The 57671-nt window shown below is 57.6% G+C and carries 46 protein-coding genes and 2 pseudogenes (2 of these 48 cut by a window edge); 24 read left to right on the top strand and 24 right to left on the bottom strand.

Annotated features, from left to right (window positions below; genetic code table 11):
• From ACPYOP_RS03505 to ACPYOP_RS03470, 8 genes are all read left to right on the top strand, one after another.
• Positions 1-744 carry the 3' portion of a BMP family ABC transporter substrate-binding protein gene (locus tag ACPYOP_RS03505; RefSeq protein ID WP_481409001.1) on the top strand. The gene continues 357 nt to the left of window position 1, outside the view, so only the last 744 of its 1101 coding nucleotides appear in the window; the start codon falls outside the window, past its left edge; its stop codon occupies positions 742-744.
• 7 nt (positions 745-751) lie between these two features.
• Complete coding sequence (locus ACPYOP_RS03500) at positions 752-2275, top strand: ABC transporter ATP-binding protein (RefSeq protein ID WP_481409000.1); 1524 nt, start codon at positions 752-754, stop codon at positions 2273-2275.
• The gene (locus ACPYOP_RS03495) at positions 2272-3372 is read left to right on the top strand and encodes an ABC transporter permease (protein WP_481408999.1); all 1101 of its coding nucleotides are present in this window, start codon (positions 2272-2274) and stop codon (positions 3370-3372) included. The genes ACPYOP_RS03500 and ACPYOP_RS03495 overlap by 4 nt, the downstream gene beginning before the upstream one ends.
• Positions 3369-4280: an ABC transporter permease gene (locus ACPYOP_RS03490; RefSeq protein WP_481408998.1), complete on the top strand. Its 912-nt coding sequence runs from the start codon at positions 3369-3371 to the stop codon at positions 4278-4280. Before ACPYOP_RS03495 ends, ACPYOP_RS03490 begins: the two co-directional genes overlap by 4 nt.
• A gap of 503 nt (positions 4281-4783) precedes the next feature.
• Positions 4784-5974: an acyltransferase family protein gene (locus tag ACPYOP_RS03485; RefSeq protein WP_481408997.1), complete on the top strand. Its 1191-nt coding sequence runs from the start codon at positions 4784-4786 to the stop codon at positions 5972-5974.
• A gap of 16 nt (positions 5975-5990) precedes the next feature.
• Positions 5991-7094, top strand: coding sequence for a glycosyltransferase family 2 protein (locus tag ACPYOP_RS03480; protein ID WP_481408996.1), 1104 nt, complete (start codon positions 5991-5993; stop codon positions 7092-7094).
• Positions 7095-7146: 52 nt separating this feature from the next.
• Positions 7147-8121 carry a glycosyltransferase family 2 protein gene (locus tag ACPYOP_RS03475; protein ID WP_481408995.1) on the top strand — a complete coding sequence of 325 codons (975 nt, stop codon included), beginning with the start codon at positions 7147-7149 and terminating at the stop codon, positions 8119-8121.
• A gap of 8 nt (positions 8122-8129) precedes the next feature.
• Complete coding sequence (locus ACPYOP_RS03470; protein ID WP_481408994.1) at positions 8130-9908, top strand: ABC transporter ATP-binding protein; 1779 nt, start codon at positions 8130-8132, stop codon at positions 9906-9908.
• Between the two features lie 161 nt (positions 9909-10069).
• Here the strand turns inward: ACPYOP_RS03470 and ACPYOP_RS03465 are convergent.
• From ACPYOP_RS03465 to ACPYOP_RS03410, 12 genes and pseudogenes are all read right to left on the bottom strand, one after another.
• A pseudogene (locus tag ACPYOP_RS03465) lies at positions 10070-10363 on the bottom strand (type II toxin-antitoxin system RelE/ParE family toxin).
• Entirely contained in the window at positions 10363-10617 is a 255-nt protein-coding gene (locus ACPYOP_RS03460; RefSeq protein WP_481408993.1) for a type II toxin-antitoxin system ParD family antitoxin, read from the bottom strand. The pseudogene ACPYOP_RS03465 and the gene ACPYOP_RS03460 overlap by 1 nt, the downstream one beginning before the upstream one ends.
• Before the next feature lie 174 nt (positions 10618-10791).
• On the bottom strand, positions 10792-12318 hold the full coding sequence (locus ACPYOP_RS03455) for a SulP family inorganic anion transporter (RefSeq protein WP_481408992.1): 1527 nt from the start codon (positions 12316-12318) through the stop codon (positions 10792-10794).
• Between the two features lie 4 nt (positions 12319-12322).
• Entirely contained in the window at positions 12323-13012 is a 690-nt protein-coding gene (locus ACPYOP_RS03450) for a carbonic anhydrase (protein ID WP_481408991.1), read from the bottom strand.
• A gap of 334 nt (positions 13013-13346) precedes the next feature.
• Positions 13347-14192: an HD-GYP domain-containing protein gene (locus ACPYOP_RS03445; RefSeq protein ID WP_481408990.1), complete on the bottom strand. Its 846-nt coding sequence runs from the start codon at positions 14190-14192 to the stop codon at positions 13347-13349.
• 569 nt (positions 14193-14761) lie between these two features.
• On the bottom strand, positions 14762-15100 hold the full coding sequence (locus ACPYOP_RS03440) for a slr1659 superfamily regulator (RefSeq protein WP_481408989.1): 339 nt from the start codon (positions 15098-15100) through the stop codon (positions 14762-14764).
• A 21-nt stretch (positions 15101-15121) separates the two neighbouring features.
• Positions 15122-15676, bottom strand: a complete 555-nt coding sequence (locus ACPYOP_RS03435; protein ID WP_481408988.1) for a slr1658 superfamily regulator — start codon at positions 15674-15676, stop codon at positions 15122-15124.
• A gap of 3 nt (positions 15677-15679) precedes the next feature.
• On the bottom strand, positions 15680-18040 hold the full coding sequence (locus tag ACPYOP_RS03430) for a SpoIIE family protein phosphatase (RefSeq protein ID WP_481409089.1): 2361 nt from the start codon (positions 18038-18040) through the stop codon (positions 15680-15682).
• Positions 18037-19212 (bottom strand): methyltransferase domain-containing protein, encoded by a 1176-nt coding sequence (locus ACPYOP_RS03425; RefSeq protein WP_481408987.1) that lies wholly within the window; start codon positions 19210-19212, stop codon positions 18037-18039. Before ACPYOP_RS03425 ends, ACPYOP_RS03430 begins: the two co-directional genes overlap by 4 nt.
• A complete protein-coding gene (locus tag ACPYOP_RS03420) occupies positions 19209-19715 on the bottom strand; it encodes a ubiquinone biosynthesis methyltransferase UbiE (RefSeq protein WP_481409088.1) in 507 nt (168 codons plus the stop codon). The genes ACPYOP_RS03425 and ACPYOP_RS03420 overlap by 4 nt, the downstream gene beginning before the upstream one ends.
• A 45-nt stretch (positions 19716-19760) precedes the next feature.
• Positions 19761-21455, bottom strand: a complete 1695-nt coding sequence (locus tag ACPYOP_RS03415; RefSeq protein ID WP_481408986.1) for a putative bifunctional diguanylate cyclase/phosphodiesterase — start codon at positions 21453-21455, stop codon at positions 19761-19763.
• A gap of 411 nt (positions 21456-21866) precedes the next feature.
• Positions 21867-23321: an NCS1 family nucleobase:cation symporter-1 gene (locus tag ACPYOP_RS03410; protein ID WP_481408985.1), complete on the bottom strand. Its 1455-nt coding sequence runs from the start codon at positions 23319-23321 to the stop codon at positions 21867-21869.
• A 547-nt stretch (positions 23322-23868) separates the two neighbouring features.
• Between ACPYOP_RS03410 and ACPYOP_RS03405 the strand changes: the two genes are divergently transcribed.
• The 3 genes from ACPYOP_RS03405 (at position 23869) to ACPYOP_RS03395 (ending at position 26808) form a co-directional block, all read left to right on the top strand.
• The gene (locus ACPYOP_RS03405) at positions 23869-25803 is read left to right on the top strand and encodes a methyl-accepting chemotaxis protein (protein ID WP_481408984.1); all 1935 of its coding nucleotides are present in this window, start codon (positions 23869-23871) and stop codon (positions 25801-25803) included.
• A 385-nt stretch (positions 25804-26188) separates the two neighbouring features.
• Positions 26189-26440 carry a hypothetical protein gene (locus ACPYOP_RS03400; RefSeq protein ID WP_481408983.1) on the top strand — a complete coding sequence of 84 codons (252 nt, stop codon included), beginning with the start codon at positions 26189-26191 and terminating at the stop codon, positions 26438-26440.
• Positions 26437-26808 carry a GFA family protein gene (locus ACPYOP_RS03395; protein ID WP_481408982.1) on the top strand — a complete coding sequence of 124 codons (372 nt, stop codon included), beginning with the start codon at positions 26437-26439 and terminating at the stop codon, positions 26806-26808. The genes ACPYOP_RS03400 and ACPYOP_RS03395 overlap by 4 nt, the downstream gene beginning before the upstream one ends.
• 737 nt (positions 26809-27545) lie before the next feature.
• Here ACPYOP_RS03395 and serA read toward each other — a convergent pair.
• On the bottom strand, positions 27546-28784 hold the full coding sequence (serA, locus tag ACPYOP_RS03390) for a phosphoglycerate dehydrogenase (RefSeq protein WP_481408981.1): 1239 nt from the start codon (positions 28782-28784) through the stop codon (positions 27546-27548).
• A gap of 455 nt (positions 28785-29239) precedes the next feature.
• Positions 29240-30172, bottom strand: coding sequence for a LysR family transcriptional regulator (locus tag ACPYOP_RS03385; protein ID WP_481408980.1), 933 nt, complete (start codon positions 30170-30172; stop codon positions 29240-29242).
• A gap of 274 nt (positions 30173-30446) precedes the next feature.
• On the opposite strand from ACPYOP_RS03385, the gene ACPYOP_RS03380 reads away from it, so the two are divergent.
• The 7 genes from ACPYOP_RS03380 (at position 30447) to ACPYOP_RS03350 (ending at position 40163) form a co-directional block, all read left to right on the top strand.
• Positions 30447-31181 carry an ABC transporter ATP-binding protein gene (locus tag ACPYOP_RS03380; RefSeq protein WP_481408979.1) on the top strand — a complete coding sequence of 245 codons (735 nt, stop codon included), beginning with the start codon at positions 30447-30449 and terminating at the stop codon, positions 31179-31181.
• The gene (locus ACPYOP_RS03375) at positions 31171-31983 is read left to right on the top strand and encodes an ABC transporter permease (RefSeq protein WP_481408978.1); all 813 of its coding nucleotides are present in this window, start codon (positions 31171-31173) and stop codon (positions 31981-31983) included. Before ACPYOP_RS03380 ends, ACPYOP_RS03375 begins: the two co-directional genes overlap by 11 nt.
• A 29-nt stretch (positions 31984-32012) precedes the next feature.
• The gene (locus ACPYOP_RS03370; protein WP_481408977.1) at positions 32013-32987 is read left to right on the top strand and encodes an ABC transporter substrate-binding protein; all 975 of its coding nucleotides are present in this window, start codon (positions 32013-32015) and stop codon (positions 32985-32987) included.
• 22 nt (positions 32988-33009) lie between these two features.
• On the top strand, positions 33010-33843 hold the full coding sequence (locus ACPYOP_RS03365) for a nucleoside phosphorylase (protein WP_481408976.1): 834 nt from the start codon (positions 33010-33012) through the stop codon (positions 33841-33843).
• 5 nt (positions 33844-33848) lie between these two features.
• Entirely contained in the window at positions 33849-34847 is a 999-nt protein-coding gene (locus ACPYOP_RS03360; RefSeq protein ID WP_481408975.1) for a nucleoside hydrolase, read from the top strand.
• A 14-nt stretch (positions 34848-34861) separates the two neighbouring features.
• Positions 34862-35467 (top strand): deaminase, encoded by a 606-nt coding sequence (locus ACPYOP_RS03355; RefSeq protein ID WP_481408974.1) that lies wholly within the window; start codon positions 34862-34864, stop codon positions 35465-35467.
• A gap of 166 nt (positions 35468-35633) precedes the next feature.
• Positions 35634-40163 (top strand): molybdopterin cofactor-binding domain-containing protein, encoded by a 4530-nt coding sequence (locus tag ACPYOP_RS03350; RefSeq protein WP_481408973.1) that lies wholly within the window; start codon positions 35634-35636, stop codon positions 40161-40163.
• 623 nt (positions 40164-40786) lie between these two features.
• Here ACPYOP_RS03350 and ACPYOP_RS03345 read toward each other — a convergent pair.
• The 3 genes from ACPYOP_RS03345 to ACPYOP_RS03335 all read right to left on the bottom strand — a co-directional run bounded on the left by ACPYOP_RS03345 (position 40787) and on the right by ACPYOP_RS03335 (position 43768).
• A complete protein-coding gene (locus ACPYOP_RS03345) occupies positions 40787-41086 on the bottom strand; it encodes a type II toxin-antitoxin system TacA family antitoxin (protein WP_481408972.1) in 300 nt (99 codons plus the stop codon).
• 556 nt (positions 41087-41642) lie between these two features.
• Positions 41643-43235 carry an ABC transporter substrate-binding protein gene (locus ACPYOP_RS03340; protein ID WP_481408971.1) on the bottom strand — a complete coding sequence of 531 codons (1593 nt, stop codon included), beginning with the start codon at positions 43233-43235 and terminating at the stop codon, positions 41643-41645.
• A complete protein-coding gene (locus ACPYOP_RS03335) occupies positions 43232-43768 on the bottom strand; it encodes a MarR family winged helix-turn-helix transcriptional regulator (RefSeq protein WP_481408970.1) in 537 nt (178 codons plus the stop codon). The genes ACPYOP_RS03340 and ACPYOP_RS03335 overlap by 4 nt, the downstream gene beginning before the upstream one ends.
• A gap of 243 nt (positions 43769-44011) precedes the next feature.
• Between ACPYOP_RS03335 and ACPYOP_RS03330 the strand changes: the two genes are divergently transcribed.
• The 5 genes from ACPYOP_RS03330 (at position 44012) to cysE (ending at position 49718) form a co-directional block, all read left to right on the top strand.
• Positions 44012-44698 carry a creatininase family protein gene (locus tag ACPYOP_RS03330; protein WP_481408969.1) on the top strand — a complete coding sequence of 229 codons (687 nt, stop codon included), beginning with the start codon at positions 44012-44014 and terminating at the stop codon, positions 44696-44698.
• A 55-nt stretch (positions 44699-44753) separates the two neighbouring features.
• Positions 44754-45725, top strand: a complete 972-nt coding sequence (locus tag ACPYOP_RS03325; RefSeq protein ID WP_481408968.1) for an ABC transporter permease — start codon at positions 44754-44756, stop codon at positions 45723-45725.
• Positions 45725-46600 carry an ABC transporter permease gene (locus tag ACPYOP_RS03320; RefSeq protein WP_481408967.1) on the top strand — a complete coding sequence of 292 codons (876 nt, stop codon included), beginning with the start codon at positions 45725-45727 and terminating at the stop codon, positions 46598-46600. The genes ACPYOP_RS03325 and ACPYOP_RS03320 overlap by 1 nt, the downstream gene beginning before the upstream one ends.
• The gene (locus ACPYOP_RS03315; protein WP_481408966.1) at positions 46597-48324 is read left to right on the top strand and encodes a dipeptide ABC transporter ATP-binding protein; all 1728 of its coding nucleotides are present in this window, start codon (positions 46597-46599) and stop codon (positions 48322-48324) included. The genes ACPYOP_RS03320 and ACPYOP_RS03315 overlap by 4 nt, the downstream gene beginning before the upstream one ends.
• A gap of 545 nt (positions 48325-48869) precedes the next feature.
• On the top strand, positions 48870-49718 hold the full coding sequence (cysE, locus tag ACPYOP_RS03310) for a serine O-acetyltransferase (RefSeq protein WP_481408965.1): 849 nt from the start codon (positions 48870-48872) through the stop codon (positions 49716-49718).
• Between the two features lie 101 nt (positions 49719-49819).
• Here cysE and ACPYOP_RS03305 read toward each other — a convergent pair.
• The 7 genes and pseudogenes from ACPYOP_RS03305 to ACPYOP_RS03275 form a co-directional block, all read right to left on the bottom strand.
• Positions 49820-50123: pseudogene (locus ACPYOP_RS03305) on the bottom strand (HU family DNA-binding protein).
• 367 nt (positions 50124-50490) lie between these two features.
• Positions 50491-51858 carry an LLM class flavin-dependent oxidoreductase gene (locus ACPYOP_RS03300; protein ID WP_481408964.1) on the bottom strand — a complete coding sequence of 456 codons (1368 nt, stop codon included), beginning with the start codon at positions 51856-51858 and terminating at the stop codon, positions 50491-50493.
• Positions 51859-51875: 17 nt separating this feature from the next.
• On the bottom strand, positions 51876-53135 hold the full coding sequence (locus ACPYOP_RS03295; RefSeq protein ID WP_481408963.1) for an SfnB family sulfur acquisition oxidoreductase: 1260 nt from the start codon (positions 53133-53135) through the stop codon (positions 51876-51878).
• Positions 53126-54172, bottom strand: coding sequence for an SfnB family sulfur acquisition oxidoreductase (locus ACPYOP_RS03290; protein WP_481408962.1), 1047 nt, complete (start codon positions 54170-54172; stop codon positions 53126-53128). The genes ACPYOP_RS03295 and ACPYOP_RS03290 overlap by 10 nt, the downstream gene beginning before the upstream one ends.
• A gap of 28 nt (positions 54173-54200) precedes the next feature.
• On the bottom strand, positions 54201-54854 hold the full coding sequence (locus ACPYOP_RS03285; protein ID WP_481408961.1) for a methionine ABC transporter permease: 654 nt from the start codon (positions 54852-54854) through the stop codon (positions 54201-54203).
• On the bottom strand, positions 54835-55998 hold the full coding sequence (locus ACPYOP_RS03280) for a methionine ABC transporter ATP-binding protein (protein WP_481408960.1): 1164 nt from the start codon (positions 55996-55998) through the stop codon (positions 54835-54837). Before ACPYOP_RS03280 ends, ACPYOP_RS03285 begins: the two co-directional genes overlap by 20 nt.
• Positions 55986-56789, bottom strand: a complete 804-nt coding sequence (locus tag ACPYOP_RS03275) for a MetQ/NlpA family ABC transporter substrate-binding protein (RefSeq protein WP_481408959.1) — start codon at positions 56787-56789, stop codon at positions 55986-55988. Before ACPYOP_RS03275 ends, ACPYOP_RS03280 begins: the two co-directional genes overlap by 13 nt.
• 438 nt (positions 56790-57227) lie before the next feature.
• Between ACPYOP_RS03275 and ACPYOP_RS03270 the strand changes: the two genes are divergently transcribed.
• On the top strand, positions 57228-57671 hold the 5' portion of the coding sequence (locus tag ACPYOP_RS03270) for a DUF4142 domain-containing protein (protein WP_481408958.1). Its footprint extends 84 nt past the window's final position; 444 of the gene's 528 nt are visible here — the first part of the coding sequence; its start codon is at positions 57228-57230; its stop codon lies off the right edge, out of view.

The raw sequence follows: 57671 nt of genomic DNA, 5'->3' as shown, positions 1-57671 counted from the left end.
ACCGTCCTGCACGCTTCCGGCTTCCAGGTCGCGCCGAATTTCTCGCCCTTTGCCGCCAAGTATTTCCAAGGAACCTACCTGCTCGGCATGGCTGCGGCCGCCGTTTCCAAGACGGGCAAGCTCGGTTCGGTTTCCGCCTTCGCCATTCCCGAACTGATCACATCGATCAATGCCTTCACGCTCGGCGCCCAAGCCGTGAGGCCCGACATCGAGGTATCGGTCGTCTGGGTCAATTCCTGGTTCGATCCGGCCAAGGAGCAGGAAGCAGCCAAGGCATTGATCTCGCAGGGCTGCGACGTGATCTTCTCGAACGCCCAGGATACGCCCTCGGTCATATCAGCCTGCGAGGCAGCCGGCGTTTATGCCTTCAACCTGAATTCCTCGATGAAGAAATATGCGCCGAAAACCTATCTCGGCTGCATCTCCACGGACTGGTCGCCCTTCTTCAAGGCATCGGTCGATGCCCATATCGCCGGCACGTTCAAAGGCACCAACGCCTTCCTCGGCGTCGCCGACAAGGTCGTCGAAGTCGTCGATTGGAGCCCGGCGATCCCGGCCGACACCATGGCGAAGATCAAGCAAGTCGAAGGAAAGATCGCCAGCGGCGGCTTTTCGCCCTTCACCGGCCCGATCACCAAGGCCGATGGCAGCGAGGGTGCGGCATCGGGCGCGACATTGGCGGATGCCCAGATCGTCGCAATGGACTGGCATGTCAAAGGTGTGAAGACGCCTTTGCCGAAGTAAGCCGGTCATGACCATCCCGCTGCTGTCGCTGCGCGGCATCTCCAAAAGCTACGGCCAGGTCCATGCCAACCAGAATATCGATCTGGACGTGGCCCCCGGCTCGATCCATGCCATCCTCGGAGAAAACGGCGCCGGCAAATCGACCCTGATGAAGCTGATCTACGGTGTCGAACAACCGGACGACGGGACCGTCGCCTGGCATGGACAGCCCCTCAGCCTTGCCTCCCCCGCGGAGGCGAGGCGTACCGGCATCGGGATGGTCTTTCAGCACTTTTCGCTGTTCGAGAGCCTGACAGTGGTCGAAAACATCCGCCTGATCGTATCAGGCCGAAGGGCGGAACTTGCTGAGCGCATCCGTAGCCTGGGTGATGAATTCGGACTTGAAGTCGATCCGCTGGCGCATGTGCATGAACTGTCGGTCGGCGAGCGGCAGCGGGTGGAAATCATCCGGTGCCTGATGACCGATCCGAAACTGCTGATCCTCGACGAGCCGACATCGGTTCTGCCACCGCAGGCTGTCGAGAAGCTGTTCGACACGCTGCGCCGGCTGCGCGACGGCGGCGTGTCGATCCTCTTCATCTCGCACAAGCTGGAGGAGATCCAATCCCTATGCGACCGTGCCACCATCCTGCGCGGCGGACGCGTGACCGGACATGTCGATCCGCGCGAGCATGATGCCCATGATCTCGCCCGCATGATGATCGGCCGCGACATGCCGGAGCCGATACCCGCATTGCCTCTTGCCGAGGGTGAAAAGCGCCTGGAGATCATCGGCCTCGACTATCGACCGGACGATCCTTTCGGAATGCCGCTCTCAACCATCAGCCTGAGTGTGCGCAGCGGCGAGATTCTCGGCATTGCCGGCATTTCCGGGAATGGACAAAAGGAACTTGCCGCGCTGATTTCGGGGGAAACGATCCTGCCCCGCGACAAGCGCGACCAGATCTTCATGATGGGACGGGATGTCGGCAGCCTCGACGCCGCCAGCCGCCGAAAACTGGGCTTTGCCTTCGTCCCGGAAGACCGGCTCGGGCACGGCGCAGTCCCCGAAATGTCGCTGACGCTCAATGGCCTGCTGACGGCCCATCCCTTAAAGCTCGAGCGACATGGTCTCCTCGACAGCGCCAAGGCCACCGCCTTCGCAACTGAGTGCATTCAAGGCTATGACGTGCGCACGCGCGGCCCGGAAGCGGAAGCCGGCTCGCTTTCCGGGGGAAATCTGCAGAAGTTCATCGTCGGGCGCGAAATCATGCTGGCGCCGAAACTGCTCTTCCTTGCCCAGCCAACCTGGGGCGTCGATGTCGGCGCGGCATCCGCCATTCGCAAGCGGCTGATCGAGCTGCGCAATCAGGGCATGGCCATTCTCGTCGTATCTGAAGAACTCGAGGAATTGTTCGAGCTCAGCGACTTCATCCAGGTCCTTTACCACGGCACGCTGAGCCCGCCGCTCGTCACACGCGACACCCGACCGGAAGAGATCGGTCGATACATGATCGGCGCACAGCCCCAACGGGAAAAGCTATCCGCATGAGCAGTTCCTTCTCCGCCGCCCTGCCCACCTTCGTTCGCCGGGAACGGGCTTCGTTCACCGCGAAGCTGCTCGCGCCGCCGATCGCCCTCATCGTCACCATCGCTCTTAATCTCGGCCTCTATGTCGTCATGGGGCGTGATCCGGCGGCGGTGATCTATGCCATGCTGATCGAACCGTTTTTCTCCTGGGCCTCTTTCTCCGAAGTCTTGCTGAAGACCAGCCCCCTGCTTCTGATCGCACAGGGCCTGGCGATCGGCTTTCGGGCCAAGGTCTTCAACATCGGGGCCGAGGGCCAATTCATTCTCGGCGCAATCTTTGCCTCCGCCATACCCATCTTGATGCCGCAGGCGACGGGTCAATGGATCTGGCCGACGATGTTGCTCTTCGGCACCATTGGCGGCGCGCTATGGGCGTCGCTCACCGCCTTCTGGCGCGTCAGGCTCAACGCCAACGAAATCCTTGTTTCGCTGATGCTGAGCTTCGTTGCAGCGCAATTGCTCAATTATCTGCTTCTCGGCCCGTGGAAGGATCCGAACGGCTTCAATTTCCCGCAGTCGGTCATGTTCCAATACGATGCCATGGTGCCGATCCTGTTCGAGGGGACGCGTGTCAACGTCTCGCTTCTCCTCGCTGCTGGTCTGTCGATCGCAGCATGGATCTTCATGCAGAAAAGCTTCGCCGGATACAAATTGCAGGTTGGCGGACTGGCTCCCCGGGCGGCGAGCTATGCCGGCTTCAAGCAGAGCTGGGCAATTTGGCTCTCGCTGATCATCGGTGGCGCGGCGGCCGGTCTTGCCGGTGCCGCCGAGGTTGCCGGTCCGCTTGGCCAGCTGCAGCGCTCCATCTCGACCGGATATGGCTACGCGGCAATCATTGTTGCCTATCTTGGCGGCCTCAACCCGATCGGCATCGTCATTTCCTCAATCGTTATGGCAGCGCTCTATATCGGCGGCGACAATGCCATGGTCTCAGCCAATCTGCCCATCGCGGCCGTCCGCGTATTCCAGGGCAGTCTGCTCCTCATTTATCTCATCGCCGCGGCTTTCGTGCGCTATCGCATCGTGTGGCGCCCTATCTCCGCCCGGAGCGCATCATGAGTGCCGTCGAGTTCATTCTTGCCGGCATGCTGGCAGCCGCAACGCCGTTTCTGCTGGCGGCTTTAGGTGAGCTTGTCGTCGAGCGTGCCGGCGTTCTCAATCTCGGCGTCGAAGGCTTGATGGCGCTGGGTGCCGTCATCGCGTTTATTATCGTTTATCACGGCGGCGGCCATTTTCTGGCTTTCCTTGCGGCCGGTCTTGGAAGCGCTCTGCTTTCCATGATTTTTGCCGGTATCGTTCTCGGCTTCAACGCAAATCAGGTCGCGGCCGGCCTTGCGCTCGGCATTCTCGGCCAAGGCCTTTCGGCGCTGTTCGGCAAAAGCTATGAAAGCCTGACCGTCACCACATTGCCGAAGATCGCGATTCCCGGGCTCTCGCAAATTCCGGTCGTCGGTGGCCTTTTCAATCAGGATATCGTCGTCTGGATCTCCCTTATCGTCACCTTCGGCATCTGGGCGCTGTTTGCCTACAGCAAGATCGGCCTCATCCTGCGCGCCGTCGGCGAAAATCCGAAAGCCGCCCATGCCATCGGCTATCCCATCATCGCGATCCGTTTCGCCGCGGTTACGTTCGGCGGCATGATGGCGGGCTTTGCCGGCGCCTATGCCGCAACGATCTACACGCCGCTGTGGGCCGACGGCATGATCGCCGGCCGTGGCTGGATTGCCATTGCTCTCGTAGTCTTTGGAACCTGGCTGACATCAAGGATTTTCTTAGGCGCCTGCCTGTTTGGCGCGGTATCGCTGATGGGGCTTGCCGCCCAGGCAAGCGGCCTTGCCGTTTCCTCGCAGCTGCTAGCATGCCTGCCCTATCTGGTGACGATCATCGTCCTCGGCATCATCTCGGCGGATCGCCGCCTGCTGAAGCTCAATGGCGTCGCCTCCCTCGGCGAACCGTTCGAACGGTAACGGGAACATCCGACCAGCAATTCTTGCAATCGGTAACCCGTTGCCGTTGCAGTCGCAACGCGAAGCCGCGCGAAAAATATGCTGGATGCCACAGCCAATGGATGTTTCACGGCTCTGAAATCATTCGATAATTGCATAATATAAGCAAAGGGTTGACCAATCGGAGGCACGCCCGACATTACGTTGCGGCCCCTGATCCGCCTGTGATGCAAGCGGACGGACTTGCCTGATGAACGACGAAAATCTCGGGCCGCGCGAGCGGCGATATTTCTGTGTTTTGAGAAACAGGACCGTTTGTTTCAAACACGTGATCAACCACCGCCTGATCAGCCCGGAAGTGCCTCAGTTTGGCCGGATTCCATCCGGAAGCCTCGAAGGGTCGCCTGGCAAGCTTATCGGTCCATGCGGTGCGTAAAGAAGAACAGCAGCTGCAAGCGGCAGAATATCGGGGAGCTGGCGCCGTCAATGAGGGGTCCGAAATAGGCTGAAAGCCGGGGGTGTCTATGCCGAATATACGCGACCGCCAATTGGATGGCCTGAGAACCATTGCCGTTGCAATGGTGCTCTATGCACATTTTTTCGCGGCCGATGGCTCCATCTGGGGCCATCTCGGCGTTCGTCTCTTTTTCGTGCTCAGCGGTTTCCTGATCACGCGCCTGTTGTTGGAAGCACGAACCGATGCCCGCTACCAGCCGGCCACAGCGCTGAAAGCATTCTACATCCGCCGCGCGCTGCGCATATTTCCCCCATATTTCGCGGTCCTGGTGTTCGTGTGGTTCGTCAATCTCGAGGGGGCTCGCGGCGGCAGCCTGAAATGGCATGCGCTCTATCTGGCAAATTACTGGTATGCCCTGCGCGGCGAATGGACACCCTGGGTCCTATGCCATACCTGGAGCCTCAGCATCGAGGAACAATTCTATATCGTCTGGCCGCTGGCAATCCTGCTGGCACCGCGCCGGATGATCGGGCGTCTCTGTATTGCCGTCATTGCCTGCTCGCTCGCCTATCGCCTCTATTGGCCGCTGACGGGAACGCCCTCCCTGATGCGCGACCTGCTTCCTTCGGCCTCGATGGATGCGCTGGCGGGCGGCGCCCTGCTCGCAGCCTATCGTGAAAGGACACAAGTCTGGCCACAATGGATGCGGCTGGGCTGGATGCCGTTGGCAGCCGCCGCCGCTGTCGCGCTATGGCTGAGGCCGGATCCGATAACGCCTGTTCTCGACTGGTTCATCTGGATCGGTTCGGAGGTTTTTCCGCTTGTGCCGCTGGCCATGCTGGTGGGCGGCGCATCTTCGGGCTTTCGATCCGGTTTCGGCCGGCTGCTCGAATCCTCGCCGATGGCGGCCACCGGGCGGATCAGTTACGGCATCTACCTCTTCCATCCGATCATCCTTTCGCTGATCGTCAAGGCTCAAGCCTGGATTCCGGTCAACGTCTCGGAACAGGGCTTCGGCCGCCTGATCGTCGGAAGTGTCGCGACCCTGGCTCTGGCTTCGATCTCCTGGCGCCTTTTCGAAAAGCCGCTGAATGGCCTCAAACGCCATTTTCCCTATGTCGCCCGCAGCCATCCGCCGGCTGCCCCGATCGGCGAACTATGGGAACAGCGGCCCGGTACGAAAATATACGAAACGGCGCTCTATCGCCGTGAGTGCCACGATCGCGGCGACGCCGTCCAAACCTCTGATCTGCAATAGTTGCGCGAGCTGAAGAATGTCCGTTCCACTGATTTCCGTTCTGCTGCCCGTTTATAACGGCGAACCCTATCTCGCCGCAGCCGTCGAGAGCATCCTGCGACAGGATCACAAGCGCCTGGATGTCATCGCCATCGACGATGGTTCCACTGACCGCTCGCTGGACATCCTGCAACGGTATCAGGCGGCCGACGACCGCATTCGCCTCGTCTCGCGTGAAAACCGCGGGCTCATTGCGACGCTCAACGAAGGTATGATCATGGCGGAAGGCGATTTCATCGCCCGGATGGATGCCGACGACATTGCCTATCCCAGCCGTTTTTCACGCCAGATCGCCCTGTTTCGGGAGCGGCCGGAGCTTGCGATCAGCGGCACCGGCATCGACCGGCTCATCGGCAATCGCGTCGTGCGCGGCACGCCCAATCCGATCCATCAGTCGGCCGACTGGCACGTGCTGTCGATGTTTTACACCGTCTTCATGCATTCGACCGTGATGTATAACCGCAATGTCATTCCGGACGAGATGCTGACCTACGATGCAAGCTATGTGCATGCGGAGGATTTCGATCTGTTCCGTCGGATCACCCGTAAATTCCCCGCCGCCATGATCGACGACAGCCTCGTTGCCTACCGCGTTCACGACAAAAGCGTCACCAACAAGCACAAGCGGCCGATGCGCCGCACGCATCTGGCGATCGCTGCGGAAAATCTCCAGCGGGAAGGTCTGATCGACAGCTCCCATGCCCTGAACGATATCGGTGCGGCGGTGACGCCGGATACGGTTTCACGTGCCGCCGACTGTCTCCTCTCCATCGAAGGACAGATCGCCGCGCGCGGCATGCGGGCCTCCGCAAGCCATCAGGAAGGGCTGATGTGCTTCTTCTATTTCCTCTACCAGCTCATCGCGGACGAGAAGCAGCCCGCATTGACCCATCAGTTCCTCACACAGACAGGCAAATGGCATACGATAAGGCGTCGCGAGCGCTATGGACTTCGCGCCGCCACCTATGCGCCCTGGTGCAGCCGCCTTTGGAGCGATGCGAGCCTGCGCCTCGACGCCCTGGCAAGATATCGGCAATCGGTGCCGGCAAGCAGCGTGCTGCCGCTGCAGGGGCTCGCCTGACATGGCCGGCGAGAACTCTGACATCCCGAGAGAGCGTACGCGGAGGGCGGCAATGCCCCCTCGTCCCTCCTTCGGACGGGCTCCGGCGGCGAGTTTCATCGTCTGCACCCGCAACCGCGCCCAGGCGCTCGAGGCCTGCATCCGATCGATCGAAGCGGCCAGTCGTGCGCATGGCTCGATGACAAGCGAACTGGTGGTGGTCGACAATGGCTCGACCGACGATACCGCCGAGCGGCTGGCCCAGATCGCCGCCACGTCGAGCATCGCGATCATACAGGTGGTGGAACGCCGCCGCGGTTTGGCGGCCGCCCGCAATGCGGGGATGGAGCGGTCTCGCGGACGCATCCTGATCTTCATCGACGACGATTGCGAAGTGGACCTGCACTATCTGCGGGACCTGGAGCAGCATTACGCGGGCGGAGAGCGCCTCGTCATCCGGGGCGGGCGTGTCGAACTCGGCAATGCGCTCGATCTGCCATTTACGATCAAGCGATCGCCGGAACCGGCCCGCTTTACGCCCGATGTCCATCCGGGCGGCTTCATCCTGGGGTGCAACATGACGATGCACCGGGAAGTCGCCCAACGCGTCGGCCGCTTCGACGAGCGCTTCGGCGCCGGCAGCGCCTTGCAATCGGCCGAGGACACCGACTATCTCGTCCGCGCCTTTCGGCTCGGCATCCCGATCGAATATGTTCCCGACATGAACGTGCTGCATTATCACGGACGCAACACACGCGAGGCGATCGAACGGCTTCACCGCAACTACAGCCTCGGGAACGGCGGCCTCTGTCTGAAGCATCTGCTCAGCGCGCCGTGGCTCCTGCGTCATTTCTGCTGGACTTTCCGCTCGGCTTGGCGGGAATTATGGGGCGGGCCGCGCTTTGATCCGGAAGTGTCCTTGTCTCATTGGCCGATCGTGTCCATGAATTTGCTGGGCGCGTTGGAATTCGCACGATGCGCCATGACGGGACGCCGCCGACAGCCGGAACTGAACCAGATCAAGCAGACAACCCGTTCGTTGAGGTGAGATCCGCCATGCTGAAACTCCTCCTGCCGGGCCTGCAACTCCTGCGACAGGCGCTTGGCCGGCAGATCCGGCTGCTGCCTGTTGTCGTCGTCCTTGGCCTGATCGGCGCCGTGCTCGAGGGTACCGGCATCGGCCTCATCATTCCGATGCTCGGCATCATTGGCGGCGAAAGAGCCTCGACGGGACTGAGCGGATTTTCCGCGCTCTTCCAGCAGGCCGGGTCAGGTCTGGACGACCGGCAGCGGATGATGGCCATCGCCGCCTGCATTCTGGCGCTGATCACCTTGAAGAACATTCTCGCCTTCGCCAATGCGGCGCTTACCAACTTCATACACGGCAAGGCCGGTCATGCGATCCGCGGCGCGCTCGCCGATCAGCTCCTGAAGATCGGATATCCATTCTTCCTGCAGGAAAGCCCGGGCCGGCTGCTCAACATCATCTCCAACGAATCCTGGCGGGCCTCGGATGCGATACAGACGGTGCTTGCGGCGATCGTGAATGCATCGGCGGCGATCATTCTGCTGGCCTTTCTGCTGCTGCTGTCGTGGCAAATGACGCTCTGCGTCGCGCTCGGCCTTATCCTCGTCCAGGCGGCGCATGCCGGCCTCTCCGCCAGCCTGAAGATGCCGAGCCGCAAGGTCGCATCTTCCAACAGCGAACTTGCCAGCCGAATGCTGCATCTCGTTCACGCCGGACGGCTGATCCGAATTTTCGGTCAGGAGGGGCGCGAAAAGGCCGTGTTCGACGGCGCATCCAACGCTGTGAGGAAGGCGGGCTTCGTTCTGCAGACCCGCCAGGGCGCGCTGCCGCCGCTGACCGAGGTGCTGCATTCGGCGCTGTTCCTGGCGGTAGTCGTCAGTGCCTGGGCCTGGGCGGTCAGCTTTCCCATCATCGTGGCCTTCGTGGTCCTGCTATACCGGCTGCAGCCGCATGTGCGCGCCCTGCAGCAGGCATGGAGCCAGATGCAGGGCTGGAGCGGCTCACTGGAGGAAGTCCGCTGGCTGCTGGATGCCTCCGACAAGCCGCAGCCGCCGGCTGGAGACCTGCCGGCTCCCGGATTGAACCGAGAGATCAAATTCGACGGCGTGACCTTTCAATATCCGGGTTCCGCCGCACGGCCGGTGGTGCTGCGCTCCGCCAGTTTCGAGGTTCGCCACGGCCGCTCCACCGCCCTCATCGGCCGATCGGGTGCGGGAAAGACGACGATCGTGAACCTTTTGTGCCGCTTCGTCGAACCCGATGAAGGCGAGATCCTGATCGATGGATTGCCGCTCAGCCGCATCGATCCCATGCAATGGCGAAACCGGTTAGCACTTGCCAGCCAGGATCTGGAACTGGTTGACGGCACCATTCTCGAAAACATCGCCTACGGACAGCATACCTCGCCCACCGAGGCCGAACAGGCGGCCAGGCTTGCCGAAGCGCATGAATTCATCGAAAAACTCCCTGAGGGATACGAAACGCTCGTCGGTTACAGGGGCGCGAGCCTGTCGGCCGGACAGCGGCAGCGCATAGCGCTCGCAAGGGCGCTCGTCCGCGACCCCGATATTCTCATTCTGGACGAGGCCACCAACGCGATGGATGGTTTGTCGGAGGCCGCCATCGTTGAGACACTGAAATTGCGCGCCGGCCGCCGCACGACGATCGTGATCAGCCATCATCGCAGCACGATCTCTTTCTGCGACGACGTCGTCATCCTGAGCGGCGGGCGTGTGCGCAACCAGACGGCATTTGCCGAAGTCGCATCGCTCAGCATGGACCAGCTTTACGAACAAGAGCTGCCATAGTCTCGAACGGGTATGTGGCGCTTGATGGGAATAGCCTGTGGGCCCTACAAATAAAAGCGCAGTATAACAGCGATATAAAGAATGTCGGCGATCTGACACGCGTCACGGCCGGTTCTTAATGCCTCTTATACAACGATGCGTGTTCATCCACTTAACGAGGCCTAAACAGGATCGCTGGCCCAGTCTTCATGTCCATGGCGTATTCGGATCACGAAAATTACTCCGTCCTCCTCGATCCGATAGACAATAAGGTGGGCCTTGAACGGATGAATTCTAACTAGTGGCGAAATCTCTTCTCGCTCACGTGCCATTCACGGGTTGGCGGCAACCAGATCAAGCATAGCGAACAAGTCGTCATGATATCGCCTGGCCTGTGTAGACCCGAACATGCGTACACCCTGTTCGGCGATCGCAATGATGTCCTCTTCCGCTTCGACTGAAAGGCTAAAACGCATTATTCGCCGCCGCGCGTTGTTTCCACGCGCGCGACTGCCGCTGCAAAGAGGTCGTCCGTCGACCGGCTACCAACACCGCTTTTGAGACCGTCATCAACGAAACGTTGCATGGCGGCAATCTTATCACTGCGAACTTGGTCCCTGCGAATCAAGTCGCGCACATAATCACTGGCATTGGAATATCGCCCAGTCTTCGCTTGCGCTTCGACCCAATCTTTCATCGGGTCCGGAAGCGATACGTTCATCGTAGCCATTCGAGCCTCCACAATGCAACCAGGCTAGCCGAATTTGGCAAAGTTTGTCAAATCGATCTCTTGGCGAAGTGAGGCGCGTAGCCCGTTCATTTATGCTAGGTTTCCGCAGATTCGTCTTACCCCGACAAGCGGAGCAAGACCATTGTCATTAAGTGTTTGCAGCGTATCTGAGGGTCAGGCTACTTCCGCCGATAGCCGTTCAAAGATCGGTTTCAGCCGAGGATGACGTCCGGCCGGTGGATGCTGGATTTCGACTGCGCGCCCTGATTTCTTCTGGCGTTTCAGCCACTCGCGCAGGGTTTCGGCAGTCGTATGGTCAAGATAATGCAGGCGAGCACCCGCAATCCTGATCTTGCGCCCCTCAGGAAGCGTTTCCAGCATGTTGAGCAGCGTGGGAACGTCCCTGCATGTCGCCACGCCGACGAGGTCGAGATGTATGGCTTCCTCATCCTCCAACCTGTCGATCGCAAGCTTGCGACGCAGATATGGAAAGATCTCCAGTATGGACAGCGCAAGGCCAAGCGCCACACCGGCGAGCAGATCCTGAAGCACCACCATTGCCACCGTCGCAGTCCAGATCCCCACTGGAACCCAGCCGTGGTGCTCGAAGAGATGGCGGACGTGATGAAGGCTGATCAGCCGCCACCCCGTCACGAGCAGAACGGCGGCAAGCGCCGTCAGTGGCACCATCGCGAGCAGTTGCGGCAGAAACGCCACGAGCCCAAGGATCCAAACTCCATGCAGAACGGCCGACACTCGTGTACTTGCGCCCGCCTGAATGTTAGCGGACGATCTCACGATGACACCCGTAATCGGCAAGGCACCCAGCAGACCACAAAGTCCGTTGCCGATGCCCTGCGCAAACAACTCCTTGTTGAAACGGGTCCGCACGCCATCATGCATGCGATCAACGGCAGCGGATGACAGCAGCGTTTCGGCGCTGGCGATGACCGCGATGACCAGCGTCGTTAGGATGATGCCCGGCTCTGCCATCCTGACAAAGCCATCAAGCGTCGGCAATGAGATGCTTTCGGCGAGAGAAGAGGGAATCTCCACCCTGGCGATCGGCAATTGCATCGCGACGGTCAACAAAGTGCCAGCCGCAACTCCCACCAGAGCACCGGGCACCAGCATCAGCGATTTCGGCCTGAACTTTTCCCAAGCAATCATGGCAAGCAACGAGATCAACCCTATGAGAAGAGCGACCGCTTCACGCGTCGGTCCTGCACCCCATACACGGCTGAAGGTCTGCTCCATCGCTGCGACGTTTTCGATGCCGCCGGCAGCTGGTCTTGCTCCCATTAAAACATGGACCTGACCAAGAATAATGAGGATGCCAATACCGGCGAGCATGCCATGAACGACGGCGGGCGAGATTGCCCGGAACCACGAGCCAATCCGCAGGAACCCGGCAAGCACCTGCAGAAATCCTGCGACAATCAGGACCGGACCGAGCATGGCCACCCCATATTGTTCGACAAAGCCGAATACAATCACGGCCAGGCCGGCAGCCGGACCTGACACCTGAAGCGGAGATCCGGCTAAAAGGCCAACGACGATGCCGCCGACAATGCCTGAAATGAGGCCCATGGCCACAGGAACACCCGAGGCCACGGCAATCCCGAGGCACAGTGGCATGGCGACCAGAAAGACGACGAGCGACGAGGCGAAATCGCGCGAAAGAGCAGGGCTGGAAATCATCGGGCTACTCCGCGGCTTGCGGGATCACATGCGGACGACCACGACCCGTGACCGCGACAGGCAGGGGCCTATCCTCAAGGATTTCCGTGAAGCGAGCGGCCGCACCATCATAGACGAGCACCTCCCCCGTCTCGATATCGAAGAACCAACCATGCAGGGCAATGTCGTTGGTCGCCAGCTTAGCCGCGACAGAAGGATGCGTACGCAAGTGGTCGAGCTGGACAACGACGTTTTCCATCGCGATGGCCCGGACCCTTTGGCGCTCGGATAGGTCGACGGGATAGGCTTCGCAAACAATCGAATGGGCGGCGTGACTATGTTTCAGCCATGCAGCGACATTCGGCATGGGTTTCAGAAGATCAGGATGGCAAAGCCCTTTCATAGCGCCGCAATCGGAATGCCCGCAGACAATGATATCGCGAACGCCGAGGGCTACGACCGCATATTCGATCGCCGACGATACACCGCCATTTGCCGTGGAAAATGGAGGAACGATATTTCCGGCATTGCGGCAGACGAACAGTTCACCGGGACCGGACTGCGTAATCGTTTCAGGCATCACCCGGCTGTCGGCGCAGGAAATCATCAGCGCCTGCGGCTGCTGCCCCTCCTCCGCCAGCTTGCGATAAAGTGCCTCATGGTCCGGAAAGATGGCACCACGAAAACTGGAGATACCCTTTAGCAAATCACCCATTGTCGAGTCCTTGGGATGGGCCGGACGGCAGGCAGGGGGCGTACCCATGCCCGGCGGGTTGGAATGCGCGATCATTTCGCAAGTGCGAGATAGGTAGAGGTGCCGAGAAGAAAATAGCGAAATTGGATTTAGATAAATCTAATTTATAAAAATCTTGTGAGTGAATTGTGAAATAGATTTAGTTGCATTCTTGGCACACGCTCGCACCTCTCCTGAACGGCGCTTACCGGGGCGGCGAGGCCAGCGAAATACGACTAGTGATCTGTGGCGGACGTGTATTCATATCACACCGCGCACCAGCAGCGCTCGGAACAGTCGCAACACAGACGTTTACCTATTGGGTGACGCTGTCGCGCGCTTTCCACGACACGAATGCGTCCAGCAGCATGGGGTCGAACTGCCCGTTTGAGCTCAGCATCATCTCAATCGCCTCGCGGGGAGACCATGCGCTTTTATAGGGTCTTATCGTCGTGAGTGCATCGTATACATCGCAGATTGCCGCGATGCGTGCAGCGTCAGGAATTTCCGTTCCGACAAGTTTGCGCGGATAGCCGGAGCCATCGAATCTCTCGTGATGGCAGAGGCAAACGTCGAGCACAGCTTTCGGTACATTCTCCGTTTGCTCCAGCAATTCATGGCCCCGCTCCGGATGCGTTCGGATAATAGCGAGCTCAGCCGCATCGAGCGGACCGGATTTCTGCAGCAGCTTCCTCGGCAAAACCATTTTCCCGATATCATGTAACAATCCGCCGAAACCAAGAAGGCTCACAGCCTCTTCGTTCAGTCCCAGGCTTCGGCCAAATGCAATCATCGATGCGCTCACGGCCAAGGAATGGAGGAGAATTCCTTCCCGCCTGTGCTCGGATCTTTCGGCGCCGATCAACGCAATGACATCGGCCGAAGACCGCGACATAAGCTTTCCGATCACTCTGCCGGCGGCATCATATGGGATGTCGCGACGATACCGCGCCCGATTGAAAAGATGTCGTACGTCAGGTGTTGCTTCTTTGATCAGCCGCTTGGCCAGTCTGACCTGCTCTGCTCGGTGGGGTGATTGGAACTTGGCATCGATTCCAAGAGCAGTTGACCCTATCGGCCTTGGAGAATCAGCGTCACTATCCGCATCCCGGCTTGCGTCGAGCCATAAAGCCTCCCTCTGCGCCGTCAGCTTGATATCCATGCGAGATGGCCTCGGGAAATCGTCAATCCCGCTGGGAACCTCGTCGGCAGAGCGTCCTCGCTCCGCTGCGAAGTTTTGTGTATCCAGCCGATGTAATGCGACCTTCTCCATCACCGGAATTTTGCCTGCTAACCGTGAAAACACAGAGTGTTTGCGGAATATTATTTTGCGAACGACAAGTGATCTGCCAACGCACCTTATCAGTTTTTAGCTATCATTGCTCGCTAAATTTACGAAAATCTTCAATATTATTGAATAACCAATTTCAACTTAATTTCAATCCATGGTTATACATTTTAATACTTTGATTTTTCACAATCTTAATTCACGATATCCGGTATAACCCTACCGAACATACGCATATCTCTGGTGATTCTGCGGCGATGGGGCCACTTATGTGTATCCCGGCAATGCGAGTCGGTCTTCGGCAAGCCGCAACGCCCATTTGAAAATGGATGGAAATTAGATCGATATGTGGGATGCAGCCGCAAGGAAGGGGCGCAAGGCCGGCCGAGGTCCGCCTGCTTCGTCTTGTCAGAGACAATCGTGCCGGCGATAAACTGTCATCGTTATCCCAAACGCAAATCCACATGGGGGTGGAGCTTCTTCAGATTCGGCAGGGATTTCATCTGCCAGGGAATTTGCGACGAGCCGCATATGGTGAGGTGAATATCCGGATGCTTGCGGGCTTCGATCGTCAATTTGGCAAGCAAATTGATGCCGGATGAATTCAAAAACTGTAGACCCGTCAAATCAAAAGTCGCTTTGCCTCCACCCCCATGAAGAACCGCTCTTGCGAGGTCATAGACAGGCGCATAGGCATCCGGGCCTGCAAGCCGCATCACTCCGTCAAAATACAAGACGTTCCCTTCGGACCAGACGCGGAATGCTTCTTCTTTGATTTCCATAAAAAGGGGCCTCTCGCGGGTTCACGATGATGAAATTGCCATCGCAGCATAGGTTTGCAATTTAGTCCACTGTTGCGGATTGTCCTTATCGAAACGCCAGGCCAATTGGACCTGGTAGTCGCTCATCAAAGTCAACAGTCCGAGCCCGGACGCATTTCCACCGGCAAAAACACTTGCTTCAAGCTGCTCGATGAGGAGATCGCCTGGGTCGCCGGCCGTCACCTTCAGGAGCAACTGCTGGAAGCGGACCGTGGCATCGTGGTCGATGAGATTTGCAATCCGCATCCTGAAATGATGGGCATCCAGGAGAGCGTCGATAACGATTTCGCCCGCGGCGCGAAACTTGAGGGAGTTTTCGATGAGTTCGTTCGTCAGGTAACCGATGTCGTGCCGAGCTGCCTTGTACTGCCGTTCAGAAGCCCGAAAGCCAAGTGCCATCGTCTCTGCGATAAAGTCGGATGTCATGGCCGAATGGCGCCATGCCAGATGAAGCGGCCCGTCGAATAGGCGAATGCGAAGGGCCTTGGCGGCATCGAACGAAATCAGGTGCTTCTTGCCGTATATTGCAGTTGTCATCTCTCACCTGTGTCGCATCACCACAAGGGTAATATCGTCATGGATCTTGTGGGTGCCAATGTAAGTCATCAAATCGGCGCGTATGCCCTCCACGACTTCTTCCGCGGTCCCGCCATGCAGGCGGCGGGCATCTTCCAAGAGCCTCTCGAATCCGAACAGCTCGCCACTCGAATTTTCGGCTTCGGTGACACCGTCCGTATGCAGGACAACCATGTCGCCCTTCTCGAACCTAATTTCCTTGGTATCGACAAAAGGAGCGATATCGAGCTCTAAACCAACCGGCAGACCGAGATCGCCGGTCTCTATCCGTTCCACATTGCCGTTCTGACGAACAATGATCATATCTTCGTGCTGCCCGGATATCGTCAGCCGTTCGCCGTCGTAGTCCAGAAACGATAAGGTAATATGCTTGTCAGTCTTCGTTCGTTCGATGTTTTTGAAGATTGCGCGATTAAGATCAGTCAGGAATTTAGAAGGATCCATTTCACCCGCTTCCTGCAGCGCGCGGGCGATCGATTGCACCATCAGCATCAGCACGCCGCTTTCGAGCCCGTGTCCGGTCACGTCGCCGATGCCGATCTTCAGATTATTTCCGTTTTGGAGAACGTCATAGTAATCGCCTCCGACTTCGTCAGCCGGACGCATGTAGGCGGCGATTTCCAGATGCTCAATGGCGGTAAGCTCCTTGGCGCGGGGGAGGACCATAAGCTGAATTTGCCGGGCAACGTCGAGTTCGGCACCCAGCCGCAGGTTTTCGTTCTTCAGCTGGCTGTTCAGAGTCGAGATTTCTTCCTTGGCGGCCTCGATTTCCTTGGTCCGGTCAGAAACCAGTTTCTCGAGGTTCTCGGTATGGAAGCTGATATCCTCGGCCATTCGGTTGAATGCGACGCCCGCTTCCGCTACCTCGTCCTTGCTCGTGATATCGACCCGGACGGAATAATCTTTCGCCTGTATGCGTTTGGCAGCGCTTGCCAGTGCACTGATACCGCTGGTGACGCGTTTGGAGGCAGCAAAGACCGCCGCCGTAACGATCAATAGCGAGACCAGCACCGCCATGATCTGGTAGAGCAGGATGCGATTGGTTGCACGCGATATCTCCTCTTTGGCGGCAATGAGCGAAGCGTAGATCTCACGCTCGGGCACGGCTATTCCGAGCGACATGACCTCGCGCCGCACTGGCCCGTCCACCCAGAGATTGGTCGTGTGCAGCTGCTTGATGACGACAAGGTAAGGAACGTCCTCTCCGTGTTCGCTGAGTGAAATGTGCCGGATGGCACCATCCGCATCGAGAGGTAGCGTTGTGATGGCTTTTTGCGAGCTGTTGCGCAGCGATCGGTCAAGACCGGTGACACCCTTGGCGGCAGCGTCGTTGGAGGAACGCAAACCAATGATCTTTTCGCCGACGGGATTGATCGCGACGACATTGCCATTCGACATGGTCAGAAAACCGAAGCCGCTTTGAGCGACCTTCACGTTCTCGACGATTTCCGCAAGCTGAGTAAGGGTAATATCGGCGCCGGCGGCGCCGGCCAGCCCATGCCGGTCCGGCGTCCACAACGGGTGGAAAAAGCTGACGATCAGCTTTCCAGTGATCGCATCCGTATAGGGTGCCGTCTGGGTGATGTAATCGGGAACGGGGCGCGACGAGGGGTTTGCGGCCCATTGCTGCCAGGATTCGTAAAGACCTGGAAAGAAGAAGGTCCAGAAATCAGCGCTGTTGTGCCCGGGGTAGAGTTTGTCGAAAGTCTGTGCCTGCGTCGTATAGGGCGCTGTCCGGAATATGGGGCGCTCTCTCGGACCGATATAGTACATCTGCAATTTCGATGCGCCATTGTGCAGCAACGACGGCGCGACGAGATTGAGCACCGCACTCCACTCGATGTCGGCCTGCACCTGAGGCAGGGGGCGGTGATCCTTGTCCAGCAAGTAGCCCCAGACACTGATGACGGAGGGCGTTCCGGGAAGATTTTGCGCCCACTGGCCCACAGGATCGTATGACACAGTTACAGCACCGGGAGAGGCCTCGGCTATGGCGGCGCCGACAGTTCCGCTCCTGGCGGGATTGTCGATCTGGTCCTGAAGTACACCCGCCAGCGCCTTCACGTCGGAATGAACCTGGTCTATCAGCAGGCCGACCTCGGCCGCGGTCGAATCCGCATAGGAACGGATGTAATCCTGGCTTGCCTTCTCCAGCCCCTGCCCCACCTCCGTCGTCGCATTGCGCGAAAGGCGCTGCACGTTCCACAGCGAAAGACCGCCGCTGACCATGAGGTCGAACAGGACCGCTCCCCCCACGACCAGTAGAAATTTGGCACGAAATGAGCGCAGCCCGAGCCGTTGCTTGGCAATTGGCGTTTCCATCATAGCGGCTTCTGCCCCGAAGAAGCCCAGATGGGCCATCCGGCATAGCCCCTGGGGTGGAGTGCCGCGAAAATATGATCCGCGAAACCTTGCTTGAACCGCTCGATGAATGCTGGAGGATCGCCCCTTCTAACGGCCATTTCATCGGCATAGACATTCTGCCACGCTGTAACGACGTCGGCGAAATCCTGAGCATTGCCATCCAGATTGGTAACCATGAAGCTTTCCATTTTCACATCCGTGAAACCAGCGTCCAGCAGCATGCGGCGCCCCTTCGGCCCCATCTCGACATCCATGTCGAAATGAGCGAACAATTTCGCGACCTCGTTGTAGGTCCATTGGATGCTGTCGGCTCTGGGCTCTCCAAGGCAATGAGAGTTCTTTTCGTTCGTAATGTAGACCCGGCCACCCGGCTTGCATATGCGATAGAGTTCCCGAAGCAGGATATCCGGACGATCGAAGATCTGCAGTGAATGCCTGCAGGTCACGAAATCGAACTGATCGCTTTCGAACAGCATCTGGGATGCATCGCCGTAGGTATATTCGATGTCGGTAACATCGAAATCCTCGGCAACCTTGCGGGCATATTCCAGGCTGGGCAACGAGTGATCGAGAGCAACGATCCGTGCCGGTTTGAAGTCCTTTCGCACCAGCATCGCAAAATCGCCAATGCCGCAGCAGATGTCGGCGACATGCAGACCCTCGTAAAGCCCATGCCGCGGCAATATCTCGCGCTCATGCCGCCACGTCATCTTTGTCTGCGTTCTCAGAATCGGTATGAAGCTCTGGTTTTCGACGAAGGTCTGCCCCGGATAAAAGGCAGAGTCATAGATCTCGACGGTGATGTTGGGCGAAAGATCGCCCAAATGACGAAACAGTCGCTCCGCCCACGCGACGACGCTCGAGGCGACGATCGTCAGCTTGAGATCCGGCCGCGATCGGGTCGCGTCGAGAAGCACATGCGTCAGGGCGCGAAACGCCGTATTGTTCATATGCGTGACGCGCTTGAGATTGATGTAGCAGACGCCATTGACCGTTTCGATACCGGACCGCAGAAGGGCCAGATCATCGGCAAGTTCGGCAACCGAGTATGGTCTGAGCACCCCCGAAAGAGAGAACTCCTGATCGTTGGCGTCGAATTGTGCCTGAAAGCGCCCCGACAGATGGTTGCTCAATTGAGTAGCCTTTCAAGCGCGATATCCACCACGAAGGTCACCATGCCGGCATTCTGCTCGCTCAGCTTGATATCGGCATCGTAATTGACCGCCAGGCCGAGAAGGATCGCGTGCTCCACGCGCACGGCGTCATTGGTTACCATGTCAAGATAGCTTGCGAGCGCCTGGCCGCTTCCCATACATTCAGCGACCGTTTCGTAAGAGCTGCGTTGCTCGTCCGAGCAGGGGAAGATCAGTTCAACTCTCTCGGTCGAGCCGCTGCGATAAAAGCGGCAGGTAAGAGCGCCCTTATAGCCTTTGGTATGAAAAGACATCTCGAACAATTCGTTTAAGGCTGCCGAAAGCAAATTGGCATGACGGATGGAATCGTGACGATCATGACTGACCATGCGGGCCACATAAGCGGCGCATTGATCGCAATGCAGCCAGTCCGCTACAAAGTCCGCCATTTGCAGCTGCAGCTCAAGCAATGGCTCAAAAGTCGCGTCTGCCTGCATTTCCATGGTGTCCACCTTAAGAAACTCCTGGATGAAATACGTTTCAAGCACTCACGGCCCGGCATGGAACTCGTCAAAAGTCGCCGTCGGCTGAATACGCGCCCCGCGTCTTATGAATTCATCTAGCTTATCAGCGCGAAGTGGCGGACTGACGCAATAACCCTGCAACCGGTCACAGCCTTCCTGCAGCAGCCAGCTTGCCTGTTGCGGCGTCTCGACACCCTCCGCGGTCACGCACATATCCAAACCGTGGGCAAGGCCGATGATCGAGCGAACGATCGTTTGGCTCTTGGTGTCCTGCAAAAGGTCCTTGATAAAGTAACGATCGATCTTGATCGTATCGAAGGGAAAATTCTTGAGATAGCTCAGCGAGGAATACTCCGTGCCGAAGTCGTCGAGGGAAATCTGTATGCCGAGCACGTTGAGGGTATTTAGAGTATCCAGATTGTTGGTGGTCCGCTCCAGCAGCACACCTTCGGTGATCTCCAATTCAAGGCGCTCGGCGGGAAATCCGACTATGTCGAGTATTTGCGAAATGCGATCGGTAAGACCGGGCGTCAGGAATTCGGCGGGAGAAAGGTTGACCGCGAGAGTGTAGTGCGCAGGCCATCCGAGGGCTTCGCGGCACGCTTCTTCCAGCATCCACTGGCCGATTTCATTCATGAGGCCGTCAGCTTCGGCCATGGGAATGAAGGCTGCCGGCGGAATGATACCGAAGATCGGATGACGCCAGCGCAGCAGCGCTTCAAAGCCCGCCACGCTGGAAGACCGCTCCAACAGCGGCTGATACTCGACGAAAAACTCGTCGTGCTGAAGTGCCACACGCAGGCTGCGTCGCAGCAATTCCCTTTGTTCGACGACGATCAGCATGCCGGGATCGAATGTCCGGGCCCTGCGTCTTCCCTCTTTTTTCGCGGCATAAAGAGCAACATCGGCAGCCTTCATCAACTGTTCGCTCTCGTTGCCGTCGCGGGGCGCAATGGCAATCCCCACGCTGACACCAACGAAAAGGGAGATATCGTTGACGATGAACGGCTTCTTGAACTCGGCGATCAGCGCGTCGGCCAATCTTTCGGCCTCGAACGCCCGTTGGGATCCGGTTTGGATGATGGCAAATTCGTCGCCCGCCAGGCGGTAGACCGTTCCGCCTCGGCCCAGCGTTTCCTTGATCCTTTCGGCGGTGAGCTTGAGCACGATATCGCCGGCCCCGTGACCAAGCGTATCGTTTACAGGCTTGAAGTCATCGAGGTCGAGCTGCATGAGCACAGGCCCGATCTCGCCGCTGGCCGGAAGAAGCTGCGCGAGCGCGGTGCTGAATTGGCGGCGATTGGGCAATCCGGTCAAGGCATCATGCATCGCCTGATGAATGAGTTGAGCTTTTTCAGTATCTTCGGATGGCGAACTCTCATAGGCGCGCGACCCTTTGGTCTCGACAATCAAGAGTCCTGTCCGAATATGGGAAATCAGAAAATTGCATGTCCCACGCTTCGAGGCTTTAACCTGGATCGTCTGCGGTTCACCCGTATCGATTACGTGCTGAATGAGCGAAGCAAGAGCCGGCTTGGCGAGCGCCGGATACGCCTCCCATAAAGTCACGTCGTTTTGGAATGGGAGCCCGACATACTCTTTAAACTTCGTAGACGAGTCGACCAGTTTGAGATCGAGATCCCAAAGCGAGATCATCGCCTCCAAACCGCTGTTAGATTCGGACAAGCGTGGAATCCGGCCCGCTCCATTCTCCCGCATATGGCCTCGTCCTCCTAAACGGCCAAGCCAGATCTAGCCGTTATTCAGTTTGAACTGGCCCGTTCGTCGGGAGCTTGCGTATCAACAATCGCAGACTCATCAAACATGCGGGCGTGGATCACAACTTAGCAGAATGTGATAATCGCTTTAAGTGAATATATTACAAGGTGGTTATTTAGCGGCAATTACTTTGGCATAAGCTGAATAAAAGAATGGGCAGCGGTATCGATCTACACAGCAGACCTTAGCATTCACTCCCAATTACCAATGAAAGCTCTTCAAGGGCATCGAACCTTTTGGGCTTTGCTCATCGCGCCTTGCAATCAATCACAATTGAAAACTGCGTCGATAAGGGCGTCGCGGGGGTCCGAGCCCTGCCCGGCAACTCGATGCCGGGCAGGACAGTTCCGGTTAAGTCGCAGCCCCGATGGCGGAACCACGAGCGCTCATACGAAGCAGATAGTAGACTGTCCCGCCGATGCCGACGCCGAAGAACCAGCCGTAGGTTCCCCACCATTCCGGCAGGATCGATGTGAAGGTCGGCAGGATCGATGAGAACAGCGCGCCGACCACGAAGGCGATGAAGGCATTTCTATGCCAGCCGCTCTGGAAGCGAAACTCGCCGTTTTCCTGGTAGAGCGCCGCGACATTCAGCTCGCCCTTCCGGATCAGATAGTAATCCACCATCATGATCCCGAAGATCGGCCCCATGCTCGAACCGATGAAATTGACGAAATGCGCGGCACCCGTCTCCCATGGCGCGAACGGATAGAGCACCAGCGCGATCAGGGCCGCGATATAGCCGCCCCGCTTGAAGCTGATCTGCCTTGGGAAAACATTCGAGAAATCGAATGCCGGCGAAACGAAGTTTGCGACCACGTTGATGCCAAGCGTTGCGACCGCAAAGGTCAATGCGGCAAGCAGCGCCAGGAACCAGCTATCGAACTTCGCCGAGATCGCTTCGGGATGCAGAAGCACTTCGCCGTAGACGGTAAAGGCAGCCGTGGTCGTCACCCCAGCGACGAGGCAGAAGGCGAGAAGGTTGATCGGCAGGCCCCAGAGATTGCCCTTCCGCAAGGTCTTGGTGTCCTTGGCGTAGCGTGAGAAATCGCAGAAGTTCAGGTAAAGCGCTGCAAAGTAGGTGATCCAGGTGGCGGCCACAGCCGCAAGCGCCGAGAAGGATCCAGGCTCACCGGGCACACCCGCGTCCTTCGTCTTTTCCAGCAGCACCTCGCGGGGAATTTCATTGCCGAAGGAAAACGTGCCTGCCTTGACCACCAGATAGACCGCAAGCACCAGCATCATGATCCAGACGGCCGGGCCGGCCAGATCCTGAAATTTGCGCACCGTCTCCATGCCGCGCTGGATGATCAAAAGCTGCAGCGCCCATACGACGACGTAGCAGATGACCTCGAGCGTCGAATGGCCGAGCATGTGGCTGCTTTGATGGAATGCGAGAATGTTCTCGTTGCGGATCAGAAGTGCGACGATCGCACCCGAGGCGGCCGCGGTTTGAGCGCCATACCAGAAGCAGGCGACGACAGCCCGCACCAGTGCCGGGACGTTGGCGCCGAAGGTTCCAAAGGAGGCGCGGGCAAGGACCGGAAAGGGTACGCCCGTCTTGACGCCGGCGTTGCCGACGAGGCTCATAAGGAAGAAGATGACCAGCGAGCCGATACCGATCGCAATCACGAAGTTGATGAAACTGCCGCACAACAGAAAAAGACTAGCGGCAAGATAATATCCCCAAAGGCTGTGAACGTCCGACGTCCATACATTGAAGATACTGAACGCGCCCCACTTCCTCTCCTCGGCGGGCGCCAAGTCTTCGTTGTACAACGCAGGCGATGGATTTTGTATGGTCATTTCCCCTCTCCCCAATCTTTCAGAGTCCGCCGGACTCTTCGCGAAGCGTGCTCCCAAAATGCCTGTATGGCAATCGCGATGCGATGCAGTGGATGGCTTTTCCAGCTCATAATCGTTGTACTTTGTTATTCGATGCGCATGCGCCAACATGAACGCAAGTCGTAATTTACATCACATCCAAGCAAGAGGAAAATACAGTATAGATTGACAATAACGACGCTGCGAAATCTTGAAATAATATACGTCAGCCAAATCAACCGATTATACGCGTAGAACGATTGAATTATCGTAAATATAAACACGAATGCAATTTTTAGATGTTATTGCATCTGCTAACGGTTAATCGAAGTACTTTAATCAATTCATGCAGCTTTCGTTATTAATTGTTTTATCAGATTTGTCTGCCATCTTTCATGGCGCAGCGCCAAGATGCGACGGGCAGGATGCTCGTGCCCTGCAATGTTCCCGATCTTCAGAGCAATGGGCAAAGCGCATCGATCTTCGTTGCGCAGACAGCCACTCGCTCGCAAATCCAACGAGCCTCCTCATGTCATTTCTCCAGAACGCCAAAATCAGGACGAAAGTACTCTCCATCATGATGCCGATCTGTCTGATCGGGATTGCAGGCGTCCTCTTCGTATCGAACCAATACAAGGACAGTATTGCCACTTATTCGAACTTTATTACGAAGGATGCGAGAGCGGCCGTGGAGGTGGCGAGGGCCAGTCAGCGGGTGACGGCGCTGGGCTACAACGCCTATCAGATCTCTGTCTATAGGGCGAATGGCCCGGAGATTCTCACGTTCTCAAAAGAATATGATGAGAACAAAAGGATCTTTCTCCAGCGCCTTGCAAACGCCAAGCAACTGATGCCTGCGGAGTCGGATGCCCTGGACAAACTGGTGGCGAGGGCCAATGACATCATCGCGCTGACGGATCAGGCGGTGAAGGCGGGACTGGCGGACGACGACACCACTTCAACCAAACTGCTGAAGCAGGCGGATCCTCTGATCAATGACGAGGTTCTTGCGGTCCGCCAATGGCTCGATACCTTCAACAAGAATATCGATGCCAAGAGCAAGGCGCTCGGCCAACGCGCTGCGGAGAGCATCACCGATGCGTTGATCGCACTTGGCGTTCTCTTCGCCGCTGCGATCGCAATCGCCGTTCTTGTGTCGGCACGCGGTATTGCCGCTCCGATCGGACGGCTGCGGGCGCGCATGGTCTCGCTGGCGGATGGGCATACCGAAGAGCCTGTTTCCGGGATCGAGCGCAAGGACGAAGTCGGCCAGATGGCTGCGGCGGCCTCCGTCTTCCGCGACAGCGCCATCGAGCGCATACGGTTGGAACAGGAAGCCGCTGCCGGCCGCAGCCTCTCCGAAAAGGAAAGGCTGGAGCGCGAGGCGCAAAAGGCCAAGGACGCCGCTGACGCGCAATTTGCCGTCGACAGCCTGGCAAATGGCCTCGGAGAGCTCTCGAACGGCAATCTGAGCTATCGCCTGGAGCAGCCTTTCGTCGCTCATCTTGATCGCCTGAGGGCAGATTTCAACGCATCGATGGCAAAGGTCGAGGAGACGCTTGTCGCCGTCGGCCAGGGTGGTCAGGCCATAGCGTCCGGCGCCAACCAGATCCGATCGGCCGCAGAGGATCTCTCCAAGCGAACCGAGCAGCAGGCAGCCTCCGTCGAGGAGACGGCCGCAGCCCTTGAGGAGATCACCACCACCGTCAAGGATTCCACCCGGCGCGCGGAGGAAGCAAGCTCGCTGGTCGGACGCGCCCGGATCGGCGCGGAGAAATCCGGCGAAGTCATGCAGCAGGCGATCGCTGCGATGGAGGCAATCTCGAAATCGTCGGGCGAAATCAACAACATCATCGGCGTCATCGACGACATTGCCTTCCAGACCAACCTGCTTGCGCTCAACGCCGGCGTCGAGGCGGCGCGTGCGGGTGACGCGGGCAAGGGCTTTGCCGTCGTCGCCCAGGAAGTGCGCGAGCTGGCCCAGCGATCCGCCACGGCGGCAAAGGAGATCAAAGCGCTCATTTCCACATCGGGACAACAGGTCGACAGCGGCGTCACTCTCGTCACCAGAACCGGGCAATCGCTGCAGCAGATCGTCAAGGAAGTGGAAGAAATCGATCGCAACGTGCGCGCGATCGTCGAGGCCGCCCGCGAACAGGCAACCGGCCTGCAGGAGATCAACACGGCCGTCACCAGCATCGACCAGGGAACGCAGCAGAATGCAGCGATGGTCGAGGAATCGACGGCCGCCAGCCACAGCCTTGCCAAGGAGGTGACGACACTGAACGATATCCTCGGGCAGTTCAACCTGCAAAATGGCCGCAGCCGCGCGCGACCGGCTGTCGCAACCGAACGGTCCAGCCCCGCCGCATCACCGGCGCGCTCGCTCCGGGCCAAGATTGCCGGCGCATTCACCGGCTCCGGCGGGGCCGCAGCGGCATCGGCATCCTGGGAAGAGTTTTGATCCTGCGGGCCGCGGCCGTCTTTGAAGGGATTGCCAGGCTTTAAAATCGGAGATCGCGGGAAGGTACGGCCCCTTCCCGCGACCATGTCTGGCCGATATGTTCACGTTTCCCAGGTGTTGAAGCGTCCATGCCTCCCGAACGGCAATGTCGGCTATTCTCTTTCTTGTGCGGGCCAAACCAGCAGCTTGAATTTCAAGGATGGCGATACGACTGAGCGCCGCTCGATCGCAACATCCATCACTGTTGGAAACTTTTCCGCGTCTCAGAACTTTGATTACGCGAACGGTGTTCCATGAATGGAGCCTCTCGTTTCACGCGATAGGAACTCGGTCCATGGATCGCGCTTGACCTTTCGAGCCTTATCGGCCAAGCCGGGAGGAGATTATGCCCCTAACATACAATGTCAGCAAACACGATGAAGGCTTCGCCTATCGCGTCGGTGATGTTTGGTCGGAGACGTTTCCCGATCACGAGAGTGCGCTGGCCGCGGCGAAATCAGCCGCAGCTCGGCAGCAGCAAGGTGGCGAAGACGCCCAGATAACCTACCAGCTTCACGACGGGCGCTGGCGGACGGAGCATGTCAGCCGCGGTGAGGGTCCAAGCACAGATGTCGTCGACGAAGAGGATATGCCATGACCAAATTGACCGGTTCGTGCCGCTGCGGACAAGTGCGTTTGGCGGTTCGAGGAAATCCCCTTCGTGTCGGCATTTGCCACTGCACCGATTGCCGGCAAGAGAGCGGCTCGGCCTTTACTTACTTCGGCGTGTGGCCTTCAGGTGAATTCGAATATGAGGGCGAAACAAGCGAATTTGCCGGACGGGAATTTTGCGCTCGCTGCGGTTCGCGCGTTTTTGCAGTTCGCGAGACGGAAGCCGAGATAAAGCTCGGTGTCCTGACCGAGGCACCTGTTCGCCTCACACCCACCTATGAGCTCTGGACGAAGCGCCGGGAACCTTGGCTTGCGCCGATCGAGGGTGCGGAGCAATACGAAGAGGACCGATGATGAACTCATCCGGAAGACCCTCGACTCTCTCGATCACCCCGAGCAGACCGTGCCTGCAACACATTATGGTGTCGAAAGCCGCCTTGATTGGGCTGATATCGGTTCGGATTTGCCCCAGGAGGAAATGCGCGAACGCTTCTGGGAAAGCGAGATCGAAGAGCTAGACTCGCTAAACTTGGCAAGCAAACCAGGGCACATGTTCCCAGCCCAGAGAGGGATTGGCCCAGCCATCAATCAGCTAAACTAGCGCCCTGTCACCAGAGCTTACTCTAGTGACAGGGCTGACCGCCGACACTAGTTGTGTGAAGGCGACCGGGGGCAAAATGGCCATAACCCACAAGGAGTGTATTGAACATGGACCTTAGTCTGAACACAGGCGCCAAATGAGGCTTTCTTTTTTGCAGCCCGGCTTATTAGCGGAGCGCGATTCTTGCCAGCCTCGAGCCTTCGTTAGGTCCGCAACGGCATCACACGGGCGCCGAGGCCTATTTAGATAGTTTTCTGCTTTCCAAAGACCATGCTGAATAACGCGGCGGATGCTTGCATCGTAAAACTGCTGGCGCTCGATGAGTTTCGCAGGATAGCCGCAGCGGGAGCTGCGATGGATGTGATCGTGAAACGTCAACTAGCCGAGGTTTTCGGGTTGCCCCCTGGCTATAGAAAACGGTTTCGACCTCATCACCATGAGATACGCAAGCGCCAGCGTCCGGCTAAGGCGGCCCTCCCCCACCCGCGCCTCAGTAAACCAATCGAGCCCGTATGGTTCCCGGAACCTGGCGAAGCGCGTCAAGTATGTCACCGGCTGTCTGGCCAACGCCCTCGGCTTCAATGACCACATACCCCGTTTCGCCGTGTGTCTGCAGGAACTCACCGACGATATTCAGTCCGCGCGACGAAAAAATCGCATTCAGACTGTTGAGCGTGCCCGGGCGATTTTCATGAACATGGATGAAACGCGTGCCGTTGGGACGTGGCGGCAGTTGAACCTGGGGGAAATTGACCGCGCCCAGCGTCGAGCCGACGTCGGAATACTCCACAAGCTTCCTGGAAACTTCCGTTCCGATGCGCTCCTGGGCTTCTTCGGTCGATCCGCCGATATGCGGCGTCAGAATGACATTGTCCAAGCCTTGGAGCGGTGTTTCGAAACGCTCGCTGTTTGATGCCGGCTCCTTCGGGAATACGTCCACAGCCGCGCCTGCGAGATGTCCTTCCTTCAAAACCTTCGCAAGCGCCTCAAGATCCACCACGGTTCCGCGGGAATTATTGATGAAAATGGCCCCCTTTTTCATCCTGCGCAGCTCGGCCTCAGTGATCATGTTTTGCGTCGAACTGGTCTCCGGAACATGCATCGTCACGAAATCCGAGATTTCGAGAAGCGCGCCGAGCGAAGCCATGGATTCTGAATTGCCGTGGCGAAGCCTATCTGAAGGGTCAAAATAGCGAACGTTCATGCCCATGCTTTCCGCAAGCACGCTGAGCTGCGAACCGATGTTGCCGTAACCCACGATGCCAAGCGTTTTCCCGCGCACCTCGCGACTGCCTGCGGCAGATTTATCCCAGCCGCCTTGATGGGCGGAATCAGAACGCGGGAAAATCCGCCTGGTCAGCATGATGATCTCACCGATCACAAGCTCGGCGACCGAACGCGTATTCGAATACGGCGCATTGAATACGGGGATCCCGCGTCGGCGGGCTGCATCCAGGTCAACCTGATTTGTCCCGACAGAAAAACAACCGACGGCAATAAGCTTCTTGGCGGAGCTGAAAATTTCCTCCGTCAGATGCGTGCGTGAACGAATTCCGATGATATGCGCATCGGCTATGTGACGTTTGAGATCCTTGTCATCCAGAGCCTTTGGCAAGTGCGTCAGGTTGACGTAACCGGCCGATGAAAAATAGTCCACGGCGCTCTGGCTGATGCCTTCGAGCAGAAGCACCGAAATCCGGTCGCGCGGAAGGGAAAGGGGTTTGGTCATCGCACTGCTTTCAGTTCTGAAATTCGATCGAGCCGAGATTGCGTGTCGGCCGATACGCTCAAGGACATGGCAAAATGTTTAGCGACCATCCAATGGATGGCGCAAGAGCAAACGCAACTCCGATGGTCGAGGTAAGGCTCTTCTCTAATCAGCACATTGAGGCCAAGCGCTTTTTTGAGCTTCCCGCTTCTCGATAGCTGACCTCTCTCGTGACCTCGCTTCACCTGCGGATCGGCGTCTTGACGCTGCGGAATTCTCGGCGGTGACCGCGAGCTCCATTGGGAGAATTCCAGGGCGCCTCGCGCAATTCGAAACAGGCTTTGGAAGATCCGCAGCAATTCCCGTCCTACGTTCGCTCCTTCGGATGTAAGACGCTGACGAGCGTGGCACGATGGGCATAAACGACTGATTGGCTTCTTTGTCGTTGGCCTCTCTCCCGGCGAGAAACCTCGCGCTTAGGACGTCCTTAAACTCTGGCGATTGGCGCGCGCGTACTCACCCAGTTCACCTTTCACGATCTCAATGAATTCCATCATGTAGACGGGTTGTACTCGGCCACGCGGCACGAGAACTGAAATCCGCGCCGGCTCCATAATGCCGGAGGCGAGCGGTGTCCAGGCGAGCTTACCTTCCGAGACCTCTTTCTCCACTCCGAGCAGCGAGAGGAAAGCGATACCCAGGCCGGAACGAACGAGAGCCTTGAGAATGCCTGGGCGTTCTGCCCGAGCGACGATGCGGCCGGGAGCCTGCTCTCCCTCAAAAATCTGTTTCAGGCCGCTATGCCGAAGCCAGTCGTCACCCGGCGCAATGAGCGCGCATTCGGCAATATCGGACCGCGTCACAATGTCTTTTCGGGACAACGGATGGTCTGGAGCCGTTATGATGCCGATCGGATCGGTGACCGAATGCACTCTTTCAGCACGGACATGGTCGCTGACGTCGTAAGCGAGCACGAGATCTGCTTCCTTTGCTAGAAGCTCGTTGGTAATGCGTTGGTTGTCGCCTGAAATCAGGGTGTAGCTCACATGCGGAAAAGTTGCCTGCAGCCGCATCATTGCGTTCGGCAACAGGTCCTCGGTGAAGGTTTCTGCGGCAGCAATACGGATCGTCCCGCGCACGCCACCACTAATGCTGCCGATCTCCTGTTTAACCAGCACGGCCTCTCTATTCCAGCGACGAATATAGCTCAGAAGCACACCCCCCGCAGCCGTCGGCCGAATACCACGGGGCAGTCGTTCGAACAGTTCAACACCGATCTCCTGTTCAAGTTGAAGAAGCTGGCGGTTCATGGCGGAGGATGCGACGTTCAGGCTTTCAGCCGCCTTTCGAATTGAGCCGTGCCGGATTGCGGCATCGAAATGAATGAGCGAGGTCTTCAGAAGCGCCATGCAACCCTCCGAGTGAGCGAATTATTCGAGCAGCTAGCGCCAATTAATCTGCTGGTGCAAGACCGTCCGGCGGTCTTATCATCGATATCGCTGAAGAGAAGACCAACAAGGCGCGTTCAGCGATGCCGGAGAAAGGGCGGTTGATCGCCCAAGGGCAATTGGACCATAGGGGATCGTAATGCTGATCAAACCGGTGGGTGAGGTTTTTTCCACAATACAGGCAATACCGCAGGCATCCCGAGCGCACGCCGCGATTAAAATCAGCGACGTCTCCATGTCTTTTCCAGGGAAACGGGCGGCCGTAGACGCATTGGTCGACGTCAACCTGTCGATCCCCGAAAACCGCTTCGTGTCGATCATCGGTCGTAGTGGTTGCGGCAAGTCGACCTTGCTTCGGATCATCAGCAATCTCCTTCCGCCGACGAAAGGCGAGGTGCGTGTTCACGGGCTTTCCACGGTGGAATACCAGCGCCGCAAGAAATTCGGTTTTGTGTTCCAGGACGCCAGCCTCTTCGCCTGGAAGACCGTGTTTCAGAATGTGGAACTTCCTTTGACGATCCTTGGCGCCGGCTCTGCGGCTGAGCGGAAAGAGAAGGTCCTCGATCTTCTCAATCTTGTTCATCTGGATGCCTTTGCCGATCACTATCCAGCCCAGCTTTCCGGCGGCATGCGACAACGCGTCTCGATTGCGCGCGCTCTATCCTATGAGCCGGACATTCTTTTGATGGACGAGCCCTTTGGGGCGCTCGATGACTTTACGCGCCACGAGATGCATGAGGAATTGATCCGCATCTGGAACGCACGCGGTCTGACTGTGGTTTTCGTCACTCATTCCCTCAGCGAGGCGCTGTATCTCTCGGATCAGATCGTCGTCATGGCACCCCGCCCCGGCCGGGTGAAATCGATCGTTCCCGTTCTCAATCCACGTGTCAGCGATCCAGCGCTCCGCGCCAATCCCGATTATGTGCGCCAGATTCAGGAATTGGAGGCTTTGATCCATGAGCAATGAGCTCATTGTACCGTCCGTACAAGTCACCATCGCCCGCTTCGCTTCCCGCCTCGTCGATCTCGCACCGGCTATCGGCCTCTTTGTTGCGATCGGGATCGTCTGGGAAGCCGCGGTGAGGGCCTTCTCCATTCCGAGCTATCTGCTTCCCGCCCCGAGCGCCATCGGCGTCAAAATCTGGGAAGCGCGTGACATGCTTTTGCAGAACCTCGCCTGGACGATGGCCGCAGCGGTTCTCGGCTTCATCATCGGCACGGCTTTCGCCGTCTCGCTGGCCGTCCTCTTCCTTTATTCGAGAGCGGCCGAACGTGCGCTGTTCCCGTGGGCGATCACCTTGAAGGCGATCCCCATTCTTGCCATCGCTCCGCTTTTGACCATCTGGCTCGGTTTCGGTCTATCGCCCAAGGTGGCGATCGCGGCGATCGCCTGCTTTTTCCCGACCTTGGTCAACACAGTAAAGGGACTACGCACTGTCGATCGGCAGAGCCTGGAGTTTCTCTCGGTCATTGGCGCGACCAAGGCGCAAACCTTTCGTCATGCTCGGTTTTATGCCGCCCTGCCTTATATCTTTGCCGCAGCCAAAGTGAGTTCCAGCACCGCTGTCATCGGTGCCATCGTGGCGGAATTTACCGGCGCCAATTTCGGGATCGGCACGGTCATCGTCACAGCCGGCTACCAGCAGGATGCCGCCATGCTCTTTTCGGCGATCGTCGCATCATCCGTCGCAACCATCCTGATGTTCTATCTGGTGATCATCATCGAAAAAATCAGTCTGTTCTGGCCTGAAGCCAGCATGGACGCGTGAACCATTTCCAACCTATTTGGAGACTTGCAATGAGATTAAGTGCAAAAGCCCTTTCGGCTGCCCTGACGCTGACCGCTGCCATTGCTCTTTCGGCACCGGCTTTCGCGGCCGACAAGGTCTCGCTTCGGTTACCATGGCTCCTCAATGTACAGTCTGCCGGTTACGTGATGGCGCAAGAAAAGGGCTTCTACGCCGATGCCGGTCTGGACGTGGACATTATGCCAGGCGGCCCCAACCTGAACTCGACGGCGCTGGTGGCTTCAGGCGCAAATACGTTCGGAACAAACGATGTCGGGCAGATCCTGCTGGGTGACGCCAACGGTATGGATCTCGTCATGGTCGCTGCGTGTTTCCAGCGCCATCCGGCTGGCGTGGTCTCGCTGGAGAAAAATGGCATCAAGAAACCGACCGACCTGATCGGTAAGACGCTTGCCTATAATGAGGGCGGCCCTTGGACGCTGACCAAGGCGATGCTCGCCAAGGCCGGCGTGCCGCTCGAGAAGATCAAGCTGGTGGTGTCGCCGAACGACCAACTCCTGGTCAACGGCTCCGTCGACGCCAAGACCGATTTCGTCATCAACGAAGCGGTGGCCCTCGACCTGCAGGGACACAAGACGTCAGCGCTTCTTCCCTCGGATTTTGGCGTCAGCACCTATGCCGAGGTGATCTTTGCGGCCCGCAAGACCGTCGACAGCAATCCGGATTTGGTTAAGCGCTTCGTCGCGGCGACACAGAAGGGCTATGACTATGCCTACGCGCACAAGGACGAGGCCGTGAAGACCATCGTCGGCCTCAACAACCAGCTCGATCCGGTACAGCAGGCCAGACAGCTCGAGTTGCAGGAGAGCTATGTCTACACCGATTTCTCGCGTGCCAAGGGCGTTTGCGCCTTCGACGGCAAGGTAGTCGGCGAGACCGAGGAAACGCTTCGGGAGTTCGGCGGTCTGAAGACCGCCATCGACGTCTCGAGGACATACTCGACCGAATTCATTTCCGCGAAATAATACCGCACCTGAGGAAGAAACCATGACGATCCAACACACACCCATTCACCCCGGCGGCCTGCAGATGCACCTGAAGATCAGGCCGGGTGATGTTTCCCGTTACGTCCTAACCCCCGGCGATCCCGGTCGCGTGCCCGTCGTTGGAAGTTCATGGGATTCCTACGAGGAAGTGGCTTATTTCCGTGAGTACCGCACCGCGCGCGGCAAGCTCGATGGCGTCGACATCACGGCCTGCTCCCATGGTGTCGGCGGCCCTTCGACTGATATCGCCGTTGTGGAGCTCTCGAATTGCGGCGCCGACACTTTTATCCGGGTCGGTTCCTGCGCAGCCCTTCAGCCGGAGATCGAACCAGGCGATCTGGTAATCTCCACCGGCGCTCTCCGCCTTTCGGGCACGGTCGACGCCTATGTCGACAGGTCCTATCCGGCGGTCGCCGATCATGAAGTGTTGATGGCGTTAATCCAGGCGGCCGAAGATATGGGCGAACGCTACCATCTGGGTCTCGCCGCCAGCGTTGACAGCTTTTATGCCGGAGAGGTCAATCCCATGCCGGGCGGCTTTCGGCAGTCGAAGATGGACCATGTCATCGATGATCTGCAGAAGGCCAAGGTCGCGAACTTCGAGATGGAAGCGGCAACCATATTTACACTGGCGCAGTTGTTCGGGTTTCGAGGCGGGATGATCTGCTCCGTCGGTGCCAATCGCATCACGCGCAAACGCGAAGATTCAGCTGACTCGATCAAGCGGTGCTGTGCCGTCGCGAGCCGCGCGGTCGTCATTCTCGCCGGCTGGGATGCAAAGAAGGCCGAAGCGGGCAAGAAACACTTCTTTCCGACGCTCCTGACGAAAGCGTAACGGCGATGTGGAGCTTAGAAAACACCGTCCGGACCAGATCGCAGAAAATCATCTTCGACACGGATCCCGGCGTCGACGATGCGGCGGCGCTTCTGTTTCTCCATGCCTACCCATGGGTGACCTTGGTTGGCATTACCACCGTTTTCGGCAATGCCGATATCGATACGGTCACACGCAACGCTCTTTATCTCAAGAAGCGCTTCGCCATTCCGGCACCAATCGCGCGCGGCGCCGGCATCTCGCTTGCCGGCGAGACAAGCTTGCCACCCGCTCATATCCATGGCCAGAACGGCATTGGAGACATTGTACTGGATGAATCCGACCTCCCAGAGCCGGACCCTCGATCGGCGCACAGATTCATCATCGACACGGTGCGGGAAAATCCAGGGGAAGTCACGCTCCTCGCCGTCGGCCGGCTGACCAACCTTGCTCTTGCGCTAAGGGAGGCGCCAGACATTGCCTCTCTCGTCAAGGATGTCGTTATCATGGGCGGTGCATTTTCGCTCTCCGGACACAATGGCAACGTGACGCCCGTGGCCGAAGCAAACATGATCGGCGATCCTCTTGCGGCCGACGAGGTCTTCGGTGCAGCCTGGCCTCTCACCGCGATTGGCCTCGATGTGACGCGACAGGTTGTCATGGGACCAGCGGAACTTGATCGTCTAACCGCCCATGGTGGCGAGGCGGGACGGTTTATCGTCGAAACCTCCAAAGGATACCGCGCATTTCACGCCCAGTTCGGAATCGACGGCTATTACGTTCACGATGCCACCGCGGCTGTCTATGTAGTCGATCCGTCGCTGTTCCAGGTGCGCTCGGGACCGGTCCGCGTGGTAACCGAAGGATTGGCGGTCGGGCAGACGATTCAACGCGACTGGGAAACTCCCTATCCACCCGGCGAATGGGATATGGCGCCCGACCAGAAGGTTGCGGTCGGCGTGGACGCCAGCCGCGTACTTGGCATGTTGGTCGGAACACACATTCCCTGCCTTATGGCATCGTGAAGGGGCCGCAAGTGATGAATGCTCCGACAGACGACAACCGACTTTTGAATGCCCTTTTGACAGCATTGGAAGATCACGTATTGCCCCTGACGCAGCAGGGCGTATCGCACGGGAACAAGATCTTCGGTGCCGCCTTGTTGAAAAAAGACGACCTCTCCATCGTCCTGGCGGAAACGAACAATGAGACGGAAAATCCACTTTGGCACGGCGAGATTCATGCCCTTAAGAGGTTTTCCGAACAGCCGGTAGCAGGAAGACCGTCCACCAAGGATCTGATCTTCCTGTCTACGCACGAGCCTTGCCCCATGTGTCTTTCGGCGATCACCTGGGCCGGGTTCGATAACTTCTATTCGTTTTTCACTCACGAGGATTCTCGCGATGCTTTTGGCATTCCTCATGACTTGAAGATCTTGAAAGAGGTTTTTGGATTAAATCCCGGAAAATATCGGCGCAAGAACGCCTTCTGGCAGAGCCGATTTATTCGCGAGATGATCGCCGTTTCGGACAAAACGGTTCGCTCGCATTTTGAAGCGCGCGCGACGGCAATAGCAGATGAATACGCTTCTCTGTCAGCGCTTTACCAACAGGGCAAGCATCAGAACGCCATACCGCTGAACTGACGGACGCTCGGCGGCTTTCTGCTTACGCGGCAAGTTTATGGCAGATCTCGGATCTTGAACGGCCGGGCCCGTCGAAGGCTGTGCCACAACCAATATGATTTGAGGAAAATTCGTAGTCGCGGCCTGAATAGCCGTCCAATCGTCGAAATCAGCCAGGAGATAGCAAATGCCGAACCCGAACTCCACTTTGCAATTCTATCTTAATGGCGAGACGGTGGTGATCGAAAATCCATCTCCGTCTGCCCTGCTCGTCGACTATCTACGTTCACCTGAAGTGCGGCTCACCGGCACGAAAAAGCCCTGCGGGCAAGGAGGATGTGGCGGCTGTACGGTCATTCTGACGGATTGGTCAAACGGTCATCCCAGCAGCCGCGCCATCAATTCCTGTTTGCGCAGGCTTTGCTCGTTGAATGGAATGGCGATCACGACGATCGAGGGAACAGGCGGATTGCCAGCCGATATCGCGGTCTATCCCGCGCACCATCCGACGGCCTCCCGCTCCGCAGCACCCTTCAATGCCCCCTTGCCTCTCAACCTCCTTGGCGACGTGAAGACCGCCATCACGGATACCGCGCCAGGCGAAAGCGCCAGCGGACCTAACGGATCGCATGTCAATCCGGTCGCTTATTCGCTCGCGACGAATAACGGCAGCCAGTGCGGTTATTGCAGCGTCGGTTTCGTGATGAACATGTCCGAATTCATCACCAACAATCCGCAGGCGACGAAAAAGGAGATCGAGGGAATCTTCGACGGGAATCTGTGTCGCTGCACTGGCTACAGGCCGATCCTCACCGCCATGGAAACATGGGCGAGCGACTGGGACGCCGCGGACGAGCAAAACCGCATGAAATGCCTGCAGGACAACCCGCCGATCAACGTGCCGAAAACGGTGACGATCCCGGTCCCGGCAACGCCCCCATCGGGACCGCCGCTTTGGATCGCAGGAACGGGCATAGAATGGTTCGCGCCTTCAAACATGGCGGATCTTGAGTCCATCGACCTCACGCTCAGGAGCCAAGGAAAGAAAATCCGGCTCATCCATGGCGGCACCTCCTATGGCATCTACAAGACGGAATTTTCAGAAGCGGAAGTTGACGCCTTTATAGATTTGGCAAACGTCGGCGAGCTGCACGGCGCCATAAGCAATGATAGCGGCTATCTGCAGATACCTGCGGGGGCAACATACAATCAGGTCATCGATGCCATACAGGCAGCTTATGATGCTGCCGGCAAGTCCGATGAAGCTTTGAGCGATCCAATCTTTTACATGTTGAAGCGCACGGCAGGCCGCATCGTGCGCAACGCCGCCACGATCGGCGGAAATTTGATGCTCTATCTGCATCATATCGCCAATGGCACCGGCGACCCTTTTCCATCCGATCTGGCGACCGCCGTGTACAATGACGACATGTCCTACGGCATTAACATTTATAATTTTAGCGGCAGCGGATGGGTATGGAGCCCAAACACTGTCTTAAAGAACGTGTTTGATGACGTCGCGAATGGTCAATCTCCTAATGACCTGATCATCGCAGGCATCACTGTTCCATTAGCACTTTCCTATGGAGAGCGGCATGTCAGTCTCGCTCAGAAAGCGGCATTGAGAGAAGTCAATGCCCACTCGATCATCAACTCCAATATTATTTTCGATTGGGACGTGTTTCAGAACATGACGACATCTGCCTATTTCGGCGGGGTCGACGGCGCCATCTGGACACCGGACGGCAGTATTTTCAGTGCGTTCACCGGGACGGGGGGTCTAAGCCTGACAACCCTTTCAACCATATGCTCGAATTTATATGACGCGGCGACGATTGCTCTCCAGCAGGCAGCGCAGGGGAGAATGCTGGATGCGACGGACGAGGGTTTTACGATCGAGTTCAAGGCTCAGCTTATCGCCGGCATGTTTTTCAAAGCTGGGATTGCGCTGCTTCAGAAAGTCGGCGTGTCAGTTCCCTCCAACCTGACATCGGCCGGAGAAATCACCTGGGGAACCTGGCCGGTCAGCGGCGGACATCAGGACTACGCGGCCCAGGATTACAAGGCTCCGGTGGGCCAACCCTACATCAAAGCCACCGCGATCGAACAATGTTCCGGACGAACCCACTATACCCATGAGCTGGCCTATCCTCAGGGCACGCTGCACGCCGCCTTCGTCCAGAGCCGAAGCGCCTTGGCGCAGTTCAATTTCCAGTGGGGCGGCGGTGGAGTAACCGCCGATGAACTCAGCGGTCAACTTCTAAGGATGTTCCCGACATTCCGGCGGCTTATCACCTATGCCGACGTGCCGATACAACCCGCCAACTTTCAAGGCATGGGCGGCGATCAGCCATTGTTCGCGGTGGACAAGGTGCTCTACTCGGGCCAGGCGATCGCGCTCGTCCTTGCCGACACCGAACAGGATGCGATCCTGATTGCCGATTATGTATCGGCGAACTGTCTGGCCTATACGCCGGTCGTCTGGGATGAAAGCTGGGACCCGAGCTGGCAAAATCCCATCCTGACCCTGGAAGATGCCATCCAGAAGGGAAGCATCTTCCCTGACACGCCGGATGCGGTACCCTATCTCTGCCATATCTGGCAAATCAGGCGCCTGCGCAGCCGTATGGACTGGGCAGCACCTCCCGAAGCTCCAGCCGATTTCGATGCCGCTCCTACGTCCGACACCAAAACTATTGATGGGGCGAGCTGCCTCCACGTCGTCAATAACCAGAAAACCGGCGGCCAAGCACACTTCTATATGGAAACGCAGGCCTGCCTCGCCATTCCGGCGGACGAGGGGCGTATCGTCGTCAACTCTTCCACTCAGAGCCCCATGGAGATGCATCAGACTGTCTCGTCGGCTCTCGGGAAGCAATATAATAAGGTCAAGATTCAGACCCGATTGCTGGGCGGCGCATTCGGAGGCAAGACCGAGCAGGCTCGCTTTACTACAGGGCCGACTGCCGTTGCCGCAACGGTAGTGGACGCTCCGGTGCGCCTTGCGATGCCCCGCGACGAAGACACGGCCATGATCGGCAAGCGGCATGCACTTTATGGGGTCGGAGAAATTGTGGTAGACGACGGATCGGTGCGATCAGAAGACAAGGGCGTCATCAAAGGCATGCAGCTGACGATGTGGGCCGATGGCGGCGCCTATTACGATTGTTCCTTTATCGTCACCAATTGCATTCAGACCCGCATCGATAACGCATATATGATCGACAATTTCCTGAGTCAGATCGATGTTTGCAGGACGAACACTTCTCCCAACACCGCGATGCGGGCCTTTGGCGACATCCAGGCTACAAACATCGTCGAAAATCTGATCGACGATGCCGCGGCCGCCTTGAATATGCGCGCGGAGGATCTGCGCGAGAAAAACTTCTATCAACGCGGTGATGTGACGCCTTATGGCCAGACGCTGACGGCCTGCTATATGACCGAGGTTTGGCGCTACCTGAAGCACAAGGCCAACTTCGACGATCAGGTCGCGAAGGTTCAGTCTTTTAACGCGCAGCACAAATGGCGCAAACGTGGTATCGCGCTGATCCCGGTCAAATATGGATCCGGATATAACTTTGAGCAGCTGAAGCAATCTTCAGCCATTGTTGTCGTCAACCAGGCGGATGGTTCGGTCGTCGTTCACCAAGGCGGCGTCGACATGGGACAGGGGCTACTCACCCAGATAAGGCAGGTTGCGGCCTACGTGCTGAATATTCCCCAGACGCTCGTCCATGTGGAATCGCCCCAAACAGATACAACCCCCAATACGAGCAGCAGCGGAGCGTCTACTGGCACACCCTATAGCGCGGAGGCCGTCAAGCGTACGTGCGAGCAATTGAGGCAGCAGTTGCATGAGTTTGGATATCAATTGCTCAAGGACAACGGAAACGATTGGTGCAAGGATAACGGTCTCGATTTCTGGAACTACGGACAGGACGGCTGGAATACGGTGGTGAAGACAAAGCAAGGGCTCAAATTGATCTGGCAGAACCTTATCAATTTAGCATATGCGAACCGACTGCCGCTGACCGCCACGTTCAACGCCAATATCGAGCACGGCGAGTTCGACATGCCAGTCTTGCGGTTCAAGCAGCCGGATGAGCAGAACGATATACCCGGCATCACGAGAGCCCACGTTTCCACTGTAACCGATGTGCAGAACCAATTCGTCGGCTTCACCTATTCCGCTGCCTGTTCGGTGGTCGAGGTGGACATCCTGACGGGCGAGACAACCATCCTGCGTTCCGACCTAGTCTACGACGTGGGCTGGAGCCTTAATCCCGCGCTTGATGTTGGACAGGTCGAAGGCGCCTTCGTCCAGGGGATCGGCTTCCTGCTAACCGAAAATCTCGTGACCCAGATGGACGACGCGGGACCGAACGAAAAAGGACATCTGAACACCACGAACACCTGGCGCTATAAAATCCCGGCGCATGTCACGATTCCTCTCGAGTTCAATGTGTCACTTTTCCCGCGAAACGATCCATCCGTGGTCAACATTCCCCCGGACGATCAGGGGGTTTTTTCCGCAAAGGAAGTGGGGGAGCCGCCTCTGGTGCTGGCAAACTCGGTGTTCTTCGCAATCAAGGACGCAATCCGGGCGTCAAGAGTGGAACGCGGACACAGCACGCTCTTTAATCTGCGCGCGCCCGCAACCGTGCAAGAGGTACGAAACGCCTGCGAAGTCGTGTGGAGTGAACTAGCAAATTAACAGCGTCTCGGCTGTCCGTGCATCGGTCGGTCTCTTTGATGTCCACGGTGACGTGGCTTGAAGGCTGAAGTGATACATTCGACTTACACGGCGCCAAACGCCGGTGTGCGTCCCAGAACGTCATGCAGTCGAGATCGAACGATAGAAGATCCATCTCGGGCTCCGGCCTGCCCAGATCGGGCGCACCTTCAAGCCCGCTGGCGGTTCGTTCAAAGAAGCCTGCGAACAAATTGAGACGCGGAGCATTCCGCCAGGACTTCATGATCTCCCGATCCACCATCGCGCGATCCTCGTCGTTGAGCCAAAGGAACAGCTGCCGCCCGATCCGATTTTCGGAACGAGCCCCAGCGCGCCGTCAAATCACACCCTGCCAAGGGCGCGGTTCAAGATTGCACATGATTTCCCAGGGTTGATCGCAGGGAGCCTCGATGCAATCTACCGATATTGGGAGATCGGCTCGGCGTTTTGCCTGCTCAAAAGAGATGCGATGAATGCGTCGAAATGGCGCTAAGCACGCGCTCCAGCGCTGTGCTCAGCCAGTGATCGATCGCCGGCTTGCCGCAGGAGAATTCGGAAACATCATGCGCTGCAGTGAGTGGTTCAGGCGCCGAAAAAGCCGCGGCTTATCGCTTCGGCTTATAACCGGGCTCCCAGGGGGCGAGTCGCTTGGCCAACTCCACGATCTCGGGCACCGGAACTGCGGGACGGGACAGGACTTCCATGAAATCGGCGAATCCTTGAGGACTCATGCGGATCAGCCGCTGCTCCATGACGACTTCTTCGGCTGCGCGCACGGCGGCGTCGCGCACAAAGTCGGTACGCGAACGGCCCCGCAGCCTGGCGGCACGATCAATCATTGCAATGTCCGCGGCAGGCAAACGCATTGCGATCGGGTAATCCTTGCGTTCCACGGTCTTAGCCACAGGCTTCTCCTTGAGTGACAGTTGAGCCACGCATCGCAAAATGCAATACGCTAGAATTGCTTCGCCCAGGCGAAAAATAAAACTTGCCACGGTGGCGCCATCGAATCGGCCGGCTCGGGAGGTATCGTTGATCTTTCCACGCTATCTGGGCTGGATCAGCTCATGCCCCTTGCAAGAAGTTGAAGGCACTCCTGCTCGCGTCTCGAAAGCTTTCTGTGGCCGCCGCTATTTCGCAGACCCGACACAGTGAGAACTTTCTCATGCAGATAGCAGGAAAGCACCTGAAGCTCGTGACTGCTTGAAGCACGTAATTTTCGCCAGGCAGGCCATGGCAGGTTCGATGTCGCGGAAAACAGGCTGCGCTCGCCACTCGATCCGAGTACACCCAAGCGTTTGTTTCAGCTGCGGTCTCGATAACGTCGATATCGAGAACTTTCTGATTAAGGTCGTCGATTGACAGATAACGTTACGCTATCTTGCCGAAAGAGCGAGCAGAGCACGATGGAGACGCCCATCAAGGGGAAGCTGGGCGTAAGACCAGCTTCCCCTTGATATTTTATTGCGCCGGACGGATGTCGGTGGCGAGTGTATCTTCGTCCGATCTCGGTGTGATTGTCAGGCTTTTCTTCATACCCCAAACCGAAACGACAGACGCTACAGCGAGATTAGGCCGATCACTCGCGAGGAGCGCATTGGCGTCTTCCAAATCCTTCTTGCGCTTATCGCTATTCAGCTCGGCGCCGGCGCTTTCAATCAGCGCGTCAAGCTTAGGGTTGGTATAGTGGCGGACATTATAGGCACCGAGCTTCTTATCGGGGGCATTGGAGTGAACCAGCGACGATAGGGTATAGTTGGCCTCGCCCGTCAAAGTCCCCCATCCAGACATCGTCAACGAATAGTCGCCGCGAGTATTTGCCGGGAAGAATACCGCGCCCGGTTGGGCATTCACGTGCACGTCGATGCCGATGGCCGTTAGCATCTGTGCGATGGCTGTGCCTGCTTCCTTGTCGCCTGGCAGACGGTCGTTCGTGAAGGTGAAGACCACCTTAAAGCCATCGGGATAGCCGGCTTCGGCGAGAAGCTTCTTTGCTCGCTCCGGATCGGCAACTGTGGTTTTTAGTCCGGAGTTGTAGCCAAAGATGTTCGGTGTCACCAATTGCGACTGCGGCGAACCCAAGCCTTCCATCGCAACTTCAGTAATCGCTTCACGATCGATCGCCAGATCGAAGGCTTCGCGGACGCGTGGATCCTGGAATGGATTCTTCGCAAGCGGCGAACCATCCTTCGCGGTGACCTGTGGCGGCTTGTCTCGGAAGTCGAAGGAAATGTTGAAAGAATAGACGCTGTTCTCGCGCACGATCCTCAGCTTGGAGTCGGCTTCCAGCGTCCGCACGTCGGAGGCCGGGATACGAGCGATCAGATCCACTTGGCCAGCCTTAAGCTGCGCGACGCGAGCGGCATCGTTAGGAATCTCCTTGCGGACGACCTTGTCCCAGGGTTCCTTTCCTCCCCAGTAACTATCGAAGCGCTGCAGCACCAGTTGTTCCTTCGGGGTCCATGATACGAATTTATAGGGCCCGGTACCGATCGCCGCCTTACCGGAATTGAAACCTTCCGCCGCCTTTTCCGGCGTGTCGGAATAGTCCTTGGCGGCAACATGCGAGACGATGAACAGGCGAACGAAATCATTTGGCAGGGTCGGAGCCGGGCCGTCCGTTTTGACACGAATTGTGTGTTTATCGACGACTTCGACGCTTTTCACGCGGCGAACATAGATTGTTGTCGGGTTCGGACCCGCGACATGCGGGATGCGCTCAATCGAGAATTTGACGTCATCTGCGGTGAAATCGGAACCATCGTGGAACTTGACGCCTTCGCGCAGTTTGAACTCCCAGGTCGTGTCGTCGATCGGTGTCCAGCTCGTTGCAAGTCCCGGCTGCAGTTCGAGATTATTGCCCGATTTGACCAGCGTATCATAGATGTGCTTCATCGCCTCCGCATGGGTGCCGGCCGAGGTGAAATCGGGATCGATGGAAAGTGGTCCGGCGCGTACGCCGATAGCCAGATCGGCAGCCGCCGCAGGACCGGAAATACTACCTAGTAATAAGATCGCAGACGCGATGGTACGCGCGCTCTGAAATAAGCTCATTCTTCATGCTCCTCAGCAATAATTGGGGGCCAGTTAGTGGAATCCACGACGACCTTCGCCAGCAGCTCGGAAAGCATGAGCCGTTCTGCCGGGGTTAACCCCGACATCATGATCCTTTCCCTTTCGACCATCGGCTGCATGGCTTGATCGACGATGCCTTTGCCTTCGTCGGTGATGTAAAGGACGAAGCTTCTCAAATCCGCCGGGTCGACTTGGCGGCGAACGATATTCTTGTCGACCAGACGTTGGATCGCGCGACTGATCGTGTTCTTGGGAAAGCCGGAAGAACTGCATATCTCGCTTGCTGTCAGGCCATCCGAAAGACCGAGCGCATAGATGACTACCACTTCTGGGCGGCTTACGCCGTGTTCCTTTTCCAGGAGCCGGTAGATCGGCTCGTTGAACTGGAGGGCCAGAAAATTAATACGAAAGGATAGCCAGCAGGGATTTTGCCATAGCTTGATCGCGACGAGATCCTCGACGGACTGGTCGCCGGCAGCGCGTTTCCCCCCTTCCCGCAATAGCTGTTCCAACGCAAAATCCGATACCGAAGTCACATCTACGGCCTTTCGCACAATAATACAATTAGTTCCGTATGGAACTTGACGATGGATAAATTGACTGTCAATCTCTTTTTTTAGTTCCACATGGAACTTCATTGCCTGAGAAAATGATCGAACCTGAGCATGAAACGCTACGCTTTGACGATATCGCGCAAAATCGTTGCGCCGATCGAAACAGGTTTAGGATAGGAGGACTATTTGAGGGTCCATGATATGAATTGGCTGCAACTCGAGCAGCAGGTCAAAAGGGATGATCGTTGCGTCCTGCCAATTGGCAGCGTGGAACAGCACGCCTATCTCAGCCTCGCGACGGACATGATTCTTGCCGAAAAAGTCGCAACGGATGCGTCTGCCGATCTCGGCATCCCGGTTTTCCCGGCGCTGGCTTATGGCCTGGCTTCGTCCTTCGAGGCCTTTCCCGGCACGCTCAGCCTTTCACTCTCGACCTATATCGGCGTCATCCGCGATCTCCTGGACAGTCTTTATCGGTCGGGCTTCCGCCGAATCCTCGTGGTCAACGGCCATGGCGGCAACACGCCGGCAACGACCGTCATTTCGGAATGGCTGAACCTTCATCCCGATGCTTCGGTGAAATTCCATGATTGGTGGCGTGCGCCGCGGACTTGGGCCAAAGTCATGGAGGTTGATCCGGCAGCGTCGCATGCCTCATGGATGGAAAATTTTCCCTGGACGCGCACCAAAGATCCCGCTCAACCGCAATCGGCCAAAGCGCAGATCGACTTTGCCGCTCTTGCGCGTGTCGGCGCGGAGAAAAAGCGTCAATTGCTGGGCGACGGCAATTTCCATGGCCTCTATCAGCGACCCGATGACGAAATGCATGCAATCTGGTCGGTTGCTGTGGCCGAGACGAAAGATCTGCTTGAAAGCGATTGGCACTAAATAAAAATGCATCCGGGCTGTCGGATGCTGGCGAAAGCCGAAGAATGGGCAAGATATGTTTGGCTTAATCCTCCAAAGAGTTTGGCAGGCCTGCATCGTGGTCGTCGCAATGTCCGCGCTGGTCTTCTGCGGCGTCTATGCCGTAGGCAATCCAGTAGACGTGCTGATATCGCCTGATGCGACGCAAGATATACGCGCCGCCGTCATTACCCAATATGGTCTCGACCAGCCGTTGTTGCAGCAATATCTCGCCTTTCTCGGCCGGTTGCTCCATGGTGATTTCGGCAGATCGTTCGTCTATAACATGCCTGTCGGCGAGCTCATCCTGTCACGCCTCCCGGCGACCTTGGAACTGACGTTGACCGCCGTGCTGTTTGCCAGCCTGGTCGGAGTGCCGATCGGCATGTACGCCGGTTATCGGCCGCATAGTTTCCTGTCCCGCACCGTCATGGTCTTGTCGATTCTCGGCTTCTCGGTTCCGACATTCTGGTTCGGCTTGATGCTCATCATGGTCTTTGCAGTGCAGTGCGGTTGCATGCCGGCCGGTGGACGGGGCGAAACTGTCAGCCTGTTCGGCATCGAGTTCAGTTTTCTTACCGTTGACGGCATTTCACATCTCATCCTGCCCGCTCTCAATCTGGCGCTGTTCAAGTTCTCGCTGATGATCCGGCTTGCCCGCGCCGGAACGCGAGAGTTGATGCTGAGCGACACGGTGAAATTTGCAAGGGCTGCCGGCATTTCGGAATTCACCATCTTGCGCCGTCACGTTCTGCGGCTGATTTCAATTCCCCTTGTCACGGTTTTCGGCCTCGAGCTTGGCTCCACTCTCGCCTTCGCGGTCGTGACCGAAACGATCTTCTCATGGCCCGGGCTCGGCAAGCTCATTATCGACAGCATCACCTCACTCGACCGGCCTGTCATGGTTGCCTATCTCATGTTGATCGCCTTGCTGTTCATCCTAATCAATCTGATGGTCGATCTCACCTATGCCCTACTCGACCCACGTCTCCGGAGAGGACGGGCATGATGAGCGATACGCCTTTTTCCCGTTTTCTCGGCAACTTCCGGAGAAACAAGGTCGCTACCGGCGCCGCGATCGTCGTCGTCTTGATTGTCGTCCTGGCTGTTCTCGCCCCTCTGGTCACTCCGCAGGATCCCTATGATCTTGCACATCTCGTGCTACGCGATGCGCGACGTCCGCCAGGCTTTGTCGGAACCGGAGGTTACACGCATTGGCTCGGTACGGATTCGCAAGGCCGCGATCTCTTGTCGGCGATCATCTACGGCCTTCGCATCTCGCTGCAGATGGGCGTAATTGCCGGCGGTATCGCCTTCGCGCTCGGTGCCCTCGTGGGCTGTGCCGCAGCCTATATCGGCGGCCGTGTGGAGAGCCTGGCGATGCGGCTCGTGGATCTGCAGCTTTCCTTTCCGGCGATCCTGCTAGCCTTCGTGATTGCCGCATTGCTCGGACAGGGCCGCTACCAATTGATCCTGGCGTTGATCTTCGCCCAATATGCCTATTTCGCCCGCACTGCCCACGGCGCGGCAGCGGCGGAGCGTCAGAAGGATTATGTAGAGGCCGCACTTTCGATCCCGCTCTCGCCTTGGCGCGTCGTCCTCAAACATATATTGCCGAACTCGCTGCCCCCGCTCATCGTTGTGGCAACGGTGCAGATCGCCAGCGCCATCTCTCTTGAAGCAACGCTCTCCTTCCTCGGCGTCGGCCTGCCGCCGACGGAGCCCTCCCTCGGCATGCTGATCGCCAACGGTTTTCAATATTTGCTGTCCGGGCGCTACTGGATCTCCATTTATCCCGGCTTGGCACTGATATTGTTTATCGTTTCGCTCAATCTGGTCGGCGATCAGATCCGCGATCAGCTCAATCCGAGGCTCCACCGATGATTGCTCCGTCAATCAAAGAAACGACCGCCCCATTGCTCGATGTCAGCAATCTGAAGACCTGGTTTCCTGGCACCCACGGCGTGGTGAAGGCGGTGGACGGTGTGTCTTTCTCAGTCTTGCCGGGCGAGGTGCTCGGTGTGGTCGGAGAATCCGGCTCCGGAAAATCCGCGACGGGCTTTTCGATCATTGGATTGATCGATGAGCCTGGCCGTATCGCGGACGGGTCCATCAAGCTGCAAGGTCGTGAATTGATCGGCCTGACGCAGGAGGAATTGCGCGAGATTCGCGGGAGAACCATCTCCATGGTCTTCCAAGATCCCATGGCAGCGCTCAATCCGGTGTTGACCATTGGCACGCAGATCAGATTGGCACTGGAAGCCCACGAGCGAATCGGCGCGAGCGAAGCCCGCGAAAGAGCGATAGCCGCTCTGGCTCAAGTAAGAATCGGCGAGCCTGAGCGTAAGGTCGATTTTTATCCTCATCAGTTCTCCGGCGGGATGCGGCAGCGGGTTGCGATCGCGATCGCTCTCCTGCATCGACCTAAACTCGTCATCTGCGACGAAGCAACGACAGCCCTGGACGTGTCAATCCAGGCCGAAATCTTGAGGGAGATAAAGGCACTGGTCTCCGAACTCGGGACAGCGCTGATTTGGATCAGCCACGATCTGGCAACCGTCGCCTCCATCGCAGACCGGGTCGCGGTGATGCAGTCAGGCCGTATCGTCGAAAGCGGGCCTGCGCTTGCCGTGCTGACAAGGCCGCAGCACGACTACACCAGAACTTTATTGGATGCCCTGCCCTCGCGCAACAGTCCAGGCCAATTGCTGCTGCGCAACTTCGGCGCTCCTGACGCTGTGCCGCCAGCGCGAAACCTGCCAACCGGCATTGTCCCCGCGCTTGGCAGCCCCTATCTCGTCATAAGCAATGCCATTAAAACATTCACGAGGCCGGCCGGCTTTTTCAAAAAGCTGCAAGTTCGGCTCGATGGTTCCCAACCTCCATCAACGCCGAATGCCGTCGATGATGTCGATATCGTCTTGAATAGGGGCGAAGTTCTTGGACTTGTTGGGGAATCTGGGTCGGGTAAGTCGACGCTTGGACGGATAGCCGCTGGCATCATGGCGCCCACATCAGGCAAGGTGCGCCTCGCGGGTCAGCCGGTGATGAGCGCAGGTGCAATGCCGCGAAAGATCACCACCCGTATCCAGACAATCTTTCAAGATCCTTTCGCCTCGCTCAACGGCCGTATGCGCATTGGTGAAATTCTAGCCGAGGGTCCGTTGGCGCATCGTTTGATCAGCCGCGGCCAGGCCGCGGTCTATGTCAGGCAATGGCTGGAGGCGGTGGGGCTCGATCCGGCCTATGCCGACCGCTTTCCTCATCAGTTCTCCGGTGGCCAAAGGCAGCGCATCGCCATAGCGAGAGCCCTGGCAATGCAGCCCGATGTTGTCGTCTGCGACGAACCGGTCGCCTCGCTCGATGTCTCCATCCAAGCGCAAATCATCAATCTGTTGATCCGCCTGCGATCCGAACTCGATCTGTCGCTCATCTTCATCAGCCACGATCTAGCGGTCGTCCGCCATCTCTGCGACCGAGTTGCGATCATGCATCTTGGTCGGATTGTCGAGCAAGGCGAGGCCAGGGCGATTTACACAAGCCCGCAGCATGAATACACCAAACGCCTGCTTGCCGCAGTACCGCTGCTGCCGCCTGCGGCGGACTAAATTGTCGGGTCGGGCGCTTTGCCTGTCGCCATGACGGTTCAGCGAACTTACTGGGTGTTCATGCCCCTAACATAGATCTTATCGTTCGCACGGTCTTACAATGGCGGAATACCAAAGCACGAGCCGCGACAATTGAAACGAAACCTGACCATTGGCCGGCCAATTCTATCCTTGCTTCAACGCTGTTTGCAATCGCCGCAACCGGCAGGTCCAAGTCGAGGGCACACCATCACGGGCCGAGGGCCAAACATCAATGGCGCCGGTCGCGGGATGCCGCCGATGCAAGCAGCGATGATGGAGAAGGCTCTCCGGATTGTCCGGGACGCCGTGTGCCGCAAGATAGGCGGGTGAGGCAATCAGCTGTGCCTGGCTCTATGCCGATAATCCGCCAATGGTTTGAAATAGGGAAAATAAATTCCCGAGCTTCGGCAATTATAGGCAAACCATGAGATCCCTTTTATGCCGTGGCCGCTAATATTGCTTAGGCGGATGCTGCGAACATCGCTTGCAGTTGTGCAAAAAACTGAAACGAAAAGGGGATTTCAATGGCAGGTCTCCTGTTTGGCCTGAGTAACTTGTCCGCTGAACCCTCACCGTCGCAGCAGGTGGCCGCTGTCTGGGACGAACTCTGCCGCGAAGCCGTCTCAGCGTCCCACAGCGATCCAGCACTTAGTCGCGCTCTGAATTCCTCCATTCTTTATCACGCAAGTTTCGCTCAGGCATTGGCGCAACGCATCGCGCTTAAGCTTGCCAATCATGATCTGGACCATGACGAGCTGATTTCCGTAGTCGCACAGGCCTTTGTCAGCAAGGCCAATCTCGTGTCCGATGCTGCCGCAGATCTTGCCGCCATCAAGGACCGCGACCCCTCGAATAGCGAAATTCTTGTCCCGTTTCTTTATTTCAAAGGCTTTATCGCCCTTCAGGGACAGCGCGTCGCCCACTGGCTTTGGCACCATAACCGAGTACATCTGGCAAGGCATCTTCAGAGCCGCATTTCAGAAGTGTTCGGCGTCGATATTCACCCTGCGGCAAGGATGGGCAGGAGTGTAATGCTCGATCATGGGAGCGGGCTGGTTATTGGTGAGACTGCGGTCGTCGAGGATGACGTATCGATCCTGCAAAACGTTACTCTCGGCGGTACGGGCAAGGAGGCCGGCGACCGTCATCCGAAAGTTCGCCGCGGCGCGCTCATTGGAGCGGGGGCCACGATTCTCGGAAACATCGAGATTGGCGAAGGTGCCAAAGTCGGAGCCGGCAGTGTCGTCGTCAGCTCCGTCAAGCCATATACCTCCGTTGCCGGCGTCCCTGCTCGTTCCGTGGGAAAGCGGCACTCCGCTCTGCCAGGCATTACGATGGACCAGACATTGCTGGAACCGGAATATGTCATTTGAATTACATGCACTTTTGGATCCATTGATGGGCTATTCCCGCCGGCTGCAGCTCGGGAGGCGCCAAGGCAGCAAGGAAGCTCCACGACCAGCCCTGATGGCTCCTATGACAGCGGCTCCTGATTGAGCCGGTCAAACAAGTTCTTTCCCATGCGAAAGAAGGGGACCCATTTCTCGTCGACCAAGACCCGCTGACCGTTCTTCGGGTTGAGAGCGGGATGCGCCGATCTGTTGCGAACGGAAAAAAACACCAAAACCACGCAATTCAACCCTTCCGCCTTCGGCGAGAGTCTCGGTTATTTCATCCAATACTGTCTCGACGATAAGCTCCACCTCCTGAAATCGAAGGTAGGGATGGCTCGCCGCAACGCTGGAAACAAGTTCTGATTTCCGCACGTGCGACCTCATCGAATGTGCGGCATCAGACGATGCTGGTTTAGCTGTTGTGAACGTGGATCAAACCTGTCGCGAGCCAGTGTCAGGCCGAACAATAAGGCCGACGTTACGATATTCCCGGAGACAACGATTCCCGTCAGATAAAACCCACGCATGGCGCATGCCTCTATAGTCTATCATTTTTATAGACTATAGAGGCATGCGCCGGATAGGCATATTACGTTCTGTGCTAACTTGTCGGGCGGTTGAGAAATCGCATTCCAATTCCGGCCCGTTCACTGTCCTTGATCGCGTCCACGTTTGCATCCTCAATGGAAACATTACGGCCGACGATCCGCAGCTTCCAGGAACCTGCAGTCACTGCATGCTCGTTCCAGGTTTAGTCCGATCGCCGGCGAAAGGATGAAGCTACGTGACGATCCGGCAATCTGTCACCTTCACCGAAAAGCTTTTTGCGAAGCGAGCCCTGTTCATAACCGGTTTTGTAGAGACCGCGCTCCTGAAGTGCGGGCACCACAATGTCGATAAAGTCCTCAAAGCTTTCCGGCGCGACCGTGCGGGTAAGATTGAAACCGTCGATCTCGCCTTCATCCATCCATGATGAAAGCTCATCGGCAACCTCCGTGGCATCGCCGACGACGACCGGGTAACGCCCACCCATGGCAAGCTCCTGCAGCAACTGCCGCTTTGTCCAGCCGCGTTGCTGAGCGATCTGCGTTGCCGATTGGCTGGCATTGGACTTGCCATAGGTGATGGCCTCATCGAGATCGTACCTGGAAAAATCGATGCCCGTGCTGGCCGAGAAATGAGCAAGTCCTGCCTCCGGATTGGCATAGTGCAGATATTCTGCATGCTTCTCCCGTGCCGCGGTAGCGGAGCGATCGGTGATGACGGTGATGCCGAGGAAGATCTTTATGTCTTCCGGCTTTCGGCCGGCAGCGACGACCGCCTCGCGCAACGAACGGGAGGCCGCGCGGGCTGAGTTCTTGTCGGGGGCTGCGATGAAGACGCATTCCGCATGGCGCGCTGCAAACTGCTTCCCACGGCCGGACGTTCCGGCCTGATAAAGAACCGGCGTGCGCTGGGGCGACGGTTCGGCCAGGTGATAGGCCTGCGAGCGGTAAAACGGCCCACGATGGTCGATCGCATGTACCTTTGACGGATCGGCATAGATGCGCCTTTCCTTGTCGACCAAGACCGCGTCGTCCTCCCAGCTTCCCTCCCAGAGCTTGTAGAGCAGGTCGAGATAGTCGTCCGCGCGATCATAGCGGCTGTCGTGCTCGATCTGGTTCTCAAGGCCCAGCCCGCGCGCCGCGCTGTCGAGATAGCCCGTCACGATATTCCAGCCGATGCGGCCACCGGTCAGATGATCCAGGGTCGAGATTCGCCTGGCGAAAATATACGGCGCGTCGGCACTGGCATTGACGGTGACACCAAAACTAAGGTGTCGCGTCACAGCGGCCATCGCGGAAACGAGCAATAGGGGATCGTTGACCGGCAACTGGATAGATTCACGCAGTGTCAGATCAACGGAGTCCTGGTAGACGTCGTAGACACCCAAGATGTCGGCAAGAAAGATGCCGTCGAACAGCCCGCGTTCGAGCGTGGTGGCAAGCGAGGTCCAATAGTCGAGCGTCTTGTAGCGATGGGATTGGTCCCTGGGATGCGCCCATAGCCCATGATTGATGTGCCCGACGCAGTTCATGTTGAACGCGTTGAGCAATATCTGCTTTTTCCTGGTCGCCATCTTCAGCTATTCCGATTTCAGATTGCGCCGTGACGCGGTGGTCGTTTGCCATTGAGATAATAATTGCCGATGGTCTGATATTTCCAGCGCACCGGGTCATGCAGCGTATGTGTGCGGGCGTTGCGCCAATAGCGATCGAAGTTGTCGTCCGAAAGCGTCGACGATGTACCCGATAGTTCGAACAGCTTGTTGGCGGCGAGCAAGCTCGCCTTGGTGGCCAATATCTTCGCTTCCGCAACGGCGATCGAGGCACGCGCAACGCTATCTTCGGTCATATCAACGCGAGCCGCATCCGTTATCTCCGCGGCTCGCCTCAGCAAGCCTTCCGCCGCGCGCAGCCGCAACCAGACATTCCCGACGTTTTGCAACGTCAATGGATCTTCGGAAGCGCGCTCGACCTTGGAATCCAGCCAGGGTCGAGCCCGTTCGCGGATAAACCGCAACATCTCCCGATAGGCGCCCTGCCCTATTCCGAGATCGATTGCCGCATGCATGATTTGTGCGACAGGACCGATCGTCGTCGGGCGCTCAAAGGATGATTGAAACGTGACGATCCATTCCGGTTCGATCTCAACCCTGTCGAATTCGACAGAGCCGCTTCCAGTAACCCGTTGACCGAAGCCGTCCCAGTCGTCGATGACCGTCACGCCGGGCGCATTGCGCGGGATGAAGGCGAGATAGGTGACGTCTTTCTCGTCCTCCTGCACAACGACAAGGGTCGGAATCCAGTGCGCGTAAATGGCCCCCGTGCAGTAGAATTTCCGTCCGTGTACACGCCATTTTCCCGTCTCGCGAAAAAGCTGGGTTCGCCGTTTGAAATCGCGCTGACCGATTTCCGCCAGCGCGTTACCGAAGCGTTCACCCGACAGCACACGCTCGAAGAAGAAGCGTTGCTGCTCAGCCGACGCCCCAACGCGCAGCACTTCAAGCGCATAGAAATGGTTTTGAGGGATCTGCGACAGCGATCCATCGGCGGCACCGATAATCGCGATCACATTGGACAGTGTAAGCGTCGACACGCCCGCACCGCCAAATTCGCGCGGCACGGTGATGCCCCACAGGCCAGTTTCGCTGAAACGCTCCAGCTCACGCCATGGTAGGATGCGATCCCTGTCGCGTTCGGCGCTGCCGGCGGCAAATTCCGTAGCCAGTGCAGTTGCGACCTCGATGGCCTGCTCGTCGCCGGTAATGAGATCGGGCCGCCGCAGCGGTGCCGGTGCAGGTTCGACCGGGATGCGAAGATCGGTATCGGTCACGACTTTCCTCGCTAGTTCCATTGATGGCGGGCTGGGAATATGCCGTTGAGCTGATAATTGCCGAGCAGATAATATTTCCAGCGCACGGGGTCGTGAAGCGTATGCACCCGCGCATTTCGCCAATGCCGATCGAGATTATGGGCCTCCCGCGTCGCTGCGGATCCTGCGACATCAAAGAGTTTTTCAGCCGCCTGCAATGCGACCTCCGTGGTCAATATCTTGGCCTCGGCAACGGCGACGGAAGCTCTGGCACTCTCCGCCTCGGTAACCGGCGCCTTTGCCACCTCGTCGATAACGGCCGCGGCTTCGTAAAGAAGCGCTTGCGCTGCGTGTAGATCCGTATGGAGGTCGCCGATTTCATGGAGGATCGTCGGATCGTCGCAAGCCGACTGAAGGCCTGAATCCATCCATGGTCTTGCGTGATCGCGAACAAAGGCCATGGCATCGGTGACAGCGGCCGCTGCTATCCCGGAATCGATGGCCGCCTGAATGAGCTGCGAGATGGGACCGGATACACCGGGCCTGTTCGTGTAGGACCAGACCGGGAAAACCAAGGTCTCATCCACCGGTACGTTGGTAAACTCTACCGATCCGCTGGCCGTCGTGCGCTGCCCGAAAGAGGACCAGTCGTCGATCACGCGCACGCCCGGCGCGTCATAGGCGGCCCAGACCTGGACCGCACGCCCGTCATCGTCGACGGCGCGCGTCGGAATCCAATGAGCGAAGATGGCACCGGTGGAGTAGAAGCGCCGCCCGGTCAATCTCAGCCCATCTGCCAGGCGTGTGAGGCGGGTTGAGCTGTGATTGACCGCCTTCTGCCCGCGCTCCGGTCCGGCATTGCCGATACGATAGCCGGCAAGGATATCGCGATAGATACGACGACGAGCGCGGTCACGCGCTGCAGCACCTCGGGCAAAACGCGCCGCTAGGTCATGGGCGATCTCCAGCGCCTCGGCATCCGAGCGGATCAAATGTGGAGTGCGCGGCGGCAACGGGCGCCTGATGGTGGCTTCCTCTTGCGATCCGGTAACAGCCGGCACAGCATCGCGTTCAGTCATGGGATCACTCCGGATGTTGTCGCTGATCTTAGCGCGCTCGCAGGCGCCGAACGGCATAGTCGCCGGCAAACTGCACCAAACAGACCATGGCAATAAGTATGACGATGACGACTGCCATGACGGTGGTATCGAAGCGCTGATAACCATAGCGGATCGCCATATCGCCGAGGCCGCCGGCGCCGACTGCACCTGCCATGGCCGAGGCGCCGATCATGCTGACGATGGTGATGGTGAAACCACCGACTATGCCCGGAAGCGCTTCAGGCAGAAGCACATGCCGCACGATGTGCCAGCGGCGGCAGCCGATCGCCTGCGCCGCCTCGATCAACCCACCGTCGACCTCACGGAGGCTAACTTCGGCGATGCGCGCAAAGAACGGCGTTGCGCTGATGGAGAGCGGCACGACGGCGGCCCATACACCGATCGTCGTTCCGGTAAGCAGTCGCGTCAATGGCAACAACGCCACCAAGAGAACGATGAATGGGGTCGCACGAAAGCCGTTGATAATGGCCGCGAGAATGCCATGTAGCCGCGGTGCATGAATGAGGCCACCGGGCGCCGAAAGCACCAGGAAGACGGCAAGAGGAATGCCGGCGGCAAATGCGATCAGAGCGGAAACGCCGACCATCGCAATCGTATCGAGAAGCGCCTGCCACAGACGCTCATACATCATGGTCGACATAACCTAATATCCTGGCTTGATGAGCAAGACCGGCAAATTGCGCAGGGATCGTCGTATCGCCCGCCACCCCGCGAGCCGCAATCAACAACCGGCCATGGACGCGACCCTGAATACGGTCGAGCGAACTCTGTAGCAACCGCACAGAAGCACCGGTTGCACTGGCTATTCGAGAAAGGTCGGGTTCCAACCCGTGCTCACCCGTATAGGTCAATTCCAGAATGGCCTCCGAATGCTTGTCGCCCGGCGAAGGTCGCAGATGCTTGGCTATGTCCTCCGGTATATCGCGGTTGAGTGGCCGCAAGAGTGCTTGGGTGGCTGGATGCTCCGGATTGCCGAAAATGCGCCAAACCGGCCCAGCTTCAGCAATCTCCCCCTGATCGAGAACAAGTACGTGATCACAGATCTCGCGGATGACGCTCATTTCATGGGTGATCAGAATGATGGTCAGCTTGAGACGGCGATTGATGTCTTTGAGCAGCCCGAGAATGGAAAGCGTCGTCTCCGGATCGAGCGCCGAGGTCGCCTCGTCGCAAAGGAGGATTTCCGGCCGATGCACAAGTGCGCGCGCAATACCGACGCGCTGCTTTTGACCACCCGAGAGGCGCGACGGATAGGAACGCTCCTTGCCCTCCAATCCCACCAGCGACAGGACTTCGGCGACCCTTTCTTCGATCCGCCGGCGCGGCACTCCGCCGACGATCAGCGGCAGAGCCACATTCCCCCAAACGGTCTTGGCGGAGAGAAGATTGAAATGCTGGAATATCATGCCGATGCGCCGCCTCAATGCGACCAGCGCATCTTCATCAAGCACCGAAATGTCCTGCCCGTCGACCAGGACCCTTCCGCCAGTCGGCTTTTCCAGGCGATTTATGGTCCGCAGCAAGCTCGATTTGCCGGCACCGCTTCGGCCGATGATGCCATAGATCGCCCCGGCCGGCACATCGAGGCTGATACCCTTGAGGGCGTGGACTGGGCCGGCGAGTGACGAATAGACCTTTTCCACACCTTCAAAGATGACTGAGCCCGCGGAAGAGCCTGGGAGTGGCTCATCACCGACAACCGCGGCGCGCTGCGATATATCGCCGCCACTCGATGCCGCACCGTGCTCCGGGCCCTGCCTTACTCGTTCGATCAGTTCAGCCATGGGAGCGTATAAAGCTTCTGATCGTTGGCGAATGCTTTGCCAATTGCCGCGCGTACAGCCGGCGAATTCTGATAGAGCGCCACAAGCTGCTTAATCCCGGGATCATCCGCCTTCTGCTTCTGCACCGCGAAGATGATGGCGAATTGCTTGTCGTCGACACCGGAATAGATAAGGCCCGAGCTTGGATCGAAGGCCTTGGACGCCACGATGAAGTGCGGATAACCCTGTGCCAAATCCACATCGCCAGTGACGCGCGCCAGTTGCGGCCCCTCGACCTCGTTGAAGGTCAGCTTCTTCGGGTTGTCGACAATGTCGTCGAGCGTGCCCTTGAAGCCGACGCCATCCTTGAGCTTGATAAGGCCCGCCTTTTGCAGCAGGAGCAGCCCACGCCCCTGATTGACGGGGTCATTGGCAATCGCGACCTTTCCATTTTGCGGCACATCGGCAAAATTCTTATGCTTCAGCGAATAGAGGCCGATATTGGCAAGAACGCCGATGCCGGCACTTACAAAATCATAACCCCGCTCTTTGATCGCATTGTTCAGGAACGGCTGATGCTGGAAGTAGTTGACGTCGATATCGCCAGATTGAAGCGCAATATTCGGCGTCGTCCAATCGGTGAATTCGACAACTTGGATATCCAGGCCCTTGGCCTTTGCCTCTGGGATCACCGCTTCGATGGAGTCGGCATAAACGCCCGGCACAACGCCCACCTTGATCGTCTCCGCTTGCGCGGCGGCTGTCGCTGCAAGAAGAATTGCGGAAAAAAGACCTGCAATACGAATTCTCATATTATCTCCATCGGTTCGATGGAGTGAGAAGATAAAGATCACAAATTTTATAGGCAAAGACGAAAATACCACCCAGCCCGCTCAAATGGAATATTTTTTCTCGAACCCGCTCGATGCGCCATCGTGTCTTTCAAGCCCGCAATTAGGAGAATATGCGGCCCATCGTCGCGAACACGATCGGCGATTCGTGGCTAGAGCAGATCTTGTTCAATCCGGGTCATATCCGACAACCCTGAAATAGTAGGCGCATTCTGCAGGAATGAAGCGGGATATCAAAGCGCCGACTGCGTCCGATGCCTAGTCGGCATGGAGGCTTGCGCTGTGACGGGAAGTTGCCTCTGCGGGTGTATTTCTAGCCACTGGCATCCAGCAGGGAACAAATGGATTTGGAACGTTTCAGCCCTTTCGGGGTTCGAAAACTGAAGAAAGGAGAACGCTATGAAACGCTCAATCATTACTGCGGGACTCTTGCTCCTAGTCACCGGGGCATTTGCTCAATCGGCTTCCGAAAAGACAGGCATCAATTCTCTCGTGGGTGTTGCACCGACGACGCAGGATTTCATCAATGAGGCTGCGAGCAGCGACATGTTCGAAATTGAAGCCAGCAAGCTTGCTCTACAACGAGGCGATGATCAGACAAAGACCTTTGCGCAGCAAATGGTCGACGATCATCAAAAGACGACTATGCAATTGAAAGATCTGGTGACGAGCGGCAAGGCGAAAGCGACGCTTCCCACTGAAATGACGTCCAATCAGAAAAAGATGCTGACAAGGCTCCAAAAGCTGAAGGGAAAGGAATTCACTCAGCGCTATGATTCCGACCAACGTTCGGCTCACGCCAGCGCCGTCGATCTTTTCAAGCGGTATGGCGAAAAGGGAGAC

Source organism: Rhizobium sp. KNZ2-6A (assembly GCF_056755475.1).
Note: the sequence above shows the minus strand (reverse complement) of the source record. Positions and strands in the feature narration are given on the sequence as shown.

What these genes read in the sequence shown, in the direction of transcription:
- ACPYOP_RS03490 (WP_481408998.1), top strand. Translation starts at nt 3,369, where the DNA reads ATGAGTGCCGTCGAGTTCATTCTTGCCGGCATGCTGGCAGCCGCAACG.
- ACPYOP_RS03480 (WP_481408996.1), top strand. Translation starts at nt 5,991, where the DNA reads ATGTCCGTTCCACTGATTTCCGTTCTGCTGCCCGTTTATAACGGCGAA.
- ACPYOP_RS03365 (WP_481408976.1), top strand. Translation starts at nt 33,010, where the DNA reads ATGACGATCCAACACACACCCATTCACCCCGGCGGCCTGCAGATGCAC.
- ACPYOP_RS03355 (WP_481408974.1), top strand. Translation starts at nt 34,862, where the DNA reads ATGAATGCTCCGACAGACGACAACCGACTTTTGAATGCCCTTTTGACA.
- ACPYOP_RS03415 (WP_481408986.1), bottom strand. Translation starts at nt 21,455, where the DNA reads ATGCGGGAGAATGGAGCGGGCCGGATTCCACGCTTGTCCGAATCTAAC.
- ACPYOP_RS03435 (WP_481408988.1), bottom strand. Translation starts at nt 15,676, where the DNA reads ATGACAACTGCAATATACGGCAAGAAGCACCTGATTTCGTTCGATGCC.
- ACPYOP_RS03340 (WP_481408971.1), bottom strand. Translation starts at nt 43,235, where the DNA reads ATGAGCTTATTTCAGAGCGCGCGTACCATCGCGTCTGCGATCTTATTA.
- ACPYOP_RS03395 (WP_481408982.1), top strand. Translation starts at nt 26,437, where the DNA reads ATGACCAAATTGACCGGTTCGTGCCGCTGCGGACAAGTGCGTTTGGCG.
- ACPYOP_RS03275 (WP_481408959.1), bottom strand. Translation starts at nt 56,789, where the DNA reads ATGAGAATTCGTATTGCAGGTCTTTTTTCCGCAATTCTTCTTGCAGCG.
- ACPYOP_RS03405 (WP_481408984.1), top strand. Translation starts at nt 23,869, where the DNA reads ATGTCATTTCTCCAGAACGCCAAAATCAGGACGAAAGTACTCTCCATC.
- ACPYOP_RS03430 (WP_481409089.1), bottom strand. Translation starts at nt 18,040, where the DNA reads ATGATGGAAACGCCAATTGCCAAGCAACGGCTCGGGCTGCGCTCATTT.
- ACPYOP_RS03450 (WP_481408991.1), bottom strand. Translation starts at nt 13,012, where the DNA reads ATGGGTGATTTGCTAAAGGGTATCTCCAGTTTTCGTGGTGCCATCTTT.
- serA (WP_481408981.1), bottom strand. Translation starts at nt 28,784, where the DNA reads ATGACCAAACCCCTTTCCCTTCCGCGCGACCGGATTTCGGTGCTTCTG.
- ACPYOP_RS03420 (WP_481409088.1), bottom strand. Translation starts at nt 19,715, where the DNA reads ATGGAAATGCAGGCAGACGCGACTTTTGAGCCATTGCTTGAGCTGCAG.
- ACPYOP_RS03400 (WP_481408983.1), top strand. Translation starts at nt 26,189, where the DNA reads ATGCCCCTAACATACAATGTCAGCAAACACGATGAAGGCTTCGCCTAT.
- ACPYOP_RS03295 (WP_481408963.1), bottom strand. Translation starts at nt 53,135, where the DNA reads ATGGAACTAGCGAGGAAAGTCGTGACCGATACCGATCTTCGCATCCCG.
- ACPYOP_RS03315 (WP_481408966.1), top strand. Translation starts at nt 46,597, where the DNA reads ATGATTGCTCCGTCAATCAAAGAAACGACCGCCCCATTGCTCGATGTC.
- ACPYOP_RS03385 (WP_481408980.1), bottom strand. Translation starts at nt 30,172, where the DNA reads ATGGCGCTTCTGAAGACCTCGCTCATTCATTTCGATGCCGCAATCCGG.
- ACPYOP_RS03380 (WP_481408979.1), top strand. Translation starts at nt 30,447, where the DNA reads ATGTCTTTTCCAGGGAAACGGGCGGCCGTAGACGCATTGGTCGACGTC.
- ACPYOP_RS03290 (WP_481408962.1), bottom strand. Translation starts at nt 54,172, where the DNA reads ATGACTGAACGCGATGCTGTGCCGGCTGTTACCGGATCGCAAGAGGAA.
- ACPYOP_RS03360 (WP_481408975.1), top strand. Translation starts at nt 33,849, where the DNA reads ATGTGGAGCTTAGAAAACACCGTCCGGACCAGATCGCAGAAAATCATC.
- ACPYOP_RS03500 (WP_481409000.1), top strand. Translation starts at nt 752, where the DNA reads ATGACCATCCCGCTGCTGTCGCTGCGCGGCATCTCCAAAAGCTACGGC.
- ACPYOP_RS03280 (WP_481408960.1), bottom strand. Translation starts at nt 55,998, where the DNA reads ATGGCTGAACTGATCGAACGAGTAAGGCAGGGCCCGGAGCACGGTGCG.
- ACPYOP_RS03440 (WP_481408989.1), bottom strand. Translation starts at nt 15,100, where the DNA reads ATGGAAATCAAAGAAGAAGCATTCCGCGTCTGGTCCGAAGGGAACGTC.
- ACPYOP_RS03470 (WP_481408994.1), top strand. Translation starts at nt 8,130, where the DNA reads ATGCTGAAACTCCTCCTGCCGGGCCTGCAACTCCTGCGACAGGCGCTT.
- ACPYOP_RS03485 (WP_481408997.1), top strand. Translation starts at nt 4,784, where the DNA reads ATGCCGAATATACGCGACCGCCAATTGGATGGCCTGAGAACCATTGCC.
- ACPYOP_RS03370 (WP_481408977.1), top strand. Translation starts at nt 32,013, where the DNA reads ATGAGATTAAGTGCAAAAGCCCTTTCGGCTGCCCTGACGCTGACCGCT.
- ACPYOP_RS03495 (WP_481408999.1), top strand. Translation starts at nt 2,272, where the DNA reads ATGAGCAGTTCCTTCTCCGCCGCCCTGCCCACCTTCGTTCGCCGGGAA.
- ACPYOP_RS03285 (WP_481408961.1), bottom strand. Translation starts at nt 54,854, where the DNA reads ATGTCGACCATGATGTATGAGCGTCTGTGGCAGGCGCTTCTCGATACG.
- ACPYOP_RS03455 (WP_481408992.1), bottom strand. Translation starts at nt 12,318, where the DNA reads ATGATTTCCAGCCCTGCTCTTTCGCGCGATTTCGCCTCGTCGCTCGTC.
- ACPYOP_RS03350 (WP_481408973.1), top strand. Translation starts at nt 35,634, where the DNA reads ATGCCGAACCCGAACTCCACTTTGCAATTCTATCTTAATGGCGAGACG.
- ACPYOP_RS03320 (WP_481408967.1), top strand. Translation starts at nt 45,725, where the DNA reads ATGAGCGATACGCCTTTTTCCCGTTTTCTCGGCAACTTCCGGAGAAAC.
- ACPYOP_RS03300 (WP_481408964.1), bottom strand. Translation starts at nt 51,858, where the DNA reads ATGGCGACCAGGAAAAAGCAGATATTGCTCAACGCGTTCAACATGAAC.
- ACPYOP_RS03375 (WP_481408978.1), top strand. Translation starts at nt 31,171, where the DNA reads ATGAGCAATGAGCTCATTGTACCGTCCGTACAAGTCACCATCGCCCGC.
- ACPYOP_RS03410 (WP_481408985.1), bottom strand. Translation starts at nt 23,321, where the DNA reads ATGACCATACAAAATCCATCGCCTGCGTTGTACAACGAAGACTTGGCG.
- ACPYOP_RS03475 (WP_481408995.1), top strand. Translation starts at nt 7,147, where the DNA reads ATGCCCCCTCGTCCCTCCTTCGGACGGGCTCCGGCGGCGAGTTTCATC.
- ACPYOP_RS03460 (WP_481408993.1), bottom strand. Translation starts at nt 10,617, where the DNA reads ATGGCTACGATGAACGTATCGCTTCCGGACCCGATGAAAGATTGGGTC.
- ACPYOP_RS03325 (WP_481408968.1), top strand. Translation starts at nt 44,754, where the DNA reads ATGTTTGGCTTAATCCTCCAAAGAGTTTGGCAGGCCTGCATCGTGGTC.
- ACPYOP_RS03330 (WP_481408969.1), top strand. Translation starts at nt 44,012, where the DNA reads ATGAATTGGCTGCAACTCGAGCAGCAGGTCAAAAGGGATGATCGTTGC.
- ACPYOP_RS03445 (WP_481408990.1), bottom strand. Translation starts at nt 14,192, where the DNA reads ATGGATATCAAGCTGACGGCGCAGAGGGAGGCTTTATGGCTCGACGCA.
- cysE (WP_481408965.1), top strand. Translation starts at nt 48,870, where the DNA reads ATGGCAGGTCTCCTGTTTGGCCTGAGTAACTTGTCCGCTGAACCCTCA.